43 protein-coding genes and 2 pseudogenes (2 of these 45 running past the window's edge) are annotated in these 57671 nt (G+C 67.4%); 22 read left to right on the top strand and 23 right to left on the bottom strand.

Annotation, left to right across the window (positions count from 1 at the left end; all coding sequences use genetic code 11):
- Positions 1–840, bottom strand: a pseudogene (locus tag MKK58_RS05560) (ComEC/Rec2 family competence protein); its annotated part reaches 561 nt to the left of the window's first position; the annotation flags it as partial.
- A 59-nt stretch (positions 841–899) separates the two neighbouring features.
- Between MKK58_RS05560 and MKK58_RS05555 the strand changes: the two are divergent.
- Positions 900–2735 carry a recombinase family protein gene (locus MKK58_RS05555; protein WP_243911143.1) on the top strand — a complete coding sequence of 612 codons (1836 nt, stop codon included), beginning with the start codon at positions 900–902 and terminating at the stop codon, positions 2733–2735.
- Between the two features lie 105 nt (positions 2736–2840).
- Positions 2841–5450 carry an AAA family ATPase gene (locus tag MKK58_RS05550; RefSeq protein ID WP_243911142.1) on the top strand — a complete coding sequence of 870 codons (2610 nt, stop codon included), beginning with the start codon at positions 2841–2843 and terminating at the stop codon, positions 5448–5450.
- A gap of 72 nt (positions 5451–5522) precedes the next feature.
- Here MKK58_RS05550 and MKK58_RS05545 read toward each other — a convergent pair whose 3' ends face one another.
- On the bottom strand, positions 5523–6263 hold the full coding sequence (locus MKK58_RS05545; RefSeq protein ID WP_243911141.1) for a DNA-binding protein: 741 nt from the start codon (positions 6261–6263) through the stop codon (positions 5523–5525).
- 376 nt (positions 6264–6639) lie between these two features.
- Between MKK58_RS05545 and MKK58_RS05540 the strand changes: the two genes are divergently transcribed.
- From MKK58_RS05540 to MKK58_RS05520, 5 genes are all read left to right on the top strand, one after another.
- Positions 6640–7464: a metallophosphoesterase gene (locus MKK58_RS05540; RefSeq protein ID WP_243911140.1), complete on the top strand. Its 825-nt coding sequence runs from the start codon at positions 6640–6642 to the stop codon at positions 7462–7464.
- A 585-nt stretch (positions 7465–8049) separates the two neighbouring features.
- On the top strand, positions 8050–9606 hold the full coding sequence (locus MKK58_RS05535) for an AAA family ATPase (protein WP_243911139.1): 1557 nt from the start codon (positions 8050–8052) through the stop codon (positions 9604–9606).
- Entirely contained in the window at positions 9603–9926 is a 324-nt protein-coding gene (locus tag MKK58_RS05530) for a hypothetical protein (protein WP_243911138.1), read from the top strand. Before MKK58_RS05535 ends, MKK58_RS05530 begins: the two co-directional genes overlap by 4 nt.
- A gap of 502 nt (positions 9927–10428) precedes the next feature.
- Positions 10429–10602 carry a hypothetical protein gene (locus MKK58_RS05525; protein WP_243911137.1) on the top strand — a complete coding sequence of 58 codons (174 nt, stop codon included), beginning with the start codon at positions 10429–10431 and terminating at the stop codon, positions 10600–10602.
- Positions 10603–10760: 158 nt separating this feature from the next.
- Positions 10761–12308, top strand: a complete 1548-nt coding sequence (locus tag MKK58_RS05520; protein WP_243911136.1) for a hypothetical protein — start codon at positions 10761–10763, stop codon at positions 12306–12308.
- Positions 12309–12468: 160 nt separating this feature from the next.
- On the opposite strand, the gene MKK58_RS05515 is transcribed toward MKK58_RS05520, so the two are convergent.
- The 4 genes from MKK58_RS05515 to MKK58_RS05500 form a co-directional block, all read right to left on the bottom strand.
- Positions 12469–13881: a hypothetical protein gene (locus MKK58_RS05515; RefSeq protein ID WP_243911135.1), complete on the bottom strand. Its 1413-nt coding sequence runs from the start codon at positions 13879–13881 to the stop codon at positions 12469–12471.
- Positions 13878–14864, bottom strand: coding sequence for a nucleoid-associated protein (locus MKK58_RS05510; protein ID WP_243911134.1), 987 nt, complete (start codon positions 14862–14864; stop codon positions 13878–13880). The genes MKK58_RS05515 and MKK58_RS05510 overlap by 4 nt, the downstream gene beginning before the upstream one ends.
- Before the next feature lie 356 nt (positions 14865–15220).
- Positions 15221–16657 (bottom strand): YncE family protein, encoded by a 1437-nt coding sequence (locus MKK58_RS05505; protein ID WP_056217678.1) that lies wholly within the window; start codon positions 16655–16657, stop codon positions 15221–15223.
- Positions 16654–17109, bottom strand: a complete 456-nt coding sequence (locus MKK58_RS05500; RefSeq protein WP_056160290.1) for a DUF305 domain-containing protein — start codon at positions 17107–17109, stop codon at positions 16654–16656. The genes MKK58_RS05505 and MKK58_RS05500 overlap by 4 nt, the downstream gene beginning before the upstream one ends.
- Positions 17110–17291: 182 nt before the next feature.
- Between MKK58_RS05500 and MKK58_RS05495 the strand changes: the two genes are divergently transcribed.
- From MKK58_RS05495 to MKK58_RS05475, 5 genes are read left to right on the top strand one after another with little or no spacing between them, the layout of a single operon-like run.
- On the top strand, positions 17292–17675 hold the full coding sequence (locus MKK58_RS05495; RefSeq protein WP_056160287.1) for a hypothetical protein: 384 nt from the start codon (positions 17292–17294) through the stop codon (positions 17673–17675).
- Positions 17676–17688: 13 nt separating this feature from the next.
- Entirely contained in the window at positions 17689–18198 is a 510-nt protein-coding gene (locus MKK58_RS05490) for an RNA polymerase sigma factor (protein WP_056217681.1), read from the top strand.
- The gene (locus MKK58_RS05485; RefSeq protein ID WP_243911133.1) at positions 18195–19004 is read left to right on the top strand and encodes an anti-sigma factor family protein; all 810 of its coding nucleotides are present in this window, start codon (positions 18195–18197) and stop codon (positions 19002–19004) included. Before MKK58_RS05490 ends, MKK58_RS05485 begins: the two co-directional genes overlap by 4 nt.
- The gene (locus MKK58_RS05480; protein WP_056217684.1) at positions 19001–19891 is read left to right on the top strand and encodes a LysR family transcriptional regulator; all 891 of its coding nucleotides are present in this window, start codon (positions 19001–19003) and stop codon (positions 19889–19891) included. Before MKK58_RS05485 ends, MKK58_RS05480 begins: the two co-directional genes overlap by 4 nt.
- A complete protein-coding gene (locus MKK58_RS05475; protein ID WP_056160273.1) occupies positions 19888–20259 on the top strand; it encodes a YidH family protein in 372 nt (123 codons plus the stop codon). The genes MKK58_RS05480 and MKK58_RS05475 overlap by 4 nt, the downstream gene beginning before the upstream one ends.
- A 3-nt stretch (positions 20260–20262) precedes the next feature.
- On the opposite strand, the gene MKK58_RS05470 is transcribed toward MKK58_RS05475, so the two are convergent.
- The 7 genes and pseudogenes from MKK58_RS05470 to MKK58_RS05440 form a co-directional block, all read right to left on the bottom strand.
- Positions 20263–21348 carry a sulfite oxidase gene (locus MKK58_RS05470; RefSeq protein ID WP_056160270.1) on the bottom strand — a complete coding sequence of 362 codons (1086 nt, stop codon included), beginning with the start codon at positions 21346–21348 and terminating at the stop codon, positions 20263–20265.
- Between the two features lie 78 nt (positions 21349–21426).
- Positions 21427–22410, bottom strand: coding sequence for a beta-propeller fold lactonase family protein (locus tag MKK58_RS05465; protein WP_056160267.1), 984 nt, complete (start codon positions 22408–22410; stop codon positions 21427–21429).
- A 184-nt stretch (positions 22411–22594) separates the two neighbouring features.
- Positions 22595–22933, bottom strand: coding sequence for a c-type cytochrome (locus MKK58_RS05460; RefSeq protein WP_056160265.1), 339 nt, complete (start codon positions 22931–22933; stop codon positions 22595–22597).
- Between the two features lie 11 nt (positions 22934–22944).
- Positions 22945–24168 carry a molybdopterin-dependent oxidoreductase gene (locus MKK58_RS05455; protein WP_056217685.1) on the bottom strand — a complete coding sequence of 408 codons (1224 nt, stop codon included), beginning with the start codon at positions 24166–24168 and terminating at the stop codon, positions 22945–22947.
- Between the two features lie 196 nt (positions 24169–24364).
- Entirely contained in the window at positions 24365–25504 is a 1140-nt protein-coding gene (locus MKK58_RS05450) for an adenylate/guanylate cyclase domain-containing protein (RefSeq protein ID WP_056217688.1), read from the bottom strand.
- A 101-nt stretch (positions 25505–25605) separates the two neighbouring features.
- The gene (locus tag MKK58_RS05445) at positions 25606–26667 is read right to left on the bottom strand and encodes a YeiH family protein (RefSeq protein WP_056160256.1); all 1062 of its coding nucleotides are present in this window, start codon (positions 26665–26667) and stop codon (positions 25606–25608) included.
- Positions 26668–26850: 183 nt separating this feature from the next.
- Positions 26851–27528: pseudogene (locus MKK58_RS05440) on the bottom strand (2,3-bisphosphoglycerate-dependent phosphoglycerate mutase).
- Between the two features lie 793 nt (positions 27529–28321).
- Here MKK58_RS05440 and MKK58_RS05435 point away from each other — a divergent pair.
- Positions 28322–29248 carry a DUF6602 domain-containing protein gene (locus tag MKK58_RS05435; protein WP_243911132.1) on the top strand — a complete coding sequence of 309 codons (927 nt, stop codon included), beginning with the start codon at positions 28322–28324 and terminating at the stop codon, positions 29246–29248.
- A 175-nt stretch (positions 29249–29423) separates the two neighbouring features.
- Here MKK58_RS05435 and MKK58_RS05430 read toward each other — a convergent pair whose 3' ends face one another.
- The 5 genes from MKK58_RS05430 to MKK58_RS05410 all read right to left on the bottom strand — a co-directional run bounded on the left by MKK58_RS05430 (position 29424) and on the right by MKK58_RS05410 (position 38751).
- Positions 29424–34283: an AAA domain-containing protein gene (locus tag MKK58_RS05430; RefSeq protein WP_243911131.1), complete on the bottom strand. Its 4860-nt coding sequence runs from the start codon at positions 34281–34283 to the stop codon at positions 29424–29426.
- A gap of 427 nt (positions 34284–34710) precedes the next feature.
- Positions 34711–35307: a potassium channel family protein gene (locus MKK58_RS05425; protein ID WP_243911130.1), complete on the bottom strand. Its 597-nt coding sequence runs from the start codon at positions 35305–35307 to the stop codon at positions 34711–34713.
- A gap of 91 nt (positions 35308–35398) precedes the next feature.
- Positions 35399–36757: a hypothetical protein gene (locus MKK58_RS05420; RefSeq protein WP_243911129.1), complete on the bottom strand. Its 1359-nt coding sequence runs from the start codon at positions 36755–36757 to the stop codon at positions 35399–35401.
- Positions 36758–37304: 547 nt separating this feature from the next.
- Positions 37305–37961: a hypothetical protein gene (locus MKK58_RS05415; RefSeq protein WP_243911128.1), complete on the bottom strand. Its 657-nt coding sequence runs from the start codon at positions 37959–37961 to the stop codon at positions 37305–37307.
- A 232-nt stretch (positions 37962–38193) separates the two neighbouring features.
- Positions 38194–38751: a metallophosphoesterase gene (locus MKK58_RS05410; RefSeq protein WP_279578230.1), complete on the bottom strand. Its 558-nt coding sequence runs from the start codon at positions 38749–38751 to the stop codon at positions 38194–38196.
- A gap of 366 nt (positions 38752–39117) precedes the next feature.
- Between MKK58_RS05410 and MKK58_RS05405 the strand changes: the two genes are divergently transcribed.
- The 9 genes from MKK58_RS05405 to MKK58_RS05365 all read left to right on the top strand — a co-directional run bounded on the left by MKK58_RS05405 (position 39118) and on the right by MKK58_RS05365 (position 52262).
- The gene (locus MKK58_RS05405) at positions 39118–40356 is read left to right on the top strand and encodes an exonuclease SbcCD subunit D (protein WP_243911127.1); all 1239 of its coding nucleotides are present in this window, start codon (positions 39118–39120) and stop codon (positions 40354–40356) included.
- A 29-nt stretch (positions 40357–40385) separates the two neighbouring features.
- A complete protein-coding gene (locus MKK58_RS05400) occupies positions 40386–44144 on the top strand; it encodes an AAA family ATPase (protein ID WP_243911126.1) in 3759 nt (1252 codons plus the stop codon).
- Positions 44145–44288: 144 nt separating this feature from the next.
- Positions 44289–44984 (top strand): DNA-binding protein, encoded by a 696-nt coding sequence (locus MKK58_RS05395; protein ID WP_243911125.1) that lies wholly within the window; start codon positions 44289–44291, stop codon positions 44982–44984.
- A gap of 73 nt (positions 44985–45057) precedes the next feature.
- The gene (locus tag MKK58_RS05390; protein ID WP_243911124.1) at positions 45058–45837 is read left to right on the top strand and encodes a hypothetical protein; all 780 of its coding nucleotides are present in this window, start codon (positions 45058–45060) and stop codon (positions 45835–45837) included.
- Positions 45838–45917: 80 nt separating this feature from the next.
- Entirely contained in the window at positions 45918–46328 is a 411-nt protein-coding gene (locus MKK58_RS05385; protein ID WP_243911123.1) for a hypothetical protein, read from the top strand.
- Between the two features lie 82 nt (positions 46329–46410).
- Complete coding sequence (locus MKK58_RS05380) at positions 46411–46806, top strand: FixH family protein (protein ID WP_243911122.1); 396 nt, start codon at positions 46411–46413, stop codon at positions 46804–46806.
- Positions 46803–48299 (top strand): efflux RND transporter periplasmic adaptor subunit, encoded by a 1497-nt coding sequence (locus MKK58_RS05375; RefSeq protein WP_243911121.1) that lies wholly within the window; start codon positions 46803–46805, stop codon positions 48297–48299. The genes MKK58_RS05380 and MKK58_RS05375 overlap by 4 nt, the downstream gene beginning before the upstream one ends.
- Positions 48296–51469, top strand: coding sequence for an efflux RND transporter permease subunit (locus MKK58_RS05370; RefSeq protein WP_243911120.1), 3174 nt, complete (start codon positions 48296–48298; stop codon positions 51467–51469). Before MKK58_RS05375 ends, MKK58_RS05370 begins: the two co-directional genes overlap by 4 nt.
- Before the next feature lie 46 nt (positions 51470–51515).
- Positions 51516–52262 carry a glutaredoxin gene (locus MKK58_RS05365; RefSeq protein ID WP_243911119.1) on the top strand — a complete coding sequence of 249 codons (747 nt, stop codon included), beginning with the start codon at positions 51516–51518 and terminating at the stop codon, positions 52260–52262.
- Between the two features lie 155 nt (positions 52263–52417).
- On the opposite strand, the gene MKK58_RS05360 is transcribed toward MKK58_RS05365, so the two are convergent.
- The 5 genes from MKK58_RS05360 to MKK58_RS05340 form a co-directional block, all read right to left on the bottom strand.
- Positions 52418–52690, bottom strand: a complete 273-nt coding sequence (locus tag MKK58_RS05360) for a hypothetical protein (protein ID WP_243911118.1) — start codon at positions 52688–52690, stop codon at positions 52418–52420.
- 193 nt (positions 52691–52883) lie between these two features.
- Positions 52884–54209 (bottom strand): MFS transporter, encoded by a 1326-nt coding sequence (locus MKK58_RS05355; RefSeq protein ID WP_243911117.1) that lies wholly within the window; start codon positions 54207–54209, stop codon positions 52884–52886.
- 10 nt (positions 54210–54219) lie between these two features.
- Positions 54220–54486, bottom strand: coding sequence for a metal-sensing transcriptional repressor (locus MKK58_RS05350; RefSeq protein ID WP_183512532.1), 267 nt, complete (start codon positions 54484–54486; stop codon positions 54220–54222).
- Positions 54487–54790: 304 nt separating this feature from the next.
- The gene (locus tag MKK58_RS05345) at positions 54791–55339 is read right to left on the bottom strand and encodes a threonyl-trna synthetase (protein ID WP_243911116.1); all 549 of its coding nucleotides are present in this window, start codon (positions 55337–55339) and stop codon (positions 54791–54793) included.
- Positions 55340–55343: 4 nt separating this feature from the next.
- Positions 55344–57671: the 3' portion of an efflux RND transporter permease subunit gene (locus tag MKK58_RS05340; protein WP_243911115.1), read on the bottom strand. 930 nt of this gene lie beyond the right edge of the window; only the last 2328 of its 3258 coding nucleotides appear in the window; its start codon lies beyond the right edge, outside the window; the stop codon is at positions 55344–55346.

The following is a 57671-nucleotide window of genomic DNA, read 5'->3' as shown; positions in this document are numbered from 1 at the left end:
GGCAAGCCCGATGCCGATCATGGCCGGTAGGAGTCCGAGCCAGCGCAGGGACGAGGCCGGCAAGGTCAGCATGACGAGGCCCGCTGCCATCAGCGTGAGGGCCGCGGCGCCGAAGGCCGGCACGACGTAGGTGGCGTGGCCGAAGCCCGCGATCCAGCCCGAGATCGCCAGCATGCCTCGCACGGCCAGGCCCATCGCCCACCAGACGGGCTGGTCGAGGGCGAACGGGTAGGCGAGGATGCCGAGGACGGCCGCCGGCATCACCGCGAGGGAGACGAGGGGCAGAGTCAGGGCATTGCCCACGAGACCGAACGGCTGCACCGTCTGGAAGTGATAGGTGGCGAAGGGCGCCGTCGCCAACTGGGCGACCAGCGTCGTGGCGAGCGTTCCCACGATCGCCACCAGGAGCCATCCGCAGGCGCGCGCAAGCGGCCCGCTCCCGTCGCGACGGAACGCGCCACCACCGATCAGGCGCGCGCAGGCGATCAGTCCGGCCACGGCGGCGAAGGACATCTGGAAGCTCGGGCCGAGCACGCCGTCCGGCTCGCGCGCCAGGGCGATGATCGCGGCGAGCGCGAGGTTGCGCATGCTCAGCGCCGGGCGATCCACGAGAATCGCGCCCAGCATCACCAGCGTCATGATCAGCGCACGCTCGGCGGCGATGTCCCAGCCCGAGAAGACGCAATAGGCCGTCACGCCCACCATGGCGAAGGCCGCGGCGATCTTCTTGATGGGCCAGTGAAGGGCGAACCAGGGCATGACCGCGAGAAGCGCCCGCACCAGCCAGAACACCACCCCGGCCGCCAGCACCATGTGCAGGCCCGAGATCGAGACAACGTAGGTTTGACTAGGCCGGCTTTTGGCGTACGCAGGTTCGAACAGAAAGCCTGGACGTCGCCATGGGACATGAGACCGCCAAGAAGCCGCCGCCTCCGGCGCGGGCCTATTCCTACATCCGCCTGAGCTCGAAACGGCAGGCCAACCACGACGACCGCACGCGGTACCGGGACGGCTTTCGGCGGCAGGTCGAGATGCGTGAGGACTACCTCAGGGAGAACCCCCACCTCACGCTCGACGACACCCTGAAGCTGCACGACATCGGGGTCTCGGGCTACACCGGCGCGAACGCCGCCCGGGGCGGCCCCGGTAAGCTCGCGGCCTTCCAGAAGGCGGTGGACGACGGCCTCGTCCCCAAGGGGTCCTACCTGCTGATGGAGAGCCTCGACCGCTTCACGCGGACGCAGGTCACGACGGCGCAGATGATGCTGCTGGCTCTCGTGAACGCGGGGATCATCGTTGTCTCGCTCACCGACCGAATGGTCTACCGCAACGAGCCGGACGACCAGGCGAGCCAGGCCAACTTCATGTTCTCGGTCATGACCCTGATGCGGGGGCATGAGGAATCGAGGATGAAGTCGATCCGGCTCCAAAAGACCTGGGAGGAGAAGCGCAGGTCGATCGGCACCCGCAAGCTGACCAGGCGGGTCCCCGGGTGGCTCACCCTCGTCGACGACAAGTTCGTGGAGAATCCGAAGCGGGTCGCCGTGGTCAAGCGTATCATGGGCTGGCTCGCCGACGGCCACGGCCGCGACCGCATCGCCGAGTTCCTGAACAAGGATCCCGACAAGGACACCCACTGCTGGGGGACGGGCCATCAGTGGCACGGCGGCACGGTCCAGAAGGTGACCGACAACAGGGCGCTCATCGGCGAGTTCCAGCCGCACAAGCTCGCCTTCGAGGAGGTGAACGGCGTCCGGGTCTCCCGGCGCGTGCCGGTCGGGGAGCCCGTCCTCGACTACTACCCCCGGGTCATCGACGAGGAGCTCTGGGCCCGGGCCCGGGCGGTGGCGGACAAGCGCCGCATGGGCAAGGCACCCAACGCCGGCGGCCGGCAGGGCACCGTGATCTCCAACCTGTTCGGCATGGTCGCGACGTGCGCGACCTGCGGCAGGCTGATGAACTACCGGGATCGCGGGCCCCGGTCGACGCCGGTGCTGCGCTGCTCTGGGGAACGCTCGGGCAACTGCACGAACACCTATCGGATCCCCTACGACGATAACCAGAACGCCATCCTGAGCTGGCTCGTCACCCTCGACCTTTCCGGCGGCTCGAAGGGCGAGGCTGCACGCCTGGACGATCTCCTCCGCACCAAGGTCGCCATGCGGGCGGAGCTCAAGGAGCGCGGCTCGGCGATCGTCCGGAAATTCCGAGAGTTCATGGAATACGCCGACGAACCCTTGCGTGAGATCGCGGCCGAGCAAGCGAGGCTCGACCGGGAGATCGTCGATATCTCGGCGACGCTGACCGCCCTCAAGGCGACGAACGCCTTGGACGAGCGCGTCGAGGCCGTCGGCGAGCTCATCAGGCTCACCCGAAACAGGGCCGCCGCGACGACCGAGCCGGAGATCAAGGCCGCCGATGAGGAGAGCTTCATGGGCCGGACACGGATGCGCCAGATCATCCGTGACACCTTCATCGCGATGCGCTGCCACCCCGACGGGCGCATCGAGATCGACACCATCGACGGCGGTCGGCACCTGTTCCGCGACGGCTACTGGTGGAACGAGGAGTACAAGGGCTGGATCCCGTGGGCCGGGTCGATGTTCGGGATGGGCTACCGTGCGACCAGGGCCGAGCTCCGCCGGCGCGGCGCATGGCTCGCCGAGGCCGAGGCCGCGCACCCGCCGATGTACTGGCAGGACGTGGAGAGGGCGAAACGCACCGGCGCCGGCTAGACCGAGGATGATCGGCCCGCCGGATCGGAGGGAACGCACCGATGGCCATTAGCCCCGCATGCGAGCGCCTGCTAAGCTTCCGGCGGGTGCGGGGAACGGCTATCGATGGCTACGACCGGTTCGGTCTTCGGGATTATCCTGCAGTGGTCGCTCACCCGGCCGCACTGGCAACGGGATGCTCTGCGTAGGATCGTTGCTCACGGGACGCTCGACGCCGATGACCTTGGCGAGCTGGTGCTGCTCTGCAAGAAGGGCTGCGGCTCTCCCGGCCTCGCCATCGTCGCGGTTCCGTTGTCCGCGGAGCATGTCCCCGGGGCCGCGGCCGCCGGCGAGACGGTGGCGCTGACCGCGATCAGCGACGTCGTCGGCGTCAACAAGCTCGCGCCCGGACAGGAGCTCCCCTTCCAGGTCGACGGGATCACCGTGGTCTACGGCGACAACGGGGTGGGCAAGTCCGGGTACGCCCGCATCCTCAAGCGCGCATGCCGTTCGCGCTTCCCCGGCCGTATCCTCCCGAACGCCTTCGAGACCGCCGCCGCCGCCGGATCCGCCACGATCGGATGCACGGTCGGCGGATCGCCCGTACCTGCCTTGTGCTGGACCGATGCCGTATCGCCCCACCCTGCCCTCGCCTCGATCAGCGTCTTCGATCGCGAGTGCGGCGCGGTCCATGTGCGCGAGACGAACGAGGTCGCGTTCAGGCCGTTCGGGCTCGACATCCCGGACGAGCTCGCCGGGGCGTGCCAATCGTTGAGGACCGCATTGAGCGCAGAACAGGCGACGCTCGAACGAAGCCGGGACGAGGCCTTTGCCAAGCCGGCCTTCGGGGCGGCCACGGGCACCGGCCGCCTGCTCGGCGCGCTGGCACCGGACACGGACCTGGGGCCGTTGGAGCACCTCGCCGTCCTGTCCGACGACGAGCGTTCGCGGCTCCGCCGCCTCGACGCCGACCTCGCCCGTGAACCCGTCCGCGCATCGGCGGAGCAAAGGGAACTGGCGAAATCCTTGAGGCGGCTTGCCGAGGACGTCGGCAAGGTCATGTCCGCCACGGACGACGCCACCCTCGGGCGCCTGGCCACGCTTGCCGGGGAAGCGCGGGCTCAACGCGCCGCCGCCACGCTGGCCGCCGAGCGTGCCTTCGGCGGAACCGCCCTCCGCGGGGTCGGCGAGGCGACCTGGCGAGCCCTGTGGGATGCGGCACGCCACTACTCCGAGCACGTCGCCTACGTTGGTCACGGCTTCCCCCGTACGGACGCGGACGCACTGTGCGTGCTCTGCCACCAACCCGTCTCGGCGGAGGCAGGCGACCGGAAGGCGACGTTCGAGGACTTCGTGAAGGCCGACAGCGAGCGCCAGGCCCGTCTGACCGAGACGGCGTACCGGGACGCCGTCGGCAACCTCGCCGGCGTGTCGATCCGTATGTCGGCCTTCGCGCTCGGCCGACGGCTAGGCGTCATCCATCCGGAAGTCGCCGCCGTCCTGCGCCGCGGCCTGGCGACGGCTCGGCTGCGACGGTGGGCATGCCTGAAGGCGATCCGCGACGGGCGCACCATTCCGCTGCGCGAGGCGTCCGACGGCATCGTCCCCGCGTTGATGCGCGTCGCGGCCGATACCGAGGCCTACGCCGCCGAACTGCTGGCAGCGTCGGATCCGGCGGGCCGTGCCCGCCTGGCCGCCGAGCGCGACGAACTCCGGGATCGCGACCTGCTGGCGACGCTTCTGCCGAAGGCGCGGATCGAGGTGGAGCGTCTATCCGCGCTGGCGGTCATCAAGGCCTGCCTCGCCGAGACGGTGACCAACGCGATCACCGCCCTCGGCAACACCATCGCCGACAAGGTCATCACGCCGAAGGTCCGCGACCGTTTCCAGGAGGAGATCCAGAAGCTTGCCGCCCGGCGGGTCAGGGTCGACATCGTGCGTTCCGGGGGCAGGCTCGGGTCCCCGCACTATCAGGTACGCCTGTTCGCCAACGAAAAGGCCAAGGTCGGGGAGATCCTCAGCGAGGGCGAGCAGACCTGCGTGGCGCTGGCGGCCTTCCTCACGGAGCTCGCGACGGCCGCGCATGGCTCGACGCTGGTCTTCGACGATCCCGTGTCCTCGCTCGACCATCGGTGGCGCCGCAAGGTCGCCGAACGCCTCGTCGAGGAGGGCGGGATCCGTCAGATCATCGTCTTCACGCACGACCTCGTCTTCCTCAACGACCTCCACGTTCTCGCCGGGGAGGGACACGTGCCCATCAGCCTGGTCTCGCTCTCGCACACCTCCGCCGGGGCGGGCATCGTAAGCACGGGGCTGCCATGGGTCGGCGCCAAGGTCAGGGAGCGCCTCGACATTCTGGGGAAGGAGGCCAGGGCCGCCAGGATCCTGTACGATGCCCAGGAGGACGAGGAATACGGGATCGCGGTCTCGCGCATCTACAGCAAGTTGCGCAGCACCTGGGAGCGGGCGCTCGAAGAGGTCGCCTTCTGTGGGGTCATCCATCGCCATCGCGACTACATCGCCACGAAGGATCTCCTGAAGGTCACGACCCTGACCGCCGCCGACGTGCAGGCCTTCGCGGCGGGCTTCAAGCGGTGCTGCGACCAGACCGAATCCCACGATCCCTCACCTGGCCGCAACGCCGCGCCGCCGATACCGGACGATGTCATGAAGGCCGTGCAGGACCTCGGCGATTGGGTCGAACGTGTGCGGGAACAGCAGAAGGCCGTCGCCTGATCTTTCGGTCCTGCCCGGGACATCACCCGCGGCCTTCGGTTCGAGCCGGACCGGGATGTCGCCCTTCGACGCCTACGTCTCCCCGTGGGCCATCGCGGCAAGGTGCCGGGGCTCGCGCTGGTACGCACCGTCCTTGGTCCTGACGAAGAACTTTCCGTGATGGACACGTACGTCCATCTTCTTGCGCAGCGTATCCAGGTCCAATGGCTCGCGGTGAAGTCGCGCGCCGCGACGCGTCGATTGCCGCAATTTCGGGAGTATCTCCTCCGCCGTCGCGGTCCCCCGCGGCGGGATGAGCGCGAAGATCTCCCGCATGACGCGGTCCCAGTATTCCTCGGCCCGAATGTGATCGAGCCGTTTGCGCAAGCGTACGACCTCCGCCCCGAGCTTGGCATTCTCCTCCCGTAGCCGGACAACCTCTAAATCCTGGAGCTTGCCGGTCGCCCGGCGCTTCTCCAACTGGGCGCCCATTTCCATGAGGAGCCCGTCGGTGGCGATCCGCTCCTCTTCCACCCGCCTGCGATCGTCGTCGAGACGGGCCGTAGCCTCGACCATCGCGGCCGCCCACACCGCGCCGGCGAACGTCGTCAGGCCCGCCTGCATCGGCTCCGGCAAGACGCAGACGTCGAGCCGCGGCTTGTATTCCCGCTCCACCTTCCAGTTCCGCACGTGGAGGCAGACGGTCCCGCGGGCGAGGCCGGGGTTGCGCTGCTTGCCCCGCATCGCGCGGATGACCGCCTCGTTCGTGACCGTCTCGTCGCCCTTGGCGTGGATCCGGTCGCAGACCTTGTAGACCCACTCCTGCGGCGTCATCGCGAAACCCTCTCCGAACCGAGGGATAGTTTGACCGATCCATGGTTAAACGACGCTGAAAAAAGCAGGAACGGGAATTGGGAACGTTCCGCGTTCTCGATCCTCACGGAGTCTCCGTCCACGGGACGATCAGGGATTCCCGTTAACCATTCGTCAACCATGATCCGGGCCGCCGGCTTGACCGCGGGCCCGTCCACGCCCACCTGGGCTCCCATGACGAACATGCTCGCCCGTACCCGGATGAAAGCCCCGCAGGCCGCATAACGGCCTGCGCCCGTCGGCGCGCGTAACCAGGCCCCATGGGCCGACCGAGGCGAGTGCCCGGTCCTCGTCATCACCACGGCCCACAAGCCCTGTGGTCATCGGAGGCATGAAAATGCGCCTCTTCGTCTTCAGCGACCTACACCAAGAGATCCCGGCGAACGCATGGGACCCTGCCGCGAGCGTGGCGGCCGGTGGGTTCGACGCGGTCGTCATAGCCGGTGACGTCCACGTTCCGCTCGTGCGCTCGCTCGAATGGATCGGCGAACGTTTCCTCGGGGTGCCGGTCGTCTACGTGCCGGGGAACCATGACTTCTGGTGGGACCGCGGCGAGGATCGCTACACCCTGTCCGACCAGGTCCGCCTCGGCCGGGCCGCCGCCGATCGCCTCGGGATCCACCTGCTGATGGACGACGCCGTCACGATCGGGGACGTGCATTTCGTCGGGTGCACCCTCTGGACGGACTTCCGGCATGGCGCCTTCAGCCTGCTCCACGGGATGCGGTCGGCCGGCGGCCGCGACGGCATGAACGACTTTCGTAGGATCCGCACCGGGCCGAGCAGCCGGCACCGGATCGAGCCCGAGGACGTCCTCAGGCTGCACAGGGCGAGCCGGCCATTCCTGGCGGCCGCTGTCCCCCTCCCGCCCGAGCGGACCGTCGTCGTGACCCATCATGCGCCGAGCCCGATGAGCCTCGGTCCGCCGGGGCATCTCGACTGGTGCTACGCCTCGAACCTGGAGGAGGTCATCGCCGACCGGCGGCCTGCCCTGTGGGTGCATGGCCATGTCCATCGGCACTCGGATTACGTGCTCCACGAAACGCGCGTGGTCTGCAATTCGCGCGGGCACGTCGAGGAGGATACGGGCTTCGTGCCGGATCTCGTCATCGAGGTTCCCAAGGAACCCGACCCTTTCGACCCAACCACGTCAATCACCTAAGTATAATCGCCAATTATATAGTCTTGATCTGATCACACATTGATGCTATACAGCAATATCAAGCATTATTTGATCATAGCACCCAACCTTGAGGCTACCGTGAAACACATTGGCCAACCAAACATCCCACGAAACCACCGATCCATTCCGCGAGGATAGCCGGCCCCACGAGGCAACCGGCGTCCCCGCCCGTGCGAGGACGCCATGCCCTTCGATCCCCTCGAATTCCCCGACGACGCCTTCCTGCGCGAGCCGGAGGAGGAGCCCGACCCACTCCAATCGCCCCGCGACACCCTCGCATGGCTCCTGCTGTGCGAGACGCTCGGCGCGCTCGGCCGCCGCCGCGTGGCCGGTTCGCGATCGCTCGCCCTCGTCATCGAGGCCCCGTCCGAGGGCTACGTGGCACCCCTCCGGGACGCGGCATCGCGGCTGGCCGACTTCCATTTCCACTGCGTCAGGACCGGATCCGACCGGGTCAGGGACAAGCCCTCACACGACAATGTCCTCGTCAGCGAGAAGCTGGCGCGCGGGGGCCGCATCTGCGGCGTCTCCCAGGACCCGTCGCGCTACCTGCCGGCCGCCCTCATGGCCGCCGCCGACCTGCGCATCACCGTCGGGACACCGTCGAACGCCGTCCTCACCGAGGTCATCAGGCAGGCGACCGGCCGCCGTCCGCGCAACCTGCCGGCCGGCCTGGCCGCCGGAACGGATTTCGACACCCTCTGCGCCGCCATCCGCACGGGTTCGACGCCGCGCCAATGCGTTCGGCGGATCCAGGCGATCGGCTCGCAGGCCGGCGTCGACGCCGCCGTCTCCAAGGCCCCGATGCTGGAAGAAACGGTCGGCTACGGGGAAGCCCACCGCTGGGGCATGCGCCTCGTCGCCGACCTCGCGGCATGGCGCCAGGGCACCCTGCCCTTTGAAAGCATAGATCGCACGGTCGTACTCGCCTCGGACCCCGGTCTTGGTAAGACGACCTATGTTCGATCGCTTGCGCGTTCGACGGGACTTCCACTCATCGCTTCCAGCGTGAGTTCTTGGTTCGCAAGCGGTTCCGGATACCTGGATTCAATGATAAAGGAGTGCGATAGGGTCATCGCGCTCGCGGCTTCACAGTCTCCTGCGATACTTTTCCTAGATGAAATTGACGCTCTACCTTCAAGAAAGTCAGTGTCAGATAGGAATAGAGATTTTTGGACCCCTCTGATCAATCATATCCTCATGTCCATCGACTCCGCTATTTCCGGACCTGCGAATAAGCTTGTCGTCATCGCTGCGACGAACTTCGCGGAGCACCTCGATCCTGCCCTGGTCCGCCCGGGACGGTTCAACAGGATCCTCCGCATCGAGCGGCCGGACGCGGGCGTGATGGCGCGGATCCTCCGCCAGCACCTTGGCGACGACCTTCCCGGCGCCGACCTCTCGGGCGTCGCCGCGGTGATCGAGGGCGAGACCGGCGCCGTGGCGATGGGCCTCGTGACGACCGCGCGCGCCCGGGCGCGCGAGGCCGGGCGCGAGCTCCGGCTCGTCGACCTGATGGCCGAGGCGATCCCGACCGACGACCGGCCGGTCGAGGCCGTGCTCGCATGTGCGCTTCATGAGGCCGCCCACGCGGTCATCGCGCATCATTGTGGCGTCGGGATCGTCACGACGATCTCGTGCGTCCGGCAAGGCATGAGCGGGGGCCATACGCGGATCGACGAACCGAGGGGCATGCTGATGACCCGTGCCCGTCACGAGGCGATCGTGACGGCCCTGCTGGCCGGCCGGGCCGCCGAGGAACAGGCGGGGGTGGTGAGTTCGGGCGCCGGCGGCAGCGCCCGGTCCGACCTCGCCCGCGCGACGCGGGAGGTCGCCGCGCTGCATGTCTCGCTCGGCATGGCCGGACGGCTCTCGTACCGCGCCGATCCCGAGAACGTCTACACCCTGCTCTCGGTCGACGCATCGCTCTCGCGCGCCGTGGAGGCCGACCTTCAGCGCCTCTACGCCCACGCGCGGGATCTGGTCAGGACCCACTGGTCGACGATCACCGCGGTCGCCGACGCGGTGATGGAGGCCCGCACCATCGGCGGCGCCGCCTTCCGCGCCATCGTCGCCAGGGCCCATGCCGACCAAGCCGCCATCGAGGGAGCCAAGCCATGAACGACGAACTTCACCACCTGACGGAATTCGTGAACAGGGCGGTCGTGCTGCGCGACGAGCTCGGTAACGAGGCCTATCGCAGGGCGATGCGCCGGGCCCTTGTGGCCCTGGGCGACGCCGTGATCGACGAGGCCGAGCGCCTCGCGCAGCCTCTGGCCCTGCGCCACCACGGTACTGTCATCCCGTTCACCGGCCGCGTCAGGCCGTCCGCGGCCGTTCGCGAAAGGGTCGATTCCACCTGTCGGACGGTCGATTCGGGTCGGACTGCGTCGGAAACGACCGATCCGGAAGGCCTCAAACGGCGCCGATCGTCGAATTAAGTCCCTGAAATATGCGGCAGGCTGTCGCAGCCCGCGCGTCGTCCGGGACCACGAATCGGACCAACATGGTTAATGGAAAATCGTTTTTCAACCCTTGGTTGTTGGTCGGACCTGGCTTTTAGGTCGTCGAAACGATGCCATGGCATCGACCGGTTCACACCCGCCGCAAGAGTGCGACCTAAAGGAAAGAGCCGGCGGCAGGAAAGGATGGGCGCGCCGATCCTTGAAACGGTGTCCCGATCCCTCAAGGAGATCGTACTCGTTCCTTGCGTCCACAGAGCGAAAAAGCATGTCGGCGGACCTTCCCATCAGCCGGTCCCGAGCCCGATCGATCGGCGGGTCGGGAATGAGCCGCGGGCGATCGCCGACGCAACCTGAAGCTACGTTTGGCAATGAGCCCAGGCATCGATACGAGGAGGAGGCGATGCAGACGAAGCATCCACAGCGACAACGACGGGTTGTGGACCGACCCGAACCAGAACTCTGGAGACCAGATGAACTGATGACCCTGGCCGAGGCGGCGGCGCTGTTCTGGCCCCATGGCCCGCTCGGCGTTTCCTCGCTCCGGACCGCGATCCGCGACGGCGTGCTGTCACCAGTGCGTGTCGCCGGAAAGCTCCTGGTCACCCCGGCCGCGATCGCGGCGATGAGCGCCGGAAAGCCCAAGGTCCCCTAAGGGGGCACCGTTGGCCCACCCCGGCGCACGAACGAAAAAACGCCCATCGACCGGACGGTCGACAGGCGCTCTCTCTCAACGTGCCGATGGTCCCGGGCCGCATTCTTCGCGGGAGGTAGCCCGAGGCCTGAAGCACATAACGAACGGGTTCTAGAATCATGTCCAACGCAAATCAAGACTTCGGCCAGCTCCTCAACGCGAACCTCACGAATACCCTGCTCCAGGCCGCAGTCGCCACCGGCAGGCGCGGCCGCAAGACCAGCCCCCCGAGGATCTGGATCAGGGCGGACCGCCTGACCGACGGCGAGCCCACCTGCTACGCGGTCTTCCGCGGCAGGGCGCACAGCTTGGCGCTGCCCGCGTCGCAGGAGGTCGAGGCCCGGCAGTTCCTGACGACCACGATCCTCGCCGTCGAGGCGAGGGCGAGGGGTATGGTCGCGCCGCGCGACGTCCCCGTGCGCGTCATCCTCGAATGGTACCGCGACGACCAGCGGTGCCTGTACCAAGCCAACCGTCACCGCAGGCGCGCCCACCGGACGATGGTCACCCGCACGACCACCCTCCTGCGGCGGCTCGGCCGCAAGGTCCTGGGCGATCTCGACGGTGTCGCCATCACCCGGTACATCGACGCCCGCATGAGGGACGCCCACGGGGCGTACTCCAAGACCAAGAAGGTCGCCCCGCGGGTGAGCCTGTCGACGGCGTGCGACGACATCGGCCACCTCCGCCGCGCCATCCAGGCCTACGTCGCTTTCTTCCAGATCCCCTGGATGCCCGCCATCAAGGTGCCCGCACACTTCACGCGGCGTGAGTTCCTGGTGGACCGGCACCTCTTCGCCAGGATCCTGGAGAGCTGCCGCGGCTACGTCTGGGACAAGGCCACGAACGGCTGGCTCATGGAGACGGTGGTCAATCCGACCACCGGCGAGGAGAGGCAGGTCCGCGTCAGGCGCAAGCCCGACACCGTCGCACACCGCCGCGCCGTGTCCCGCCTCGTGCGGATCGCGGTGTACAGCGGGACCCGGCATGGCGCGGCGCGCGCCCTCAAGTGGAAGCTGAACGCCCGGGGCGGCTGCATCGACGTCGAGCGGAACGCCATCCACCGCGCCGGCTACGGCGACGACCCGAACGGCGGCAAGCCCCAGCTCAGCTCGGCGATGCGAGGGCCGCTCCGTTCCTTCGCCTCGATCTGGGAGCGACGGGACCGGATCACCGGCGCGCAGCACGTGATCCACAAGCTCGACGGGTCACCCTTCCGCTCGCACCTGAGCGGGACCGTGCGGGAGGTGATGGCCGATGCCGGGGTCCCGGAAGCGTGCGTCCACAGCCTTCGGCACGCGTCCATCACCTGGATGATGCACGACGGCTACGACGTCGCCACGGTCGCCGACATCATCGGCGTCAGCGAGAAGACCGTGTGGGCGGTGTACCGGCAGTGGAACATGCAGTCCCAGCAGCGTGCGGTCGGCGCCGGCCGCCTGCCGATCGCCAAGATCTGGACTGCGGTTCGTCTCGATCCCGCCGCCGACAACGATAGCGGCGCCGCCAACCAGGGCACCGAGAAGTCCTTCCGCCAGAAGGTCGCCGTCCTCCAGCGGGCACCGACCGGCCGTGCCGTCCGCAAGCCGTCGACCGACCGTGCCGCCCGCAAGCCGAAGAGCGTCCGGACCGTCCGCGGGCCGGCCCGTTACCGCAGGGCCCGCTGACCGCGGGCAACGGCCAAGGACCAGGACGCCGCCCCTCCCCCGGGGCGGCGTTTTCCGTTCGATCCCTGTCCTTCGTACCTGAACCTCGGCTCGCTGCGGGGATCGCGGAAGATGACGTCCGGCGACCATGCCACGATGATGTCCCCCTTCCGGGAATGGCCTAGCCGGACAGGCTCCCGAGACGTTCGATCAACGTCGCGGCCAAGTCCGGCTCCGCCACCGCGAACAGGTACCCCGCCGCCGCGACGTACATCGCTGCGACCACAGGCAACGCAATCCGGTAGACGCTCCGACCCTTGGCGATGGGTCGTTCTACCAGCCGTGCCCATTCCGCCTTCGAGACGAAGGCGTAGAGCTTCACGCGCCATTCCTTCCTGGCTTGGTCGGCCAGGCCGTTGAACCGCCAGTTCGAGAGCATGGTGATGCCGAGGCTCACGAGTAGCAGGACCGCTGTCGCCAACGTTACCCATCGCAACACCCCGGCCGTCGCGATCTGCGGGGCGGTCGGCGACTTCAACGCGAGGACGACGCCGGCGAGCGCGAGGTCACGCCAGAGCGAGGAGAGCAGGTCCCGCGTCGCGGACTGCGCCCGCCCCACCTCGTCCTGCAGGCTCTTGCGCAGGTCGCCGAGGGTCTTCAACGCCTCCTTGCTCTGGTCCTGAAGGTGGAAGGCATAGGCCTCCTTCGCGCTCGTCAGGCTGGCCGTCAGGGCGGGCAGCAGGCCGGCTGGCCAGTGCATGCCTCCCCGCCAATCCATCGACAAGTGGTTGTTCAGGAACTGGAACCGGGCCTCGGCCTCGCGCTTCGAGGCGTACACCCATGTCGCCGCCTCGATGAGGGGCTCGAAGATCTTGGCCGGCCATTCCGGGTCGCCGTGCGGGCCGATCGGGATGGGTGCCGACCTCGGTCCCTTCAGGACCACCATTTCGGCCCCCTCCACGGTCCGGATCTCGTTCGGCAGCGTGTAGGGTAGCCGCTCCACCGCCGCGGCAAGCCAGGTCGCGAACACGCCCGAGGCCCCGAGCGGGGCGTCGCGCAGCAACCATGGCCCGATCTCGGAGGGCGTCCGTCGTTGCGTCAGGTCCCGCACGAGCTTGAGGGGACGCTCAGGGGCCTCGGCGTTCGCGGGCGGGGTCCGCGTGCCGCCCCATGGCGATACGGCGACGGTGAACGATGCAAACGCCTCGAACGGCACGCCGACCCATATGGCGACGGGGGCGGCGACCAAGGCGTCATTCAAGGAATCCCCAAATCCCTTCTCCGTCAGGAAGTAGCACCACTCGGCGCTCCGATCCTTGGTCAGCACGACCTGGAGCACGTCGTTCGCGAGGTCGTCGAAAGGTGTTTGAGCCGGGTCGAGCTGGCCGTAGACCTTGCCATAGACCTTCAGAGCACCGAACCCGCCCTCGGTCGCAAGCCGCGACACGGACGCCAGGCGAGCGAGCATGTCCGCGTCCGCGCACCGTGTGTCGGTCACGCGCCAGGTCGTCGCGTTCTCCGACGGCGACGCTCCGACGTGGGCCGTCAGTTCGCCCGCGAGCGTCGTGAAGGCCTCGATGAAGGCGACGGTCATTTCTGCACAATGGAGGTGGTCCGGATCGTGATCACGTAGGTGTCCCCGTCCTTCACCTTCTCGAACGTCTCCGCCGCCGCTTCCGGAACCGTGATCTCAATGCCTTCCGAAGTCCTGAACTTCTGGGGACCGGCGGCGGGCAGAGCATTCCGATCGAACCTGAAGGACTGCCCATCGAGGCGAACGGCAGCCAGCTGCTCAACGTAGGTCCCCCTGATCGCCTCCGTTCCATGGGCCCCGAACAGGTCGGCGAAGAGTTGGTCCTCGTCGAACTCGGGGCGCCGCAGGGCGATGCCGTCCAGCTTCTTCCGCCAGCCCGTCGCGATGTCCTCGGGGAGATCCCCAGCATGCGCCTGGATCGTCCTCAGCAAGGATTTCGACAAGGCCGTCGTCATCTCGGCCTCGCTCTGCATCCGGGTGACCTGGAGGAAATCCCGGAAGAAAACGGTGATGCCGGACCGCATGCTGTGGTCGATGACGACCAGTTCACCACCGGCCTCGTTCAGCTCGATCAGTGCCGACTTCTGCAGGGATTTCTTGTTCTCGGTCAGCGGTTTCGCCACCGCGGTCAGGATTGCGACGGCATCCTGTTCCACGACGCCCAGCACGCGGTCCCCATAGTCGTACTTGATCAGCGAGTAGAGCCGCCGGCCGTTCGTCACCAAGGACAGCACGATGAGGATGCCCTGCTTGTGCCGGTCGTCGTCATCGTGGAAGGCGGTCGCGAGCGCCTTCGACACCGCCACGAACTCGGCCGGATCGGCGTCGATGGTCCGAAGCCCCTCAAGGGTCGCCGAGCGCTCGTCGAAGGCGAAGCGGTTGCCCTTGAGGGTATCGATCACCCGCCCGACGAAGAACGGTTCGAAATCCCCGATTGGCACCTCGTCGAATAGGGTGGGGGCTGGCAGTCCATGATGAACGGCATGAAAGATGAAGTTCTCGACGCGTAGCGCCTCCCTCTCCGCGACCGTCAGAACCGGCATGCCCGAACCACCCCCCAATCCGGCCCGGCGTTTTATCCGCCAGCCAAGTTCCTTGTTTGTTCTATCATAGCAGGACGACGGAAGGTTTCCACCTACTACCGAGCTTTATTGATCGGCTACCTTGCATTCACGGGGGTAGTTCAATCGATATGATGCATAGGGTTCGGGCGATCGTTTGCCCCGTTCGCTAGTGGTGAAAATCCGACGGATGGAACCCATGCTTTGGGTCTCCTCCCGACCCTACTCGGTCATAGAAGCAAGCCAATGGAGGCCTTGAAAGCAGACGTTGCAGCTGGACGCGCGCTGCGAACGCATGCTCTCGGATTCCCGCTTCCCGCGCTCGTGAGGCCGCCCGTTCAATCCACAGTCTGCATCTGGACGACGCCGCCGAGTTCACCGGGCTTGCCCGAGACCACCACGAGGTAGCGCCGGCTCGCGCCGGCATCCGTGCGGGTGATCTGGCGGATCGGGCCGATCGCGTTGACGATGGCCGCGCCGGCCGGGTTGGTCATGAAGGCGGCGAGCGGCTCCAGGCCTGCGGCCCCCTTCGGATCGGCGGCCAGCGCCAGCACGAACGGCATCTTCGAGGGCAGTCCCGTTACCGCGGCCTGCAGCGTCTGCAACACGCCCTGGTCGAACAGGGTGACCTGCGTCGCCGGCTTGCCATCGGTACCCGCGAGCGTCAGCGCGCTGGTCTTGCCGGCTGCGCCCAGCGCTTGGAGGTTTTGCATTCCGTCGCCCTCCGGCACGGCGTTCGGGACGTAGGCGACGCCCTGCGGACCCTGCCCGATCGGCACCTCGGCGATCACCGTGTTCGACGCGGTGTCGATCACCGCCGCCTTGTCGGCGTTCTCCAGGCCGACATAGACGCGGCTGCCGTCGCCCGAGGGCCAGAGCCCGTGCGGTAGGGCGCCGGTCGGAATGGTGGCGACCTGGGTGAAGTCGTCGGTGCGAAACACCTTGACCTGGTTCAGGCCGCCGATCGTCACGTAGGCGAACTGGCCGGCCTTGGTCGAGACGATGTTGACGTGGTTGGTGATCGGCCCGGTCTCGATCGTCTTCAGCGGCGCGAATGGCGGCGTCGCAGAGAACACCTGGGTCCGGCCGACATCCTTGAGGGTGAACCACACCTGCTTGCCGTCCGGTGTTGCGGCGATGTCGGGGCAGAACGGGCTCTCCTGCTTCACGCGCCCGACGATGGAGTGGGTCTTCGTGTCGATCACCACCGTCTCGGGGCTGAAGCTGGAGCAGACATAGCCGTAGGCGCCGTCCGGCGAGAAGATCGTCATGCCGGGCCCGTTCGGCACGGTGATTCGGCGCGTCTCCTTGGCGGTCGCGGCATCGAGCACGGCGATGTAGTCCTCGCCGCGCACGCTCACCCAGACCTCTCGGCCGTCCGGCGTGAAGAAGGCCTCGTGCGGCGCGCGGCCGACATAGGCGGTGTGGCGGACCGTGTTGGTCGCCGTGTCGATGAAGCTCACGGAGTTCGAGCCGATCGAGACCGCGAGCAGCGTCCTGTGGTCGGGCGAGAAGCCCATGCCGTGGACGAGGAGCTGGCCGCGATAGAGCGGGCTCAGGTTCATCGGCGTCGGGTCGCCGAGCCGGATCACGCCGAGCAGGACGTTGGCGGCGGGATCGACCACCGAGACCGTGTTGGAGAACTGGTCCGACGTATAGAACCGGTCCCTGCCGCTGACCGGCACGTCCGGTGCAAAGGCTGCACCCGGGGCCTGCCCGGCGAGAGCCGAGCCGGAGAGCATCGCGAGCGCGAGGAGGGTGAGGGCGGTCTTCATCGGCAGATCTCCGAAGGCATCTCGGCGGCAGGGGCCGTGCCATGGTGGTGAAGGTGGGTGGCTGCGGCAGACGAATCCGGCGCGGGAGGGAGATCGGCGAGCGCCCGGCGCATCACCGCGATCTCCTGGCCCTGTTCGACGATGATCCCCTGCGCGAGGCGGCGCAGGACCGGATCCTTGCCGTAGAGCAGCTCTGCCTGGGCCATCGCGATCGCGCCCGCGTGGTGCGGGATCATCATCGCAGCGAAGTCGCGGTCCGGATCGCCCGAGGGCGGGACCATCATGTCGGCATGCATCCGCGTCATCGACTGCGCCATCATCGCGTCGAAGGACGCGGAGACGATGGCCGGCGGCTCGGCGGCGGCCAGCGTCGGGGGCATCATCATCCGGCCGCCGACGAGGCCGCCGGCCATCACGGCGGCCGTGAGCGCAAATCCCAGTGCTCCGCGCATGGGCCGTCCTCCTCGTTCGTTGTCGATGGGAGAGATGCCGGGGAAACGGCTTTATTCCCTGGCCGGGGACGAATTGGTGGCCCTGCCGATGTGATCGATCTTTTCCAAATGTCAGTGGAATAGACGCGCCCGTTCGGCATCTCTCCCGATGCGGTCATGGTAGACCGCCGGAGACCTCACTCATGCGCACCATGCTGATCCGCGCCGCCTTTGCGGCCTTCGCCTTCTCCGCCGTCGCCGCCCAGGCCGCTGCGCCTGCGATAACGGCCGAGACTGCCAAGGGGCCGGCGCTCGTCGATTCCAAGAGCATGACCCTCTACACCTTCGACAAGGACATGGGCGGCAAGTCGATGTGCAACGGCCCCTGCGCCGCCAACTGGCCGGCACTGATGGCCGCCTCCGGCTCGGCTGCTAGTGGCGACTGGACGATGGTGACGCGGGACGACGGCACGATGCAGTGGGCCCACAAGGGCAAGCCGCTCTACACCTTCGCCAAGGATACGAAGCCCGGCGACATCACCGGCGACGGATTCCTCAACGGTGCATGGCACATCGCCAAGCCCTAATCGGTAAAGCCTCGTGGACGAGATCGCCGCCCTCATCGAACCGCAGATCCCAGCGTTGCGGCGCTACGCAGTCGCACTGTTGCGGGACCGCGAAGCGGCGGACGACCTCGTCCAGGACACTTTGGAGCGGGCGTTGTCCGCCTGGTCCGGACGTCGCCGCGACGGCGACCTGCGAGCCTGGCTGTTCACGATCGAGCGCAACCTGTTCCTTGGCACTGTTCGACGCCGGGGCCGGCGCGGCATCGATGTCGGCGCTGAGGCTTTGGAGCAGGTGCCCGATCCGGGTGCCGACCCCGAGGCCGCTATGGGGGCACGCGACGTGCTCACCGGGCTCGACACCCTGCCCGAGGAGCAGCGCTCGGTGCTGCTCCTCGTCGCGGTCGAGGATCTGTCTTATGCCGAGGCGGCCCAGGTGCTCGGGGTACCGCTCGGCACGGTGATGTCGCGGTTGAGCCGGGCCCGGACGCGGATGCGCGGTTTTCTGGAAACTGGCCGGACCGGACTCTTGAGGAGGGTGAAATGAGCGGGGATCCGCGCCCGGTCGGCGAGGACGACCTCCACGGCCTGATCGACGGTCGTCTCGAACCGGAGCGGCAGGCGCTGGTCGAGGCATGGCTCAGGGGAAACCCCGCGCGGGCGGCGGAGGTCTCGGCGGATCGCGCCCTACGCGAGCGCTTGCGTGCCCGCCTCGCGCCGATCGCCGAGGAGGCGATTCCGGCGCGGCTCCGGGTGGCCAACATCCGCTCGCGACATCGCCCGATAACCTACCGCTGGCTTCCGGTCGCGGCTGCGACCGTGCTCTGCCTCGCGGTCGGCGGCGCCGCCGGCTGGTTCGGCCATGCCGCGCGGCAGGTACCCACGGTCACGCTCGCGCGAACCGAGCCAGCGACCGACGACGCGGTGGCGGCCTTCCGCACCTACGTGGTCGAGGCGGTGCATCCGGTGGAGGTGCGCGCCGACGAGAAGCCGCACCTTGTTACGTGGCTCTCGAAGCGCCTCGGCCGGGCGGTGACCACCCCCGACCTTACGGCGTACGGCTTCCGCCTGATGGGCGGCCGGCTGCTGCCGGCGGGTTCCGAATCCGCCGCGATGCTGATGTACGATGACGACCACGGCACCCGGCTGACACTCTACAGCCGCGTAGGCGATGCGGATGGCCGCACGGTGTTCCGCTTCGCCCGCGAGGGCGACATCGCCGCCTTCTCCTGGGTCGATGGCGGCATGTCCTACGTCGTCACGGGTCGCACCGACGAGGCGCGGCTGTTGATCGTCGCGCAGTCGGTCGACGCGCAAGTCCGTGGACTGCCGGTTCCGCAGCGGCAACCATGACCCTCGACCAACTCCGCATCTTTGTGGCGGTGGCCGAGCGACAGCACGTGACGCGGGCCGCCGAAGCGCTGAACCTCGTCCAGTCGGCGGTCAGCACGGCGATCGCCAACATCGAGGGGCGACACGCCACCAAGCTCTTTCACCGGGTCGGCCGCGGGATCGAGCTGACTGAGGCGGGGCGCATATTTCTCGTCGAGGCCCGCGCCGTGCTCGCCCGGGCCGAGGCCGCCGAACTGGTGCTCGCCGACCTCAGCGGCCTGCGGCGCGGGACGCTGGCGCTCTACGCCAGCCAGACCATCGCCAGCGACTGGCTGCCTCGCCACCTCGTCGCCTTCCGCCGGGCCTACCCTGAGATCGCTATCCGGTTGGCGGTGGGCAACACCACCGACGCCGCCGACGCGGTGCGCGCCGGGCAGGCCGAACTCGGCTTCGTCGAGGGGGCGCTCGACGACCCGACGCTTGCGAGCACCACCATCGCGCAGGACCAACTGGTCCTCGTGGTCGCCCCTGGCCATGCCTTCGCCGGGGCGACCGACCTCGAACCCGAAAATCTCGCCGGGGCCGACTGGGTGCTGCGCGAGGCGGGATCGGGAACCCGCTCGGCCTTCGAGGCGGCCCTGGGTGCGGCCGGCCTCGCAGCCGCCCAGCTTCGGGTCACGCTCGAACTGCCCTCTAACGAGGCGGTGCGCGCCGCCGTCGAGGCCGGGGGCGGGGCCGCCGTCCTGTCCGAGACCGTGGTCGCCGCCGCGCTTCGGACCGGAACCCTGGTGCGGGCGGCGTTCGCCCTGCCGAGCCGGCCGTTCCGGGTGCTGCGCCACAAGGAGCGCTACCGCAGCCGGGCCGCCGACGCGTTGCTCGACCTGATCGCGACGGCGGATGCCGGATGAGCGATCCTGCGAAACCCGTGCACCCCGACGATCCCCGGGTGAGGCTCGCCGAGGACCGGACGGTTCTGGCAGCCGAGCGTACGTTCGTGGCGTGGCTTCGCACCGGGCTCGCCTTCCTCGGCGTCGGCCTGGCCGCGCAGCGCTTCCTGCGGGAGGTGCTGGCGGTCTGGCCGCTGAAGGTGCTGTCGCTCACGTTGATCGCCTGCGCGCTTGCCTCGTTCGCCGGCGCCGCATGGCGGGACCGGGCGATCCGGGCGCGTCTCGCCGATGCCGAGATCCCGATGATGCCGCGCATCCTCACCGTCGGGATCGTGGCCTTGCTGATCGCGATCTCGGGCCTTGCGGCCACCGCCCTGCTCTGGGCGTGACGGTCAGGCCACAGTGACCCGTACCCGGTGCCAGGCGGCGCTGAGGTAGCCCTTGTAGTTCCAGGTGTCGTCGGGCGCGGCCGGCTGGGTCTGGCCGGCGGAGTCCCAGGCCCGCACCGCGAGTTCGTGCTCGCCCGCGGTCAGCTCGCGGTCGATCTCCCAGAACGTCCAGGCGTAGGGCGCGTCGGCATCGCGGTCGATCCGGGCCTGCGCCCAGCTGCGGCCGCCATCCGTCGAGACGTCGACGCGGGCGACCGCGCGATCGCTGGCGATGGCGTAGCCGCGGATCGCGTGCCGGCCGGGCTTCAACGCTGCGCCGCGGGCGGGCTCGCAGATCGCGCTGTTGAGCGGCATCGCCTCGATGGTGATGCCGTGGGCGGGGTCCGCGGTCTCGGCGGTCACGTCGGGCGGAAACAGCTTGTAGTCGTCGGCCTGCATCGGGTTGTCGGAGGGGTGGTCCTGCACCGTGATGCGGGCGAGCCATTTCGGGCTGCGGATGCCGGCAAATCCCGGCACCACCACGCGCAACGGATAGCCGTGCTCGGGGGCGAGAGGCTCGCCGTTCATCGCGAAGGCGAGCAGCGTCTCGGGCGCCAGCGCCTTGGCGAGCGGGATCGAGGCGCCGAAGCGTATGTCCGACCCCGCGATACGGTCGTGGCTCTCGAAGGCGACGTGGCGCGGACTGCCCGCATCGATCCCGGCGGCGTGCAGGACGTCGGCGAGCCGCACCCCAGTCCATTCCGCGTTGCCGATGGCGCCGGCCGCCCACGGGTCGCCGGCGACCGGGGCCACCGCCAGCATGTCGGCCCGGCGGTTGCCGGCGCATTGCATCACCGCCGTGACGGTGACGTGCGCGAAGCGTGCCTTCAGATCGGCGACGGACAATTCGAGGGGCGTCGCGATCATCCCGTCGACAGTCAGGCGGTAGCCGTCGGCGTCGAGGTCCGGGATGTCGCCGTGGCTGCGGACGTAGAAGTCGGCCTGGTCGGTGAGGAAGGCCGCCCGCAGGCGATCGAGCGGCGGCTCGGCATTGTAGGGCGCCTCGCCGTGCACGATGAGGCGGTCCTTGCGCTGGAACAGGCCGAGCATGGGGTTTTTGTCCTGCGTTCGTGACGTATCGACGACGAGAACGCGCCGGGGGCGATAAGGCCCCCGGCGCGCGTCGCCTCAGGGCTTCATCGTCGAGACCACCGCGTTCTTCGCCCGGTCCACTACGGCGACGCTGAGGTCGCGGTTGAGGACGTAGGCATGGGCGTTGTCGGCCGAGAACGCGATCGCCTGGCGCGGCTCGTTCAGGCCGGTCACCGTGGCGACGACCTTGAGGGTGCCGGTGTCGATCACCGAGAGCGAGTTGTCCTTCAGGTTGCCCGAATAGACGAAGCGCCCGTCCGGGGTCAGTGCGGCGCCGTAGGGGTCCTTGCCCACTTCCACTTCGGAGGTGACCTTATGGGCGGCGACATCGACCACGCCGATGGTATTACGGCCGCTGTTGGCGGCAAAAAGCGTCTTGCCGTCCTTGGTGATCGAGATGGCGCGCAGCTTGTCGAACCCGGCGATCTCACCGGTGATCTTGTTGGTGGCGGTATCGACCAACGTGATCTTGTCGCCAAGGAAGTTCGTGACGAACACGGTCTTGCCGTCAGGCGACAGCTTCACGCCCTGGCGCGGCTGCGCGAAGCCGGGGATCACGGCCTCGGCGAGCATGGTCCTGGTGTCGAACACGGTCAGCGTGCTCGCGGCCTCGTTGTTGACGTAGAGCTTGGCCCCGTCGGCCGAGAGCACCGTGCCGAACGCGCCGGGGCCGGCGGCGAGAACGCCGGCTTCCTTGCCGGTGGCGGTCTCATAGACCGTGATCCGGCCGGTGCCACTGTCGGAGACGTAGAAGCGGGCGCCGTCCGGCGCGAAAACGATGTTGCGCGGCGTGACGAAGCCGTCGAGGCGGCGCAGCACCGTGCCCTTGGCGACGTCGTAGACGATGACGGCGCTCTCCTCGCTGTTCGACACAGCGGCGACGGTCCCAGCGGCGTTCAGCGCCAGGGCGTTGTTCTTGATCGCGCCGTCGAAGCCAGCGGCGGACCCGGGCTGGCCCTGGGCGAGGAGCAAGGCGGCTCCGGCGAGGAGGGCGCGGAGGCTGGTGCGGACGTGGGTCATGAAGCGTGTCTCTCTGGCATGCGCGCTCGTTCGGCGGCCGGGGCCTGCCGTGAGGGCTGGTTCTAATTCGGATTGCGTGATGCGAGACCGGTTTGGCCGTGCATCGCCCTGGGGAGATGCCGGAGGGCGCGGTCTATTCCCCGAGGCCGGCGAAAAAAACGCGGCGGCCTCGGGATTCGGGGGTTCAGGGCGTCGGCTTCAACGCCGTGAGGTAGTCGACGATGGTCTGCACGTCGGCCGGATCGACCGGCGCCTTGTAGACGTGAACCATCTTGTTCACGGTCTCGGTCCACTGCGCCTTCGTGAGCTTGGGCTGGGTCAGCACCATCCCGGCCGAGTGGCAGGCGAGGCAGTTGTTGTTGACCGCCTCGGCCCCCGGCCCGTCCGGGAAGATCCGGTCGGAAGTCGGGAATTCGATCGATTGCGAGGTGAAGCGCATCGGCTCGGGAGCCGAAGCGGCGAACGCCACCAGGGGAGACAGTATGAGGGCGGCGATGAGGGCCGCAGGGCGGATCGGGTTCATGGCTGTTCTCCTCAAGCGGCCTGGAAGGACACGGCCTCGATGCCGTTCTGCATGAAGCCGGCCCCGTTCCAGACCCGGTCCAGGGGCTGCGCGACGCCGTTGGTGTTGGTGCAGCGGACCCTGACCGTGTGGCTGCCGGCAGCCAATGCCGGCAAGCTGCCGTCGAAGCGGCGGAAGCTGTAGGGGCCTTCGTCCGCGCCGAGCTGCGCCGGGAACCACGTCGCGCCGCCGTCGCCTGAGAAGTCCACCGCCTTCACCCCGCAATCGCCGCCGAAGGCGATGCCGCGCAACGCCACCGGCGTTCCGGCCGCCACCTTGGCGCCATCGGTCAGGTTGGTGACGAACGAGCGCGGCACCATCCTGTTGATCGGCACCGTCTTGAAGCCGGTCTGACCGGGCTTGATGTTAGCGCCCGGCACGTCAGGAATGCGGTAAGCGGTCTTCATCCAGTACCCGTCGTCGGGCTTGTCCAGCACTTCGATGTCGGACAGCATCTTGACCCAGTAGGTCGAGTACCAGCCCGGCACCACGAGCCGGAGCGGGAAACCATTGAGCAGCGGCAATTGCTCGCCGTTCATCGCGTAGGCGATCATCACCTCACCATTGTTGGCGTGCTTGAGATCGAGCGACTTCTTGAAGTCGGGCGCGTCGTCGACCACCGGCTCGTCGAGGCCGTTGAAGCGCACCTGCACGGCACCGGCCTTCACCCCGGCCTTTTCGAGCACGTCCCTGAGGCGCACGCCGGTCCAGCGGGCGTTGCCCATCGAACCGTTTGCCCATTGCGCGCCGGTCACCCGCGGCTCGAACAACCCGCGCGAATTGCCCGAGCACTGGTTCACTGCGGCGATCTCGAAGCGCGGCAGGCCGGCGATGGCGTCGAGCGAGAGCGAGAGCTCCTTCTCGACATGGCCGTGGACCTTGAGCCGGAAGGTGCCGGCATCGACTTCGGTCGGGATCGAGGCCCAGTGCCAGCGGACGTAGAAGCGGTCGTTGGGGGTGAATACACCCTCGTCGAACACCGAGAACGGCGTCTCCAGTAGCGGCGGATGAGTGCGCTGGAGGATCATCTCGGCCTTGCCCGGAAAGGCCGTGGTCAGCGCCCGCTCGTCCGGGCCGCCGGGCAGCGGAAGCTTCACCGAGCCCGCCGCCCAGGCCGGTATGGCGGCGCCGAGGCTTCCGAGCCCTAGGCCACCCAGGACGAGGCGGCGGTTCATCGGTCTGTCCAGTCCGTGCATGGTCTCTCCCCTTGAAGGATGTCGGCGTCGATGCGTTCGAAGGCATCGGACCCGTGGCGATTCCTCGCGACCAGGGAGATGCTACGGGATACGATTTATTCCCACCAACGGTCTTTCGCGATACGAATGATCTCCAAACGCGATGATTTGAGAAGTTTCGATCTCCAATGGGACGATCAAGGACGCCGTCTCGGCGTCACGCCGCCGGCGCGCCGACGGGCGCGGTCCTGCGACACCCGAACAGGGCGTGACGCTCGGAAAAACCGCGCAAGGCGACGGTGCCGAGCGGTTCAAGGGCATGTGCCAACCCGTCGATGAAGGTGTCGGTGGCGATCAGCGGCGTGTTGTAGGTCTTGCACAGGCGCTCGACGCGGGCGAGCACGTTGAGATCGCGGCCGATCGCCGTGAAATCGACCCGGTCGCCGCCGCCGATATTGCCGTAGGCGACCTCCCCGACATGAAGTGCGACGCCGACCTCGAAGGCAGCCCTGTCACCGTTGCGCAGGGTCGCAAGCGCATCAAGCGCGGCCTCGGCGGCACGCAAGGCGGCACTGCGCGCCTCGGCCTCGTCGCGATCGGCATCGAACACGGCCAGTAGCCCGTCGCCGATGTACTTCAGCACCTCGCCGCCTTCCGCCTCGACGGCCGGCACGATGGCATCGAACATCCGGTTGAGGGCGGCCACGACACGGTCGGGGCTTTGCCGGTCGGACAGTTCGCCGAACCCGCGCAGGTCGGTCAGCATCATCGCGGCCCGCATCAAGCGTACGTCGCCGCGCCGCACCGTGCCGGTCAGGATTTGCCGCGCCGGGTCGCGTCCGACATAGGCGCTCAGCACCGCGCCTAGCATGTCGTCGAGCGCCTTGATCTCGAACAGCAGCGAGAACGGCTCGACCAGCGCCAGCAACGTGCAGATCTCGATCGGCGTGAAGCCGCCCGGTCTCGCCGTGGCCCAGGAGGCGGCGCCCATGCGTCCACGCGCGGCGCGCAGCGGCACGATGAGGTAGTCGGTTAGACCCTCGGTGCGAAGCTCGCCGAGCACGGGAAACGGCAGCGGCCCATCCCCGTCGAGACGGCATCGGAACGGGGTACGGGTCTCGACTACGCGCTCGACGGTGTTGCCGTGGAACGTCGGCGTACTCTCGATGCCGTGGCGGCGACGCAAGGCTAGGCTCGACGCTCCTGGATGCCAGACGCGCATTACCCAGCGGAACGACGGATGCAGGGTCGGCGCGTGGGTGGTGGCGCGGGCCAGTGGCAGGCCAAGCCCCGAGAGGCACGCACTGAACCCGTCGAGAAGGGCTGCCGCGTCCGCCGCTTCGCGACCCGGCCCCATCAACCATCCCGTCCCCTGCGCGACCGCCTCGGACGAAGATTGGGACGAACGTGTCACGGCAGTTCTTTCATCAAGGAGTTGGATCGATGCCATAGCGCGGATCAGACGAGGCCGAGCACGCGGATCAGGCCGAGGCTGACGGCGCCGAGGGCGAGGAGCGAGGCGACCACCGCGAGGGTCACCCGCGCCCCGGCCTTGGCGACGCTGCGCACGTCGACCCCGAGGCCGAGCGCCGCCATCGAGACCACGGTCAGCACGTTGGCGGTCTCCGACATCGGCGCGAGCGCAACCGGCGGGATCAGGCCCGTCGAGCGAAGGCCCGCGAGCGCAAGGAAGGCGAGGATGAACCACGGCACCAGGCGGTGGATCGCGAGGCCGCCGCGGGCCGGGCGGTCGCCCGCGGTGACGCCGGGGGCGGCCTCGTCGGTCTCCTCGCGCAGCCGGCTCGCGCCGAGCGAGAGCACCAGGACGATCGGGCCTAGCATCAGCACCCGGACGAGCTTCACCAGGGTTCCGACCTGGACGCTGAGCGCCGCGACCGGCGCGGTGGCGGCGAGCACCTGCGGCACGGCGTAGACGGTAAGGCCGGCGAGCACGCCGTACTGCATCGGCGACAGGCCGAGCAGCGGCACCAGCAGCGGCAGGCCGAGCACCACCAGCACGCCTAGCACCGCAGTGAAGGCAATGGAGGCGGCGACGTCCTCGCCGTCTGCGCCGATCACCGGTGCCGTGGCGGCGATCGCCGAGTTGCCGCAGATCGAGTTCCCGCAGGCCACGAGGATCGCCATGCGCGGATGCAGCCCGAGCGCTCGGCCGATGCCGTAACTCGACAGGATCGCGACCACGACGACGCCCGCGATGCCGAAAAGCAGACCCGGACCGGCGGCGAGGATCGTCGTGAGGCTGAGCGAGGCCCCGAGTAGAACGACCGCGATCTCCAGTACGGTCTTGGCCCCGAAGGCGATGCCGGGAAAGAAACGTTGCGACGGGGTCCAGGCGGTGCGGATCGCGCTCCCGAGCAGGATCGCCAGCACCAGGGCTTCGAGCCAGGCGCGACCGAACAGATGCGCCTCGACGGCCTCGAAGCCGACCGCTGCGGCGGTGACCGCCATACAGAGACCCAGTCCCGGAAGGATGGCTCTCGTGCCGGCCAAGGCACGCATTGACCGAGCGTGGGAGAAAAGTCTGGGCGCGGACATGGGTGGCTCCGATGTGATGCCGGAGAATCCCATGTTCTTTTCATTCACTCCAACGGAATGATTAGATGCTTCCCATCACTGAAATAGATGAAATAAGTGCCCCTTCGCAGATCACGGAGACCCATTGTGAGAGGCCGACAGGCGGATTCACCCGTCGATCCAGTGGGCCTTGATCGTCGTGTCCGCGGCAAGCTCATAGATCCTGACGGAGCCCGTCGCGAGTTCGAGGTGCTCGACCTCCGCCGGGCTGAGGTCTTCGAGCGCCATCACAAGGGCCCGCAGGCAATTGCCGTAGGCGACGACGAGCACGTCTCCGCCCATGACCGCCGGCTGGATGGTTCGGAGGTAGCATGGCACGATACGGGAGACGGTATCGCGCAGGCTCTCACCGTTCGGCGGCGCCTCTGCGTAGGAGCGGCGCCAGGTCTCGATCCGCTCCGCCCCCCAGCGCGCATCGGCGGCGATCTTGTCGAGCCCGCTGAGGTCCCCGTAGTCTCGCTCGTCGAGCGCGGCGAAGCTTTGGGGGACCAATCCGGGTTGCCCGAGCGCATCGAGGATAAGCCGGCCGCTCACGACGGCCCGCGTTAGCGTCGAGGTGAAGGCAGCGGAAAAGCGCCAGTTGCACTCTGCCAAACGCCGGCCGGCTGCCTCGGCTTCCCTCCGGCCCTGCTCGGTCAAGGGCGAGTCCAGCAATCCCGTGAACAGGCCGGATCGGTTGGCTACGCTCTAGCCATGCCGGACCAGCACGAGATGTCGCGTGACCGGGGCTTTGCAATCGTGAATCACCCTGTCTCCCGAGGCAGAGCACTTTCGTGCTGGTCGCATCGCCTCTGATGATGTCGGCATCCGACTTTAACGAACTTCGACCCTGCGATGGGTTGGACCGTCCATCCGGAGACGGCGGGTCATCCTAGGTCCGCTTATGAACGTCTTGCGACTGAAAGCAGCCAAGCTGCTTCCCACCCATCACGGACGTTCGTGGCGGGTCTCATCCGCTGGATTTGGACCACTCGACGTTGAAGTGCCATCACCTATCGGCTGCACGACCATCAAGGACGGTCATTGGCGATGCGATGATCACCGTTCTCCAATGGTGTGACCGGGGCTAGTCTGCTTTCGCACCGGGATGTCGGAAGTTGGAATTCGCGACCGCGGGATGACCGGACGTTTCGGAAAACGCCCTAAACATCAATGAGCCAAGGGAAATTTCCGGCCCTATCCCACGCGTTTCGGGGGTGCGAGGGTGCGCATTTAACTGTGCAACGACGCGGTTCTATTGCGTCCGACGATTTCAAAGACCATCCGGTGCTATCCCGTGCAGCCCCGTTTCACGACCGTAGCCAAACCGCAGTCGGCGAACGATACACTACCCTGATACCACACAGGGAATAGGCATCACGGTCGTGAAACTGCATGATCCGCTCAATACCTGTGCCGCCCCCCCCAACATCGCGCGGGGCATGGCCTTCTCACTCGACGTTATCTTCATCGGTACCACGCTGCTCGCAGCGCCGAATGACAACTCCACGACGCACTGCTAGCTTCGCTGTATGTGCTTCAGTCTGGGGCACCTAGGTGCTCTGTAACGCCTGATTTAGGCGCAACTGATGGTTTCGATGTGACGAGCAAGATTGCCAAGGCTGGACAGATCAAACGGTTCTACGAAATCGAGCAAGAAAGATTAATGCTCGACTTCGAAAAAATTACGCTTTTTACAGATCACCCAACTTCGCTCGGATCATTCCGCGAGCGTCGGCTAAGACAATTCCTCAAAGAATTTACACCTAAACAGCTTTCGGTCGAGTCTGGCTTCGTAAGTACATGGGCGCCGGAAACTGGACGTATTTCGGATAGCCAGAGCAAGCAGATCGATTGCTTGATATTTGACTCAAACAGAAGACAAGCCCTACTTCAGACGGACGATTTCGTAATTGTCGAGCCGGAAGCTATTTATGCTGCTGTGGAGGTAAAAAGTAGTCTCTCATTTTATCACGAAAAGTCGCCGACAGGAAAAGTAAATGAACAGTACCCGCTAAGTGAGTACGATGGTGGCGGCTACAGATGGGGAGGAACCTTTGTCGAAGCTTTGAGAAATATTATTTCCCTTTCAAATATCATGGGCCCAAACGGCGCGGGGGTATTCAAAGGAATATTTGCATATAGTTTAAATTTTGACTGGCGAAACGTCTATCATGCGTTCGATAACGACGAACTTCAAAGACAATTGCAAATTGAGCATATAGATCAATTGCCGCAGGCGATTTGTGTGCCCGGATCTCTCTTCATGTCTCTGTCGCCCCACGACCTTTTTGAGAGTGCGCCCCACCACGACGCTTCGACATCATTTCTTAATTATATCGGCACCACTGAAACTTCGCCTGCCTACCCACTCCAGTTTTTTACAACTTTTTACACGAACCAAGTAAACGTAAAACTGACGGGTCGTATGCCAGATGCGCACGGTCTATTCTCAGCAAATGACGCGACTGTAAAGATTTGGTCGCATCATTTTGACTTAAACTCTAGGGGATATGAGGATCAGTAAGGCACAATGGATATACAGAAATTTTCAAGAGCCCTGTATTAATCCGTTAATGATCACGCATTGTCGTATACAAACGTGTATACTTGTTGAAAATAATGGGCCTGGCTGTCATCCTTAATGGCCGATCAGCGTCAGATATTGACCGTCCTGCATACTTAAATACAGTGACATGCGCTCATTGAACCGCGTGAGGTCGCTCTGTCCTCAGTACGAGTACGCGTCTGATGCGGCCGCCCGCATCAAACTCGATCTCGTCTTCCTCGGAGACCCCAAGCAGCTTCGACCCCAACGGGGAGTTCACGGGAAGCCGGCCATTGGCGTCGTCGTGGTGCCCATGGGCCAGCGTGAAGGTCACGGTCTTATTGTCGTCGAGGTAGCGCAACACGACCCGATCCCCCGCCCTGACCCCTCCAGAAGACTGATCGTTCTTTTGGGCTCCAGGGCCCTCCCGCGACCCGTTTTCCGTGCGAGGTGCGGCGGCACCTTCGTTGATCGAGATGTTAAGCAGTGTGCTAACGGTCTCCCCTGACCGGGCCGCCGTTCGGTGCAGGGTGTAGCCGGACTGAAGTTCGGGTGCGCCGCCGGGCTCTATGCCTGCTCGTTCGAGCGTCTCGAAAAGGTCAAGCATGCAGCCATCCGGATCGAGAATGAAACTCGACGACCAGCAACGCCAGAACCGCCACCCGACACGTTCCAGGATGCGTTGCCGACGCATGTCGTCCGCCCAACGCTCCGGCCCGTGGTACCTGTCACCGTCGCATTCGACAGCGAGGCGCCGCCCGTTCGCGCCCTCGACGACGAGATCGATCCGATAGCCCAGCGCGCCGACCTGCGGGAGAACCCGGTAGCCGCGCCCAACGAGACGTCGGAGGACGTCCCGCTCAAAATCGGAATCGCAGAGTGCCTCTAAATCGCTGGTCCGGGCCTCGGCACCGGCCATCGGGTCGCGAAAGTGCCGTATCACCCGCGCCTTGAGGTCGTCCGGCTTCAGCTCGTCCTCCCGTACGGATCGCACCAGGACCAGCCGATCCCGGGCCCGGGACATCGCCACGTTGAACCGCTGCTCGAACTGGGTGGCGGTCTGGGACTGCTTACTGTCTGGATCCGCGATCATCGACAGGAAGACCACGTCGCGCTCGTTTCCCTGGAACGTGGCGCTGTCGCCGCAGGCGATGCGGTGGCGCCTCACGAGATCCTCGCCAAGTTCTTCCAGGAGCATCTTGTTGATGAGGGCAGCCTGCTTCGATCCGATGAGGGATACGATGCCGATCGTTCGCCAACGGTCCAGCGCCTCGATGCGAGCAAGGCTCGGGTCGTCGACGAGCTTGCGGATCTCCGCGACGATCACCTCGGCCTCGCGGGGGTTTTGCTTGTCGCCCTTACGGCGACCGTCCGGGACGTAGATGTCGATGAGCGGAGGATCGAGGCGCTCGTGTGCGGTCGGCACACGTAGGGGCACCAGGGGTTCAGGATAAAACTCCATGGAGAACCGGATGATCGGCTCGACGCAGCGGAAGTGCTCCCTCAGCATGACGAGCTTGTCCGGAAACATGACCTTCGCCAGGTCGTAGAGCGATGCCCCCGGCAGGAGCAGGGTCCTGAAGGGCTGGCTTTTGAGAAACCCGTGTTCCAGCCGGTCGATCTTGGCGTTCTCGATGAAGGCCGCGCTCGGGCTCACTTGCTTGTCGTCGCCGACCACGAGGATCTTCCGGCCACGTAACAGCGCTGGGAGTTCGCGTATGTCCGACTGCGAGGCCTCGTCCATGATCACCAAGTCGAACGAGCCGACCTCGCCGGGCAGCTGCTCGGCGACGCGCCACGCCGGCATGATCCAGCACGGGATCGCGGCATAGCACTGCGCCATGGCCAAGCGAGCGTCGCGACGATGGCGGCCGGCCCCCTTGCCGGTGCCCTTGCCGGTCTTGCGCAGGGCGGTGGCGAACATCATCAGGGCCGCGCGCACCGTCCCGGTCATCGAGCGACCAAGCTCGTAGAAGGTCCGCTCGCGGACGAGCCGTTCGAAGGTTTTCCGCACCTCGGCATCAAGCCGGACGCGCTCGTCGGCGAGCGTCCTCAGCCTGTCCCGGTCATCGATCCGTCTCAAGTACGCGGCCGTCACTGCCCATTCCCAGGCCTCGCGCCAATCCCCCGGCAGCAGCGGGTCTACCGTGTCCTGGGCCGGTTCCCTGCGAAGGCGTGAGGCCCAGACCGGCGCACCGCCTTGGCGGATGACCGCGGTGATCGATCGGACCACCTCGAATTGCCCCCGGCCCTGACCCAGGTCGTCGATCTGCCGACGCAGGGCGGACCATAGGGACGAGATCTGGTCTGCCCCCACCCCCTGGCGTCCGACGGCCTCAGATAGGACGTCGCGGGCGAGCTGACCGATCTTTCCGGCTGTCTCGGGGAAAAGGGTCTGTAGCCGATCGATCTCGTTCCGCGATGCGGAGAGTTGTGCCGCAGCCGCGGCATTCCGGAAAGCTTTCTCGACGAGGTCGAGCCGTCGGCGATCGAGCCAGAGGTCGCGAACGGACCCGCCACCCGGGACGAGATCCGCGAACGCCTCGCCGAGGACGCGCGTCGCGCGCTCGGCCCCTACGATGATGGCGTCGAGCGTTCCGACAAGCTGGCCGAGTTCGCGGGCCGTGGCGACCGGGGGAGCGCCGATCTCGTCCGCCAGCGCCCGCCAGCGGATCGCGAGCGATGCGACAGCATCCCGCCACGCCAGATGGTCCCGGACGTGCGCCCAATCCCCGGGCCCGGCTGGAGGACGCCCCTGAACCCGAATGGCGTCGACGATCGGACGCAGCGACTTTTCGCGAAAAGCGAAGAACCCAAACACCGGTTCTTCCGCGGCCAGCCGGCGAACGATGCCGGCGATTTCCTGCGAAGCGGGCTCGAAGGCCTCGGGGAGCTCGACGGGAAGGCCGAGGTACCGCTCCCGTTCCAGGGCGATGGGCCGGGCGTCCTCGGCAAAGCGTCCTACGAGGTCGACGATGCGGTTCTCGCCGGCCGCGAAGAGGATATCCTCTGCCAGCGCCCGTAGCCACGGTGTATCGTCCGCCAGGTCCTTGGCCCGGCGTAGGGATCCCAGCTCCGACGCCGCCTCAAGCGCCTTGGCGACGTCCTTTGGGGACATGATCCGCACCCGGATCGAGGGTTCGCTCGCCGCCGCCTCGGCCAGGTGTATGGACCGGACCAAGTCATCGTGCAGCCGCGCGATGACATCGCCGTCCGGCAGATCATGAATTGACGGCAGGACACAGTCGATGTGTTCGAGACGGGCTCCGAGGGCGAGGCGCGCCGAGCGGAGGCCGGCTACGTCCTGGTCCCGCGGCATCGCATCGAGTGAAGCATCGCTTGGACGGTCCTTGAACCAATCGTGCCTCACGGCTGAGAGCGTGACCCGCCGCGCAAGCTCGGCAGGTCGCTCGTGACCGAATGCCGGGGAAAGCTGGCGGAGCGCAAACCGCTCGATCTCCGCGTCGACCTCGTTCAGCCGGCTCCGAAGCCCCACTACCGACGCTTCGAGGTCCCGGATCAACCGCGACTGCTCCGATGGCTTGATGCTCTCGACCACCGACTGAAGAAGGCGGACCGCCGCTTCCAGCTGTTTGAAGCCCTCGCGCTCGGTCGCGGTGATGCTGATGGCGAGGTCGCGCACACCGTCGGGAAGTTGGTCACGCAACACGGCAAGGGCCGGCTCGCCATGCGAGACGACGAGGACGCGCCGACCGGTCGCCATGTAGTGGCAGATGATGTTCGAGATGGTGTGGGTCTTGCCGGTCCCGGGCGGCCCCTGCACCACGATCCCGTCCGTGGCTTCGAGCCGCCGCACGATCTCCATCTGCTCGTCGTTGAACGGCTTGGGGAAGAACAGGTCGCCGGCCTCGGCTGGGCCGACCGGTTCGGGCGCGTGATCGACCGTCCCACCCACCCGGTCGCTCAGGGCGCGCCAGAGATCGCCCGACGGCTTGTCCGCAGGCCCCATGACCAACGTCCGTGCCGGACCCGGGAGATCATGTTCCTCCGCGGCACGTTTCACGGAGCGCTTCAGGTTCTCGATGTCCGCCAGCAGGAAGCTGTCCGACCTATGGCGAGCGAAGATCACCCAGCGGTCGGAGACCGTGAGGTTCTCACCTGCGCCGGGTACGGGTTCGTGGGGCGCGAGGGTCAGTCGGTCAGGTAGGTACCCGCCCTCGACGTCGAGCCGGGCTTGGCAGGATCGAAGAATCGGCTCGAAATCGTCGCGACGGTAGGGCGAGATGCCTTCGTCCGGATCGTGAACGGCGATGGCGCGTCGGGCTGCATCGTGGGCCAGCATCACACCCTCGACGCCCATGTCCTCATAGGCCCGAAGGTTCACCGCGGCCGCGGCGGCGCGCGGTCGAATGCGGATTTCGGCCCCTCCGGCATCGTCGACTTCAATCTCGATCAGGCGCTCCACAAGCGGCAGATCGATCTCACGATCATCCTTTTTCCATCGCGCCAGGCCCATGCCCCAGACGAGCTCGAACGGCCGGTCTCCGCCGCCGAGCTCGGACAACTGCGCCACCTCGAAAAGACGCTGATACAGGGCCAATGAACGACGTACCGGCCCCTCCGCGAGGGACCAGGGCAGCCACTTCTCCGTAATCCAGGCCTCCGCCGCAGCCTGAACGTCGGCCCTGTCCTCGATCCGCAGCCGGACATCCCAGAGATGGACATCCTTCTCGGGCTGGATCGGCGCCTCGGAGCAATCCTCGACCCGAGCCAACCCTGCCGAGACAAGGGCGTTCTTCTCGCCCATCGGTATGGTTCGGATCAGAAACGGGAGCAGCCGGGGCCGGCGTTCCGGATCAGGAGCGAGTTCCAGCCATTCCGCAGTCTCCTCGGGCGGAGCCGGCGGCGCACTGCGGCGCAACCGCTGGACCGCCAGCCAGATCGGTCCCTCCTCGTCGACGAGGTCGTGCCTGACGCCTGGGAGAGCATGGAGTTCGTGCTGGTGGAGGATGAACGCCTGCCCGGTCGGGAGCCGATGCTCGCTCAGCCGCATGGCCGCTCTTTCGTCGAGCCTCACGACTTGCTCGACGTAGCCCAGCAGGTCGTGGAGCCTTGCGCTGGCGGGATCTGGCGTCTCTCGATTGATCATTGCCGGGATGCGCTACCCTGGCCGCGCGTCCTGGCGAAGCTTCCGGGCAGGACAGTCCGATACGTATCGAGGCGACGTCAAGCGCCTGCCTCGGAATCCGGGGGGAGACGCCTGCCCCAAATTCGTGGACACCGGAGATGAGCCGCATGGAGGCATCTGTCGACACCCCGAAACCTAGAAGGTCAGTCGGGAACAGCTGGCTGGCCACGGGCCGGGAAGCTCTTCTTCGTCTTCAAGTCAGCCATCTTCACCGCATGGCGGAAACCGGGAACCGGGTTCCGGGAGGAAAGGCCGAGTAGAGTGCGGTCCAGTCAGGGGGACGCCCGCCGGTTTATGAAGGGGACGCTGCGCCCTTATCGTCATCGCCCGCTTCATTCGGTTTGACGGTAAAAGACAAATAGGAGCCAAGGGCCAGGGCCAGAAACACGATACCGATAACCGCTTCGTACATGGTCACGAGACGGGGCAGTAGGCTGTCCGGTGCGAAATCGCCGAACCCCGTCGTAGTGATCGTCATGGCGCTGAAATAGGTAGCGTCGAATGCATCCCGTAACGGATGGCTGTACGCACGGTGCAGTGACAATGCCTGTGCCGCCAGATGCACTAGGCCGAACTGCAAAATCGTTTCGATATAGCCAATCCCGAGGAGCTTGATGCGCTCGGACTTATTCATCTCGATGCGAGGCTTCTTGCCTTCGAGCCGGTCGAACGCATCGCTGGAAAACGCGAACACAAGCTCATTGATACGGCCAAGGGCGTAAATTCCAGCTATGACATAGAGAAATCCGGGAATATTTGGGCCAAAAAATCTGTCCCCGATGCTGAAGCAGCAGATCTCGATGGCGATAGCCAGGAAGCATATGTTCCATTCTATCAGCTCGCGCGACGTGTTAATCTGACCGCTCCTAATGCGGATTTTCGCTACCATCCTGCTCGGAGAGAGTATCCAGCCGCACCATTTTTTCAAGTGATCGCAATCAATTCTTAGCATCGTAGGCGACAATCAACCCATCACCAGATCAAAACTTGAAGACTTTGCCGATGCTCTTGAGGCCTTTCGAGACAGCGTTTCCCGCTTTGACAATCTCGTTATTAGGCCCAGGGCCCTCTCTTAGATCCTTAATTCCATTATTTACGATTTTAATAACTTCATGATTTGGTCCCGGAGCAAGAACGTTGTTCTGCCAAAGTGAATAAGCCTGATAGGCCACACTGTGATCACCAAAAGCGGTCCGGACCTGACCATCGACGCCACGAAGAAATTTCCGGTATTCATTATTTGGCCCGAAGCAACCTTGGTCAGTTCCTATGCCATGCTGAAAACATTTATCGATTTCTCTCTGCATAAGCTGTCCGCCGGCGCACACAGCGAATGCATGAGGCTCAGCCCCTGTTGTAACCGCGCAGGATAGAGCGATTTGCTGCTCGGGCGTCAAATCCTTTGCCAGTGCGCAGACCGCCGCCGAACCGAGGCTCGAAGCGTTTTTCGTTGCGCATGACAAGTAATATTGCTCGTTCTGACCAAGAAACCCCTTTCCCAAGCAATTTGCCACCTCCGCGTTCCCGCTACCGGAGGTATCCATGCAACTCCTTACGTCTGAGTACCGAGCATATCCATCGATAACATTCGAATTTCCTGTGGAACATGCGAGCGCTGCGCCGCCGTCACCCGGATTGTCGTCCATGCAAGATTTGACGATCCGGTATTGCGGCGGCATCGCCTTCGACACCAGACAACTCATGAATTGATCATTGTCTGCACTCGAATTACGACATTGCGCGAGCCTGTTTTCATCTGGAAGCGGCGGCGCTGCGACCTGGACCCCCGGGGATACGTCGCCCCCAAAACCGGTGCCCGGCCGTCCAGGCAGAATGACATTGAGGGTCGCGTCGGGCGCCGCCAATGCGTTGGCCATCTGGATGCTGTTTCCACTTCCCTGACATGCCAGCGCGCCGGGGATGCCACATGGCAAACCGGCCGAGCAGTGAGGGAAAGGCGGCGCACCGCAAGCCGGAGCGAAGGGAAACATCTGCGCGAAGCCAGGAGGGACAGGGCAGTACAGCGTTCCCGGCTGACCGCAGGCTCGTGCCATGGGGCACGCCACCTGTCCTGGGCCGCCGCAGAACGGGGGGCCGGACTGAGCAACCTGAAATCCCGGCTCTCCGAAACATGGCCCTCCCTGCGAGCAAGAAATAAACGTCGCGGTATCGATGACAAGGCCGGTACACATTTGCATAAGCTGAGTGTTGATTGCGCCGTTCAGATAACAGCCGGATATGCGTTGGCGGATCGATTGCGGCTGAGCTTCAGATGTGGCCATGCCGGCTATGAACAGCAGGCTGATAGAGGCAAAAAATAATCTGAGAAACTGATTCATGCCCGATCGCGACTGAACCAACATACGGATCTCCGGTCCAACTGGCAGGCAAGGGAGCGATACGAAGCGAACTTCGGCTATGGGCAAACGAAGCAGAATAATTTTGCGCTGTCGAGAGGAGAGTAGCCACGATCTCTATACAAAGTTCGATACAATCGTTGGGCAGTGAGGCGGCTATATTGCCGTAGCCGCGAGTCGGACAAGACAGAAACGACGGCAGCATGCCGACAGCCTCGACTGTCTTTCCAGACAGGGCGCTAAGGCTGGGGGCGCTGCCCCCACGACGCATCAAAGGGGGGGGGCCCTCCCCACGCTCGCTGCGCTGCGCGTCGCCCCGGTCCCAGCTGCACCGCCCCCTGACGCTCTACCCCCCGCGTTCTCCACGTGGCAGGGGGGCTGCCGCACCCAGAAGCCCCCCCAGCCCTATAAGCGAATGACCATCCTACGCATCGAAAGAACGGGGACAGCGCTTCAACGAACGTGGTCTATGTGGCCTTGAATATCTGCGCCACTTTGTGAGGTATCCTGATCCCCGAAGGAATGCTTTTCAGCGGTTGGCCCCACCCCTACGGCGGATGGCATGGTAGAAGCTGCGATCGATCTTCCAGAGGGTGGAATGTTTTTTGAAGGTCGCGTGGACGAGATCCCACGGCGGCGCACGCTTCACCCACGGCGACCCGTCGGGTGGGCGCCCGCCGATGACATAGGCGGCGAGGCGCTCGTCTTCCTCCTCGGCCATGGCACATGCGAACGCTGCCGCAAACGAGGGCAGCGTCCGCTCCTCGACGTCGTCCCTTCCCCGTCCGGGATTGCGCATCTGGCCGACTAGCTCGATGCGCCTGACATCGCCGCCCTCCGCGGAGCGGATGAGGCATTCGTCCGGCCCGGGCTGCTCGGGCAGTCGGGCGAGATACTCCTCGACGACCTTCACCACGTGCTCCGGGATCGGCACGATCCGGCCGAACGACAGGGGGCGCTGCGTGCCGGGAGGACCTTCGTCCGGATCGATCTTGATCCGATCCTCGCCGCCAACACGCCAATGCTTGCGCTTGAGCCGCAGCATCTCGGGTTCCCGGACGCCGCAGCCATAGGCAAGCGCCACCACCGCCGGTCCCCGATAGGTCAGCACGCCCTCGGTCTTCGCCGTCTCGTAGCACTCCGCAGTCAGGTAAGGCCGCGCCTGGGCCTGCGTGATGAGCGCCATCGATCAATTCCGCCTGCGACGAGGGAACTGCCGCTCGCCCATGGACTACGGCAGGTTCCTTCGTGAAGCGTATCGATGGCCACCCGCGCGGCCCTTTTCCACAAGGCCCCCTAGACCGGCGCGCCGTCAGCCTGCGACGCGGTCGACAGGGCGAGGACATCATCGATCCGGGGCGAGGGCCGCTCTCGCGCCCGGTGCGGTCCCGCCTCGGTCCGGCCGGTCTCACGGGGCATCATGCAGGCGGCCCGGTTCGCGCGGCGTTATCCGCCAGGCGCACGCGGATCTCTTCAAGCGTCACGGGCCGCCAGTCGAAGCAATCGACGCCGACATCGGTGCTCGTGGCGGTGCCGGGCAGGCTACCATGCGAATGGCCGTAAAGGTGGAGGTCGCCACGATGCATCCGCGGCCAGACACGATGAGCATAGTGGCTGAGGAAAAGCCCCTGGGGTGACCCGTCGGGATTCTGTACGACGACCTGGGCGACGTCGACGACGGGCCCGTCCCAGGGTAGCCTTGCAGCGACCTTGTCGTGGTTGCCTCGCACGAGGAGGCGACGCCCCTTCAGGCGGTTGAAGATGCCGAGCGCGTAGTCCTCCTTGCAGCGATAGCAGAAGTCGCCGAGGTGCCAGACCGTGTCATGGGGGCGGACCACCTCGTTCCACCGGGCCACCAGCGTCTCGTCGTGCTCCTCGATGCAAGCGAACGGACGGGCCGCGTGCATCCTCGGCGAGAGGATGCCACGATGCCCCACGTGCGTGTCTCCCGTGAAGAAAATCCTGGACTTGGTCATGCCGGCCTCCGGCCGTTGAGAAGGCCGCGTGCGCGGCATCGTCATCAGGGGTCAGGTGATCGAAAAGGCCGCCCCGCGCCTCAGGTCATGCCCTCCCGTCCGTAGGGTGATCCCCCATGTTCCGGGGCGATGGCAATGCTCGTTGGGGCTTCGGGGCCATGTACTGAAATGGCTTGCAACGGAACGGGATCGAACGAGAACGCCTAGTTCGGCATGTAATTCGATCAGATACTATCAATCATCACCGCATTATCTTGATTGGATCGGGTAATTATTTTCAAACAAAGACCATAAATGCAACGTCAGCGGTAAAAACCGCACGCTCCCCCCTCGCCAGCCCAGGGAAACTTCGCTAGTCACGGCATCATGATCCGCGTCCTGCACACCGGCGACTGGCACATCGGGCAGACCTTGCGGGGTTTCGCTCGGGACCACGAACATGCCCGCGTCTTCGATGCCCTCGTGGCGATCGTCGAGGCGCGCGAGGTCGATGCCCTGGTCATGGCCGGTGACGTGTTCGACAGCCAGAACCCGTCCGGCGAGGCCCAGCGCCTGTTCTACGAGCTGCTGGTGCGCCTGCATCGCGCCCGACCCGCCATGACGATCGTGGTCACCGCCGGCAACCACGACGCCGCCGGCCGCCTTGAGGCGCCGCGCGCCCTCCTCGACGCCATCGGCGTCCATGTCGTCGGCAACGTCAGGCGGTCGGACGGTGCCCTCGACCTTTCGCGGCACCTGGTGCCGATCCGCAAGGACGGCGCGGTGGCGGGCCACGTGCTCGGCGTGTCGTATCCCACAGCCGCCTGCATGCCCGGCCTCGCCGTGGGCCGCGTCCGCGACGAGGCCGGCTCGCCGATCGTCCGGGCGGTGCGCGACCTCTACGCCGCCCTGCACGACGCGGCCCGGCCGGCACTGGCGGGGTTGCCATACCTCGTCACCGGGCACCTGCACGTCGCCGGCGGACTGGAATCCGAGGGGGCGGAACGTCGGATCCTGGTGGGCGGCGAGCATGCCGTCCCGTCCGACGTCTTCCCGGAGGACGCCGATTACGTCGCCCTCGGCCATCTCCATCGTGAACAGCAGGTAGGTCGTCCGACCATACGATACTCCGGGTCCCTCATCCCGCTCTCGGCCGCCGAACTGGCCTACCGCCACGGGGTCACCCTCGTGACCGTGGGCGACGGCCCGGCGCGGACGGAGCACGTCGTCATCGACCGCCCCGTCCCCTTCCTGCGCCTGCCCGATGCCGGCGACATGACGCTGGGCGAGCTCGGCGATCATCTCGCGGCCCTCGACCTCGATCCCGGCCTGCCGGTCGAGGTCCGGCCGTTCCTGCAGATCCGGCTCGCCCGCACGGGACTGCCGGCCGGTCACCGGGCCGAGGTGGATCGCATCGCCGAGGGGTTCCCGGTGCGGGTGGTCGACGTCCGGGTCGCGAGCGTCGAGGGGGCCGTGCCGGACCTGATGCCCGAAGGCATCCCGGCGGTCCGTCTCGCCGAGCGCGACCCGGAGGACCTGTTCCGCCTCGCCTTCCTACGGACCCACAAGGTCGAGCCCGCCGCCCCGCACCTCGACGTGTTCCACCGCGCCGCGGCGGGCGCATGAGCCCCCGACCCCCGGCCCGGTCCTGATCCATGCGCATCCTCGCGATCCGCGGCGAGAACCTCGCGAGCCTCGCCGCGCCGTTCGATATCGACCTCGACCGAGGCCCCCTCGGCGACACGGGCATGTTCGCCATCACCGGCGAGACCGGGGCGGGCAAGTCGACGATCCTCGACGCCCTATGCCTTGCGCTCTACGGGCAGTTTCCCCGCGTGAGCGCCGCACGGCGCGAGGAGGTGCCGGACCCGAGCGGACAGCCCATGGCCTCCGGCGACCCGCGCGCCATCCTGCGCCGGGGGGCCGGCGAAGGCTTCGCCGAGGTCGACTTCATCGGCCGGGACGGCATCGGGTACCGGGCGCGTTGGACGGTGTACAGGGCCCGCGGCCGGGCGGATGGACGCCTTCAGAACGAGGGCCGCAGCCTGTCACGGATCGAGGACGGCGCCCCGATCGCCACCGGCAAGACCGCGGTGCTCGCGGCGGTCGAGGCCGCCACCGACCTGACCTTCGAGCAGTTCCGGCGCACGGTGGTGCTGGCCCAGGGCGAGTTCGACACCTTCCTCCTCGCGAGCGAGGCGGATCGGGCCGAGCTGCTCGAAAAGATCACCGGCACGGCCGTCTATTCGGAGATCTCGAAGCGGGTCCATGCCGGCACCGAGGTGCAACGGGCCACCCACGCCGCATTGGTCGCGCGGCACGAGGCCATCGGCCTCCTCGACGCCGGGGACCGGGATGCGAGGCTCGTCGAGGTCAAGGCGATCGAGGACGCGATGCCGGGCCTCGTCGTCGAACAGGCGGCCCTGGCCTCGGCCCTCGACCATTCCAGGCGGTTGGCCGCGGCCGAGACGCAGCTGGCGGAGGCGGCGGCACGGGCCGACGAGGCCGCGGCCCTCGTCCGGGCCGGCGACGCCGATGCCGCCCGGCTGGCCGAACTCGACGCCGTCGAGCCCTTGCGGCGGGCGGCGGACGCCGTCGCCTCATCCAGGGACACCCTCGCCGCCGCCGCGGAGCTTCGCGACAGGGCCCAGGCGGACGTCGAGGCCGCGGAGGCCGGGCTCGCCGAAGCCCGTGCCGGGCATGCCACGGCGCGGGCCGCGGCCGAGGCCACGGAAGCCGACGTTCGTGCCTTCGCCCCGGCATGGAGTGCCGCCGAGGTCCTCGACGCGCAACTCGCCGGGCTCGATCGCGAGGCGGAGGCCGCGAACGTCAACGCGATGGAAGCGGGCGCCGGTTTCGAGGCGGCACGGATCCGGCGCATCGGCCTTAGCCGAGCCCACGACGCGCTCGTGGCCGGGCTTGCCGAGGTGGCCCAGCGGATGGACGCGGATGCCATTGCCGAACCGCTTGCCGTCAAGGCCGCGGAGATCGCGGGGATGTTCGACAAGAGGGCGACGCTGACGTCGAGGATCGCGGCGGCCCGCCTTGCCTTCACGGATGCCGAGGCCGCCGTCGCGGCGGCCGATGCCGCGACGGCGGTCGCGCGTGATCGGCTGACGTCGGCACGCGAGGCCCGATCGCGTCTCATGGCGGCCCGCGCGACCATCGAGGTCGAGCGCCGGGTCCTGGACGTCGAGGTTGCGGAAGCCCGCGACGCCCATCTCCGGGAACTCCTGGCCCGGCTTTCGACCGCCGGCGACCTCATGCTCCGTCTCGGACGGGCCGAGGCAGAGATCGGACGCGCACGTGCGAGCGGCGAGCAAGCGACGACAGCCCGCGACATGGCGGCGGCGCGGCGCGTGGCGGCGGAGGCGGCGCAGAGCCAGGCGGCCCGAGGGCGTGCCGAGATCGTGACCCTGGCGGACCTCGCCGAGCGCAGCGCATCCGCCGAGGCGGCGCACATGCGGATCGCCCTCATCCCGGGCCGTCCCTGCCCGGTGTGCGGATCGGCCGACCACCCCGTCGCGCACGGCGAACACGGGACCGACGAGCTGGCTCTCCTCGCCGAGGTCATGCGCGCGCGGAGGGCCGTCATCGATGCGGAAATCGCCGGGGCCGGCTCGGACATCGCAGCGGCGATCGCGGACGAGGCGGGCGCGACGGCCCGACTGGAGACCGCGACACGCGAGGGTGCCGAGGCGGCGGTTCGCCTGTCGAACGACGCCCTCGCCTACGCCGAACTCCTGCCCGGCCTGACCTCGTCCTGCGGTGCCGCGGGCCTGGCGCCGGTGCCACCGCTTGGCCCGGGACCGGAGGCCTCTCTCCACCTCGACGCGGTGATCGATGCGGCCCGCTCGGCGCGCTCCACCGTGGCAGGGGTCCTGGAACGGGTACGCGGACTGGACGGGGAGATCCGGGCGCAGGGTCGGTCCATCGAGGCCGCAGAGGGCGAGATCGTCGCCGCCGAAGGCATCATCGCGGGCAAGGCGGGTCCGCGACACGAGGCGGCGCTCCTCGCCGCAGGAGGACGTTCGCTCGTCGGCGAACTCCTTGACCGCGTGGAGTCCCTCGATCGCGAATTGGGACCGTACCTCGTCGTCGCCGGGCTCGACCTCGCCGACCTCGACCGGGACCCGCACGCCACCGCATCCCGCGTTGCGCGGATCGGTGCCGCCTACCGGGACCTCCGCGACCGCCACGGTATCCTCAAGGGCGAACTGGACGCCGGCTCCCCCCTCCTGGCCGTGGCTGTGGAAGCCGAGGCCACGGCGACGATCGCAAGGGACGGTGCGGAACGGGCGGCGGGTGATCGGGCGGAGGCGCTGAAGGATGCGCGCCGGCGGCGTGCCGGCCTGCTCGGAGGCGAACCGACCGGCATCCACCGTGCCCGCATCAACGCCGTCAGCGATACGGCCCGTGCAGCCTTGAGGTCGGCGGACGAGGCGGTGGGCTCGGCGATCGCGGTCCACGCCTCGGCCTCCGGCGCGTTCGAGCATTCCCTCGCCCAGTTCAGGAGGGCCACGGAGTTGTCCGGGCATGCACGCGAGCGTTTCATGACGGAATGCGGCGATCGAGTCCCGGACGCGGTGATGATCCTGCTCGCCGTGCCGCCCGGGACCCGCTTGGCCCTTCGCGATGCCCGTGATCGCCTGCTCCGTGGCCACGAGGCGGCCGTCGCAGCGCTGGCCACCCGTCGGGCGGACCTCGACGGCCTTAGAGCGCGCCCGGCGATCGACGTGCCGGGGACCGAGGCCGCAGTGGCACGTATCGCCGACCTCGTCGCGGCGAACCAACGCCGTCACGGTGCCCTGGACGCCGAACTGGCACGCGACGACGCGGCCCGCGGGCAGGCCGCGAACCTTTCGGGCGAGATCGAGGCCGCCCGGGAAGGTCTCGGTCATTGGGAGATGGTGGACGCGGCGGTCGGTTCGGCCGGCGGCGACAGGTTCCGACGCTTCGCCCAGGGGGTGACCCTGGAGCACCTCGCCCGGCTGGCCAACGAGCAGCTCAATGTCCTGAGCCCGCGCTATCGGCTCGTCCGCAGCCGGGCGGCGGACCTGTCCCTGCACGTCCTCGATCGGGACATGGGCGACGAACTCCGTGGCACCCGCAGCCTCTCGGGCGGGGAGCGTTTCCTCGTCGCGCTTGCCCTGGCACTGGCGCTCTCGGGGTTGGAGGGGCGGCAGGCCTTCGTCGACACCCTGTTCATCGACGAGGGCTTCGGGTCGCTGGACGCCGAGACGCTCGACGTCGCGGTCGATGCCTTGGAGACCCTCCGGGGTCAGGGCCGGCGCGTCGGCGTGATCACCCACGTGGCCGCGATGATCGATCGCATCGCCGTGCAGGTGCGGGTCGAGCGCCGGGGCAACGGGCGCAGCGTCGTGAGGGTGACGGACGGCATCCTGCCGGGGTGATGCCTTCCCCGGAGCGATCGCACCGGCGAGGTGGAAGGCATCGATGGTAGCGGTAGCGGGTAGCGTGACCCGCTACCGCTACCATCGGTACGAACGAACAATTAACCATGACTCGCGAGGCTGGGGCGTGTCTTGGAGTGCCCGATGCCGACCGAAGAGCAATTCGATCAGGTCGCCGACGAACTGCTGCTCAACGATATGCCGGTGTCGTTGAAAACCATCCGCCCGGGGCTCATCGCACTCACCGAGGTGGCCGGTTCGAACCGGGAGCTCGGTCCGCTGCTGGTCGCATGGAAAATCAAGCGAAACTACAGGCCGAAGCTCGACTTGAAGGGTCTCCCGGAACGGCTCCAGGCCTCCTTCGGGGCGCTCGCGACGGCCATGTGGATGGAGGCGCAGTCGGATGCCGCCGTGAAGTCCATCATCGAGGAGCGCAACCACGAGATGGCGTTGGCGGCCCGAGACGCGGTTCTGAACGAGGCGCTCGCTTCTCTCGACGCGGCGCAGGAGGAGCTGGCTGGGATGCGCGAGAGGATGCAGCGCCTGGAGAGGCAGATGGGCCGCGTGCGTGCGTGGGATTTCTGGGACGCGGTGATGCGGGAGGTCTACGAACTCATCCCGGCGGACGGCACGCTGACGGCGGAGGCGATCCTGCCGGACCTAAGGGCTTCGACGATCCGAGGGGCGGCCCTGCAGCACGACGACCTGACGGTGCCGAACCTGCGCGAGAAGATGCGGGTGAGGGTGACGCACGGATGGTACTTCACGGTGGACGACCACGGGAACTTCGCACGCGGCGCCTATCCCGGAACCATGCGGAGACGCGCGGGTCCGGCGTGAGAGGACGGGTCACGGTGGGGATCCGGAGCGGCGCCGTCGCGCCGGATGGGGTGCTATCCTGACGGCGATCTGGGTGACGGCCCTCGTCCGGGCACTGACCGCCGGAACCGTCGTCGTCCTCGCCTCGGTGCTTGCGGAGATCCTCGGTCCCGTCTGGGGGGCGCTCATCATCAGCCTGCCGGTCACCGCCGGGCCGGTCTACGTCTTCATGGTCCTGGAGCACGATGCGGCCTTCGTCGCCGGGGCCGCCCTCAACGGCTTCGCGGCGAACGCGGCGACGGGCCTGTTCCTGATCGTCTACGCCCGGCGGGCGACCCACCGGGGCCTCGTCGCGGCATTGGGCCCGGCGGCGATGGCGTGGATCGCCGCGGCCGTTCCCATCTCCGCTGTCGCCTGGACGCCGGTGATGGCGTTCCTCCTCAACGTGGTCGTCTACGGCGCGGGTATCCTCATCACCCGACCCGCCGCACGGACGATCCTCGCACGGAGTGCCGTCGTCGCGAGACCGAGGCCACTGGACCTCGTCGTCAGGGCGGCGGCCGTGGCGCTGTTCGTGACGGGGGTCCTGGCACTCAGCGCGGTTTTGGGGCCGGCGCGGACCGGGGTCATCGCCGCCTATCCGCTCACCCTCACGAGCACCTTCGTCATCCTGCATCGCCGCGTCGGCGGGGCGGCGATGGCGCGGTTGGCGGGCATCACGGTACGAGGCGTGTTCGGGTTCGGCCTAACGTTGCTGACGGTCCACCTGATGGTCCGGCCATTCGGTGCCGCCGCGGCACTCGCGGGAGCCCTTCTCGTCTCGCTGGTCTACTCGGCCGGCCTGCTCGCGCTACAACGCCGCTCCGCTGGGTGATGGTCGGAAGCCCGCGCCAGGCGGCGCGTCCGGTAGTCCCGTCCCTTCCTCGCCGCTCCACGATGTGGCATCATCCGCCAGTGACCTTCTGGCTCGTCCTTCGCAGGCTGCTCCCGCTGCTGGCAGTGCTCGGCCTCGCCCTTGCGCCGATGACCGCATTCGCGGCCGCCGCGGGCATGCGCGCGCCGACGGCCGTTCAGGGGCACGCCATGGCGATGCCCGACGAGGCCATGGATGACATGGCCGAGATGGCCATGGACGAGATGGCCATGGACGAGATGCCGTGCTGTCCCAAGGAGCGGCCGGACATGCCCGATTGCTCGAAGGGCTGCCCGCTGATGGCGCTTTGCCTGGCGAAGGTCGCCACCGGCCTGCCGGTGGCCCTCGGACTTCCGGGCCGCGTTGCCGTCATCGAGGTGCCCGCCCGGGCCGTCACCGCCTCCTTCGACAGCCTGTCGCAAGGGCCACCCACCGAGCCTCCCCGAGCCTGAACCCGATGCCGCCGGCGCCTGCGCCGGCCGATCCCGCGCGCCTGAAGGCCCGGGTCCCATCGTTTTCAGGAGATCATCCACCGTGTCCAAGACATCGTTTTCGCGCGCCCTCACGGCTGCGCTGCTCGGCCTCGCCCTGACCACCGCGGCCCGGGCCGACACCAAGGACTACGAGTTCCAGCTGGTGAAGGACGAGGCCAAGCAGGGCGATGCCATCCTCGACGTCCGCCTCGTCGACAAGCGCACGTCCAAGCCCGTGCCGAACGCCGTCATCTTCGCCAAGCGCATCGACATGGCGCCCGACAGCATGGAGGAGATGACCTCGAAGATCGAGCAGCTGCCGTCGCCGGAACCGGGCCTCTACCGGTTCAAGGCGAAGCTGACGATGGCCGGCGGCTGGCGCCTCTCGCTCGGGGCCAAGGTGCAGGGCGAGACCGGCACCGTTGAGAACAAGCTGGTGTTCAAGGCCACCAAGTGAGCCGGACGGCATGGGCCGCCGGGACCCTCGCCGCGCTGGCGGCGGGGGTTTTGGGATTTGGCGCGGGGCATGAAGGCAGCCCCGTGCCGGCGCTCGTCCATCATGCGCGGAACGGGTTCGCGCACTGGCTGCCCGGCGCGGGGTCACCGGCCCCGATGCCCTACCAACCAAAGGCCACGGGTCCCGTGGTCTACTACCAGGACCCGGACGGAAAGCCGGACTACGCCTCCGAGCCCAAGCGCACGGCGGACGGTCGCGACTATCGCGCCGTCCACGCGAGCGAGGACGTGCGCTTCGACGAACCCGACGAGGCGGAGGCGATGCCCGACGCCGGCCCCGGCGACATGGCCATGGCTCAGGCCACGCCGCCTACAAGCACCCGCAAGGTACGCTTCTACCGCAACCCGATGGGCCTTCCGGACACCTCGCCGATTCCGAAAAAGGACTCGATGGGGATGGACTACCTCCCCGTCTACGAGGGCGAGGACACCGACGACGGCACCGTGACGATCTCGCCTGGCAAGCTCCAGCGCACCGGGGTCCGGACGGCGGTGGCCGAGCGACGGGTCCTGTCGATGCCGGTTCGGGCGCCGGGCGCCATCGAGGAGGACGAGCGCCGGATCTCCGTGATCGCGATGCGCACCGACGCCTTCATCGAGAAGGTCGAGGCCGTCACCACCGGCGACCACGTCCACAAGGGCCAGCCGCTCCTGCGCCTGTTCTCGCCGGAGATGAACGCGGCCGCCGCGCAGTACCTCACCGGCATCGGCTACGAGGGCGCCCGCCGGCGCCTGGAGAACCTGGGCATCCCGCCCGAGGTCATCGACGAGATCGAGCGCACCCGAAAAGTACCCTCGACCATCACGTGGTCGGCGCCCCGCGACGGCGTCGTGGTCGAGCGCAACGTCTCCGACGGCATGCGCGCCAAGTCCGGCGACACCCTGTTCAAGCTCGTGGACCATTCACGGGTCTGGGTGGTGGCCGACGTGACCGAACGCGACCTCGCGGCCGTGGCCGAAGGCCAGACGGCGACCGTGCGCGCCCGGACGTTTCCGGATCGGGTCTTCACCGGCGCGGTGACCCGGATCTACCCGCACCTGGCCATGGGGACCCGGACCGCCCGCCTGCGCATCGAGTTGCCGAACCCGAACGGCGACCTGCGCCCGGGCATGTTCGCCGACGTGACGATCGCCACCGGCAGCGACAAGCCGGTGGTCGCGGTGCCCGACGACGCGGTCATCGACACCGGCACGAAACAAGTCGTCCTGCTGGACAAGGGCGAGGGCCGTTTCGAGCCGCGACCGGTCATGCTCGGCACCCGTGGCGACGGCTTCGTCGAGATCCGCGACGGCATCGCCGCCGGCGACAGCGTGGTGACCTCGGCGAACTTCCTCATCGACGCCGAGAGCAACCTGAAGGCGGCGCTGCAGGGGCTCTCCGAGCCCAAACCCGATCCCGGCCCACAGGCCGCGACCGAAGGGAAGGCGCCATGATCGCCCGCCTCATCGCCTGGTCGGCCCGGAACCTGGTGCTGGTCCTGATCGGGACCGTTTTTGCGGTGGGAGCCGGGCTCTACGCCCTGAAAACCCTCCCGCTTGACGCGATCCCGGACCTCTCGGACGTCCAGACCATCGTCTACACCGAGTACCCCGGGCAGGCGCCCCAGGTCATCGAGGATCAGGTCACGTACCCCCTGACGACCGCCATGCTGACGGTGCCCCGGTCCAAGGTCGTGCGCGGGTTCTCGTTCTTCGGGGTGTCGTTCGTCTACGTGATCTTCGAGGACGGTACCGACCCGTACTGGGCGCGGAGCCGGGTGCTCGAATACCTGAACACCGTGGCCAAGCGCCTGCCGCCCGGCGTCACCCCGACCCTCGGGCCCGACGCGACCGGGGTGGGCTGGGTCTACCAGTACGTCGTGGTTGCCAAGGAGCGCACGCTGGCCGAGCTCCGCTCGCTCCAGGACTGGGTCGTGCGCTTCGGGGCGTCCCGCGCAGAAGGCGTGGCGGAGGTCGCCGGCGTCGGCGGCTTCGTGAAACAGTACAACGTGGTCGTCGATCCGAACCGGCTGCGGGCGCAGGGCGTCACCCTGTCCAAGCTCCGGGAGGCCATCCGGGCGAGCAACGCCGACGTCGGCGGCCGTACCGTCGAGCTCTCCGAGTTCGAGTTCGTCGTCCGGGGGCGGGGCTACCTTAAGAGCGTCGCCGACATCGAAAGCATCGTCCTGAAGACCGAGGCCGGCACGCCCCTGCGGGTGAAGGACGTCGCCCGGGTCGAGCTCGGTCCGGACGAGCGCCGCGGCATCACCGAGATGAACGGCGACGGCGAGGTCGCCGGCGGGATTATCCTGCAGCGGTTCGGGGCCAACGCCCTGAACGTCATCGAGGGCGCCAAAGCCCGGCTCGCCGAGGTCGCCGCCAGCCTGCCCAAGGGCACGGAGATCCTGCCGGTCTACGACCGCTCGCACCTCATCGAGGCGGCCATCGAGACCCTCAAGGGCACGCTGATCGAGGAGAGCGCCATCGTTGCCCTCGTCTGCGTCGTGTTCCTCCTCCACGTCCGCAGCGCCCTCGTCGCGATCCTGATGCTGCCGGTCGGCATCCTGATGGCGTTCGCGGGCATGAAGGTTTTGGGGCTCGGGGCCAACATCATGAGCCTGGGCGGCATCGCCATCGCGGTGGGCGCCATGATCGACGCCGCCATCGTGATGATCGAGAACGCCCACAAGCACCTGGAACGGGCGCCACCGGACAAGCCCCGGGTCGAGATCCTGATCGAGGCAGCGAGCGAGGTCGGGCCGTCGCTGTTCTTCTCGCTCCTCATCATCACGGTGAGCTTCCTGCCGATCTTCACCCTGGAGAGCCAGGAGGGCCGCCTGTTCGGGCCCCTCGCGTTCACCAAGACCTTCGCGATGGCGGCGGCGGCAGTGCTGTCCCTGACCCTCGTGCCGGCGTTGATGGTCCTATTCGTCCGTGGGCGCATCATCCCCGAGCACCGCAATCCGGTGAACAGGTTCCTGATCTGGATCTATCGGCCGCTGATCGCCGGCGTTCTCAGGGCGCGTGTGCTCACGATCCTCCTCGCTATCGGTATCCTCGGGGCCACGACGTGGCCGGCGAGCCGGCTCGGCTCGGAGTTCATGCCCGACCTCGACGAGGGCACGCTGATGTACATGCCGACCACCCTACCGGGCATCTCGGTGACCAAGGCCGGCGACTTGCTCGCGACCCAGGACCGCATCATCAAGTCCTTCCCCGAGGTGGCCTCGGTCTACGGCAAGGCAGGGCGGGCCAACACCGCGACCGACCCGGCGCCGAGCGAGATGTTCGAGACCATCGTCAACCTGAAGCCGAAGGCCGAGTGGCGCCCTGGCGTGACGGTGGCGAGCCTGAAGGCCGAGATGGACAAGGCACTGCAGTTCCCTGGCGTCTCGAACGCCTGGACGCAGCCGATCCGCGCCCGGATCGACATGCTCTCGACCGGCATCCGCACCCCTGTCGGGATCAAGGTGCTGGGTACGGACCTGACCGAGATGGAAAAGGTCGCCCGCCAGGTCGAGGCCGTGGTGAAGGCCGTTCCGGGAACGTCGAGCGCCTATGCCGAGCGGGTCCAGGGCGGCTACTTCCTCGACATCACCCCCGACCGCGATGTGCTGGGCCGGTACGGGCTGACGGTCGGCGAGGTGCAGGACGTCATCGCCATGGCGCTCGGCGGCGACAGCGTCACCAACACGGTCGAGGGTCGTGAGCGCTACACGGTGAACGTGCGCTACCCCCGCGCCTTCCGCTCAGACCCGCGATCAATCGCCTCCGAGGTGCAGGTGCCGATCGCTGGCGGCGGTACGGTGCCGCTCGGCGAAGTGGCCAAGGTGCAGTTGAGCCGGGGCCCGACGCAGATCCGGACCGAGAACGGCCAACTCGCGGTCTTCATCTACGTCGACGTCGTCGGTCGCGACCTTGGAGGCTACGTCGCCGAGGCCAGGGCTGCGGTCGCCAACGAGGTGGCGCTGCCTCAGGGCACGCTCATCCAGTGGAGCGGGCAGGTCGAGTATCTCGACCGGGCGACGGCGCGGCTCAGGATCGTGGTGCCCCTGACGCTCCTGATCGTGTTCCTGCTGCTCTTCCTCAACTTCCGGAGGCTGACCGAGACCCTCATCGTCATGCTCTCGCTGCCCTTCGCCCTGGTGGGCGGGGTCTGGCTGATGTGGTGGATGGGCTTCAACATGTCGGTCGCGGTCGCGGTGGGTTTCATCGCGCTCGCCGGCGTCGCCGCCGAGACCGGCGTGATCATGCTGGTCTACCTCGACCACGCCCTCGACGAGGTCCGGGCCGGGTGCCTCCGGGAGGGGCGCATGCTCACCCGCGCGGACCTGCGGCGGGCGATCATGGTCGGCGCGGTCGAGCGGGTCCGCCCGAAGATGATGACCGTCACTGCCATCATGGCCGGCCTGCTGCCGATCCTCTGGAGCACCGGCTCGGGCTCCGAGGTGATGCAGCGCATCGCCGTGCCGATGATCGGCGGCATGGTCTCCTCGACCGTGCTGACCCTGGTCGTGATCCCGGCCGTCTACGCCCTCGTGAAGGGATGGGGCTTGCCACCCGCCTCGTCCACGGCCGCGGCAACCCAGGACAAGCCGCCGGCCCACCGCGCGGCCGCCGAATAGGTCCCGGCCCCGGTCGAACCGCCCTCAGTTCAGGAAGGAACACCCGATGTCCTCAGCCGCCCGCAAGGCCACCCTCTACCGGATGGTCACCCCCGAACACACCTGCCCCTACGGCCTGAAGGCCAAGGACCTCCTCCAACGCCAGGGCTTCGAGGTCGAGGACCACCTCCTGACCGACCGGGCGGAGACCGACCGCTTCAAAGCCGAGCACCAGGTCAAGTCGACGCCGCAGACCTTCATCAACGGCGAGCGCGTCGGGGGCTTCGACGACCTGCAGCGCCACTTCGGCAAGGCGGCGAACGACCCGAACGTCACCACCTACACGCCCGTCATCGCGGTGTTCTCGATGACGGCGCTGATGGCGCTGGCGGCGAGCCACGCAGTCTACGGCACGCCGTTCACGATGCGCGCGGCCGAGTGGTTCATCGCCTTCAGCATGTGCGTGCTGGCGCTCCTCAAGCTGCAGGACGTCGAGAGCTTCTCCTCGATGTTCCTGGGCTACGACCTGCTCGGGCGGCGCTGGGTGCGCTACGCCTACGCCTACCCGTTCCTGGAGGGCATCGCCGGCGTCCTGATGGTGGCGGGCGCCCTGAACGGGATCTCGATCCCCGTGGCCCTGTTCATCGGCACGCTCGGGGCGGTCTCGGTGTTCAAGGCGGTCTACGTCGACAAGCGCGACATCAAGTGCGCCTGCGTCGGCGGTTCGAGCAAGGTGCCGCTCGGCTTCGTGTCGTTGACCGAGAACGTGATGATGGTCGCCATGGCCCTCTGGATGCTGGCGGTGCACCAATAAGCGCCGCCGCGACGGGGGCTCGTCTCAGGTGCTGGCGCGGCGCTTCCACGCTTATCCGTCCGAGCGGTCGGACCTGTGTAAGCGAGGCGGAACGCTTTTCCGCGTCCCGCCTTAGCCGGTAGTCCCCGGGTCGCTGGGACCCGGGTCGCCGAGAGCTACATGCGGTGACCGCGGTGATGGCCCATCATGTGGCCGCGGCGATGACCGTGGCCCATCATGTGGTGGTGGTGCCCATGGCGCATCATGCGGTGACCGCGATGGTGATGGTGGCCCATCATGCGATGGCCGTGCATGCCATCCATCCGGACCTCGGTGACGGTGGTGGGGGCCTCGACGGCGCCGATCATGCCGGGGGCGGCGGAGGCCGGGGCGACCGAAGCCGCACCCAGGGTTGCCAGGATGGCTGCGGCGAGAATGGACTTCTTCATGGGCTTCCTCATGTCGTTGTCGGCAATGCGTCGAAAACGACGGCACCCGAGCCTTTGGAACGGCTCCGCTTCCAAGACCGTTCCGCGGGGTACGTTCTTCTCCCCTTCGCGTGGCTAACGAAACATTCGAGCTCCGCTGCACTGGTCGGCCATCCCGATTTTCGACCCAGCCGGCAAGGACATCGAACGGCGCTCACCCCGCCCTGGCCGGCCAACGATGATGCAGGTCGTCGATGACGTAGACGTGGGCGTGACGGCGGCCCCCATGCAGGTGCGGGTGCCGGACGTCGAGGTCTGCGTGGGCATGCTCGATCACGTCGGGTTCCGCCGCCGGCCATAGCCGGGCCGCCGTGGCGACGCCGGCAAGCGTCACCGCCCCGAGGATCGCCAGCGTGGATGGCATCCCCACGGACGGCCCCAGCCAACCGGCCAGCGGATAGGTGAGCAACCACGCGGCATGGGACAGGGCGAACTGGGCGGCGAAGACGGCCGGTCGGTCCTCCGGGGTCGCCGAGCGGCGCAGGAGTCTGCCGGTGGGGGTCTGCACGCCGGAATAGGCGATGCCGAGCACCAGCCAGGTTCCGAGCAGAAGCGGCCAGCCGATGGTCCCGCCCCAGGTCATGGCGGCGACACCCAGGAGAACCACGCCGAGCAGGGCCGCCGCCGGGATCATGATCGCGCGGTCCGAAAGCCGGTCGAGCAGTCTTGGCAGTGTCAGGGCGGCGATCATGGAGCCGCCCCCGAACAGGCCGAGGGCGAGGGCCACGTCGGTCTGCGGACGATCCAAGAGGCCCTGGACGATCACCACGGTGTTGACGATGACCATGGCGCCGGCCGCGGCGACCGCGAGGTTGAGGGCGAGCAGCCCGCGCAGGCGCGGCGTCGCAAGGTAGATCCTGAGGCCCCGCGTGGTCCGGTCGTAGATGCCGCCCTGGCGTTCGGTCCGGGTGGCGATCGGCAGGCTCACGGACACCACCAGGGCCGCAGAGCACAGGAACCCGACGACGGTACCGCCGAACAGGGCGTTGTAGGGCACCACCGCCAGGAGTAGGGCCGCCAGGGTCGGGCTGAGAAGGTTCTCCAGGTCATAGGCGAGGCGCGAGAGCGACAGGGCGCGGGTGTAGTCGCGCTCGTCCGGCAGGATGTCCGGTATGGTGGCCTGGAAGGTCGGGGTGAACGCCGCCGAGGCCGATTGCAGGACGAAGATCAGGGCGTAGATCTGCCAGACTTGGTCGACGAACGGCAGCGTCAGGGCGATGGCGGCGCGGACGAGGTCCGTGCCCACCAGGAAGGCGCGCCGCGGCAACCGGCTCGTGAAAGCCTGGGCCACCGGGGCGATGAGGACATAGGCGACCATCTTGATGGCCAGCGCCGTCCCGAGGACTGTCCCGGCGCGGTCGCCGGCCAGCTTGAACGCCAGCAGCCCCAGGGCGACGGTCAGCAGGCCGGTACCGATCAGGGCGATGACCTGCGCCGCGAATAGGTGCCGGTAAGTACGGTTCGAGAGGACGCTCAGCATCGTGGGCGTCTCACAGATACTTCGCGAGGATTTTGAACTCGGCGAGGGCATCCTTCGCCCCCTTGCCGCCGTGCTCGATCCCATCGCCGAGGCAGTGCTCCATGTGGTCCTGGATGAGCACGCGCTTGGCGTTGGTGATCGCGCTCTCCACGGCGTGGAGCTGCTGGGCCAGGTCCACGCAGGGCCGGCCTTCCTCGATCATCGCGATGACGCCGGCGAGATGGCCGTGGGCGCGCCTGAGGCGCTTGACGATATCCGGGTGCGAGGCGTGTTCCATGCGGTATCCTATCCCCCTGGAGGGGATACGGCAAAGGCCAGGGCACGTCTTCCTGGGTCTTCATCGCGTCGAGGAGAGCCAGCCGAACATCGCCAGGACCAAGGCGATCAGGATGTAGGCCATGAGGAACGCCCGACCGGCGGCCTTTCGGACGTGCGGCCTGATCGTGCGCCGTCCACCCCCTCCGCCTCCCCAGGTCTCAATCCTGCGCCCGAGCTTCTTGCCCGTCATCGCCTCGGCGGCCGTCGTGGATGGATCCCGCGATGCCCGTCCGGGCGTTCCTCCGCATGCATCGTCGCTACCCTCATGGCACGCCTTTGCCGAGCAGGTCGGCCACATGGGCGTCGGCGGGATGGCCGGTGGCGGCGCGGTGGCTTTCCGAACAGGCCGCGTAGTCCGGGCCGGACGCGGACATCACAAGCTCCGAGGTGCCGTCTGGCATCGTGCGCGTTGCCAGGACGGTTCGTCCCGCCGGCCATTCGAGCGATCCGGGAACGGGTCCCGGCCGGGGCTCGCCGTAGCGGCGTACCCCCTCGCGCCGAATGGTCTCCCGGGCGGTGGCGTAAGCCGGTCCGTCGAGCGGCCGCCCGACCCAGACGACCTGCTGGAGGCCCTGCTCCCGGCACACCACGAGGACCACCTCGACGGTGTCGGGTCCGGAGGCGAGCGGACGGTCGCGGAAGTAGTACAGCCCGGTCAGGTTCGCCTCGCGGTCGACCATCGAGGGCGCATCGACACGGTCCACGGCACCCCAAGCCAATCCGAACGGCGCCTCGCCCGCCGCCGGTTCCGCCGCCACGGCCGCGCCCGTCCACGCCACCACCGCCAGTGCGAGCGCTGGGCGGCGGGGCATCGGCCTACTCCGCCGCCTGGGGAAGGACGGGGCGGGCATGGGGGCCCTCCTTCTCGACGGTGGCCGTCCTCGGGACCACGGTCCCGGCGAAGCGCGCGTAGAGCGCCGGCAGGACGACGAGGGTCAGCAGGGTCGCCGAGATGAGGCCGCCGATCACCACCGTCGCCAGGGGCCGTTGGACCTCGGCCCCCGTCTCGGTGGCCAGCGCCATCGGCACGAAGCCGAGCGACGCCACCAGCGCCGTCATCGCCACCGGCCGGAGCCGGGTCATCGCACCCTCCAGGATCGCCTCGCGGCGCGGCTTCCCCTCCGCGATGAGCTGCTTGATGTAGGTCAGCATCACCAGGCCGTTCAGCACCGCCACCCCCGACAAGGCGATGAAACCGACCGCCGCCGGCACCGAGAACGGCATCCCCCGCAGCCACAGGGCCGCGATGCCCCCGGTGAGCGCCAGCGGGACCGCGCTGAACACCAGCAGCGCGTCACGCGCCGAGTTCAGGGCCGAGAACAGCAGCAGGAAGATCAGGAAGAAGCACACCGGCACCACCACCATCAGGCGCTGGCGGGCCGAGGCCAGGTTCTCGAACTGCCCGCCCCAGGTCACGTAGTAGCCGGCCGGAAGCTGGACCCCGGAGGCCACCTTGGCCTGAGCCTCGGCGACAAGCGAGCCGATGTCGCGGCCGCGCACGTTGGCCGTGACCACGACCCGCCGCCGCCCGTTCTCGCGAGAGATCTGGTTCGGCCCCTCCGTCACGGAGAAGCTCGCGACCTGCTTCAGGAGGACGGAGGACGCCCGACCGTTGACGCCCGGGGGCAGCGGGACCGGGATGTTCTCCAGGGCCTCACGGTCCTCGCGCACCTTGTCGTTCAGGCGCACGACGATGGGAAAGCGCCGGTCGCCCTCGAACACCATGCCGGCCTCGCGCCCGCCGATGGCCGCGCCGATGACGTCCTGGATCGAGGACGTGCTCAGGCCGAGGCGCGCGGCCTCGACCTTGTTGATCTTGATCTCCAGGAACGGCAGCCCGGCCGTCTGCTCCACCTTGACGTCGTCGGCGCCCTCGGTCCCGCGCAGGATCGCGGCGACCTGGTTGGCGGCCTTGAGCATCGGCTCGAACTCCTCGCCGAACACTTTTACGGCGAGGTCGCCGCGGGTGCCGGCCAGGAGCTCGTTGAACCGCAGCTGGATCGGCTGGGAGAACTCGTAGACGTTGCCCGCAAGCGCACCGACCGCCTTCTCGATGTCCTCCTGCAGCGCGGCCTTGGTCTGGTCCGGGTCGGGCCATTCCTCCTGCGGCTTCAGGATGACGAAGGTGTCGGACGAGCTCGGCGGCATCGGGTCGGAGGCGACCTCCGCGGTGCCGGTCTTCGAGAAGACGTAGGCGACCTGGGGGAATCGGCTGATCGCCTGCTCGACCTTCAGCTGCATCGCCTGGGACTGTGTCAGCGACGTCGACGGGATGCGCTGGGCGTTGAGCGCGATGCTCTTCTCGTCCAGCTGCGGGATGAACTCCTGCCCGAGCACCCTGAACAGGAACCCGGCCCCGACGAGCAGGACGAGGGCGACGGCGACGAAGGTCATCGGGATGCGCAGGGCCGCCCCGAGGACCGGGCGGTAGACGGCCTTGATCCCGCGGATGAGGACGTTGTCCTTCTCCGTGACCCTGCCCGTGATGACGATGGCGATCATCGCCGGGACGAAGGTCAGCGACAGCACGAAGGCGGAGACGAGGGCGATGATGACGGTGAGCGCCATCGGCTCGAACATCTTGCCCTCGACCCCGGTGAAGGTGAGGAGCGGCACGTAGACGAGGATGATGATGGCCTGCCCGTAGAGGGAGGGCTTGATCATCTCCTCGGCCGAGGCGCGCACGGTGACGAGGCGCTCCTCCAGGTCGAGCTTGCGCCCGAGCTCGGTCTGGCGCTCCGCGAGGTGCCGCAGGGCGTTCTCGGTAATGATGACGGCACCGTCGACGATGAGGCCGAAGTCGAGCGCCCCCAGGCTCATCAGGTTGGCGCTGATGCGGCCCTGGACCATGCCGGTCATGGTCATCAGCATCGCGACCGGGATGACGAGGGCGGTAACGATGGCCGCGCGGATGTTACCGAGCAGCAGGAACAGGATGACGATGACGAGGGCGGCGCCCTCGGCGAGGTTCTTGGCCACCGTCCGGATCGTGGCCTCGACGAGGAGGGTGCGGTTGAGGACGGTCTGGACCTCGACGCCGGGCGGGAGCGTGCGCCGGATCTCGGTCATCCGCGCGTCCACGGCGGCCGAGACCGTCCGGCTGTTCTCGCCGATCAGCATCAGGGCGGTGCCGATGACGACCTC

Origin of the sequence: Methylobacterium sp. J-078 (assembly GCF_022829285.1) — a bacterium.
Classification (GTDB): Bacteria; Pseudomonadota; Alphaproteobacteria; order Rhizobiales; family Beijerinckiaceae; genus Methylobacterium.
Note: the sequence above shows the minus strand (reverse complement) of the source record. Positions and strands in the feature narration are given on the sequence as shown.

Coding starts and splice junctions, on each gene's coding strand:
- MKK58_RS05555 (WP_243911143.1), top strand. CDS start 900: ATGGGACATGAGACCGCCAAGAAGCCGCCGCCTCCGGCGCGGGCCTAT.
- MKK58_RS05550 (WP_243911142.1), top strand. CDS start 2,841: ATGGCTACGACCGGTTCGGTCTTCGGGATTATCCTGCAGTGGTCGCTC.
- MKK58_RS05545 (WP_243911141.1), bottom strand. CDS start 6,263: ATGACGCCGCAGGAGTGGGTCTACAAGGTCTGCGACCGGATCCACGCC.
- MKK58_RS05540 (WP_243911140.1), top strand. CDS start 6,640: ATGCGCCTCTTCGTCTTCAGCGACCTACACCAAGAGATCCCGGCGAAC.
- MKK58_RS05535 (WP_243911139.1), top strand. CDS start 8,050: ATGGCCGCCGCCGACCTGCGCATCACCGTCGGGACACCGTCGAACGCC.
- MKK58_RS05530 (WP_243911138.1), top strand. CDS start 9,603: ATGAACGACGAACTTCACCACCTGACGGAATTCGTGAACAGGGCGGTC.
- MKK58_RS05525 (WP_243911137.1), top strand. CDS start 10,429: ATGACCCTGGCCGAGGCGGCGGCGCTGTTCTGGCCCCATGGCCCGCTC.
- MKK58_RS05520 (WP_243911136.1), top strand. CDS start 10,761: ATGTCCAACGCAAATCAAGACTTCGGCCAGCTCCTCAACGCGAACCTC.
- MKK58_RS05515 (WP_243911135.1), bottom strand. CDS start 13,881: ATGACCGTCGCCTTCATCGAGGCCTTCACGACGCTCGCGGGCGAACTG.
- MKK58_RS05510 (WP_243911134.1), bottom strand. CDS start 14,864: ATGCCGGTTCTGACGGTCGCGGAGAGGGAGGCGCTACGCGTCGAGAAC.
- MKK58_RS05505 (WP_056217678.1), bottom strand. CDS start 16,657: ATGAAGACCGCCCTCACCCTCCTCGCGCTCGCGATGCTCTCCGGCTCG.
- MKK58_RS05500 (WP_056160290.1), bottom strand. CDS start 17,109: ATGCGCGGAGCACTGGGATTTGCGCTCACGGCCGCCGTGATGGCCGGC.
- MKK58_RS05495 (WP_056160287.1), top strand. CDS start 17,292: ATGCGCACCATGCTGATCCGCGCCGCCTTTGCGGCCTTCGCCTTCTCC.
- MKK58_RS05485 (WP_243911133.1), top strand. CDS start 18,195: ATGAGCGGGGATCCGCGCCCGGTCGGCGAGGACGACCTCCACGGCCTG.
- MKK58_RS05480 (WP_056217684.1), top strand. CDS start 19,001: ATGACCCTCGACCAACTCCGCATCTTTGTGGCGGTGGCCGAGCGACAG.
- MKK58_RS05475 (WP_056160273.1), top strand. CDS start 19,888: ATGAGCGATCCTGCGAAACCCGTGCACCCCGACGATCCCCGGGTGAGG.
- MKK58_RS05470 (WP_056160270.1), bottom strand. CDS start 21,348: ATGCTCGGCCTGTTCCAGCGCAAGGACCGCCTCATCGTGCACGGCGAG.
- MKK58_RS05465 (WP_056160267.1), bottom strand. CDS start 22,410: ATGACCCACGTCCGCACCAGCCTCCGCGCCCTCCTCGCCGGAGCCGCC.
- MKK58_RS05460 (WP_056160265.1), bottom strand. CDS start 22,933: ATGAACCCGATCCGCCCTGCGGCCCTCATCGCCGCCCTCATACTGTCT.
- MKK58_RS05455 (WP_056217685.1), bottom strand. CDS start 24,168: ATGCACGGACTGGACAGACCGATGAACCGCCGCCTCGTCCTGGGTGGC.
- MKK58_RS05450 (WP_056217688.1), bottom strand. CDS start 25,504: ATGGGGCCGGGTCGCGAAGCGGCGGACGCGGCAGCCCTTCTCGACGGG.
- MKK58_RS05445 (WP_056160256.1), bottom strand. CDS start 26,667: ATGCGTGCCTTGGCCGGCACGAGAGCCATCCTTCCGGGACTGGGTCTC.
- MKK58_RS05430 (WP_243911131.1), bottom strand. CDS start 34,283: ATGCGGCTGAGCGAGCATCGGCTCCCGACCGGGCAGGCGTTCATCCTC.
- MKK58_RS05425 (WP_243911130.1), bottom strand. CDS start 35,307: ATGGTAGCGAAAATCCGCATTAGGAGCGGTCAGATTAACACGTCGCGC.
- MKK58_RS05420 (WP_243911129.1), bottom strand. CDS start 36,757: ATGAATCAGTTTCTCAGATTATTTTTTGCCTCTATCAGCCTGCTGTTC.
- MKK58_RS05415 (WP_243911128.1), bottom strand. CDS start 37,961: ATGGCGCTCATCACGCAGGCCCAGGCGCGGCCTTACCTGACTGCGGAG.
- MKK58_RS05410 (WP_279578230.1), bottom strand. CDS start 38,751: ATGACCAAGTCCAGGATTTTCTTCACGGGAGACACGCACGTGGGGCAT.
- MKK58_RS05405 (WP_243911127.1), top strand. CDS start 39,118: ATGATCCGCGTCCTGCACACCGGCGACTGGCACATCGGGCAGACCTTG.
- MKK58_RS05400 (WP_243911126.1), top strand. CDS start 40,386: ATGCGCATCCTCGCGATCCGCGGCGAGAACCTCGCGAGCCTCGCCGCG.
- MKK58_RS05395 (WP_243911125.1), top strand. CDS start 44,289: ATGCCGACCGAAGAGCAATTCGATCAGGTCGCCGACGAACTGCTGCTC.
- MKK58_RS05370 (WP_243911120.1), top strand. CDS start 48,296: ATGATCGCCCGCCTCATCGCCTGGTCGGCCCGGAACCTGGTGCTGGTC.
- MKK58_RS05365 (WP_243911119.1), top strand. CDS start 51,516: ATGTCCTCAGCCGCCCGCAAGGCCACCCTCTACCGGATGGTCACCCCC.
- MKK58_RS05360 (WP_243911118.1), bottom strand. CDS start 52,690: ATGAAGAAGTCCATTCTCGCCGCAGCCATCCTGGCAACCCTGGGTGCG.
- MKK58_RS05355 (WP_243911117.1), bottom strand. CDS start 54,209: ATGCTGAGCGTCCTCTCGAACCGTACTTACCGGCACCTATTCGCGGCG.
- MKK58_RS05350 (WP_183512532.1), bottom strand. CDS start 54,486: ATGGAACACGCCTCGCACCCGGATATCGTCAAGCGCCTCAGGCGCGCC.
- MKK58_RS05345 (WP_243911116.1), bottom strand. CDS start 55,339: ATGCCCCGCCGCCCAGCGCTCGCACTGGCGGTGGTGGCGTGGACGGGC.